Annotated in this window: 57 protein-coding genes (1 of these 57 running past the window's edge); 26 read left to right on the plus strand and 31 right to left on the minus strand. The window is 30.1% G+C overall.

Translation table 11 applies throughout. The features are described 5' to 3' along the window. Window positions 1-104: 104 nt before the first annotated feature. From MPF19_RS10100 to MPF19_RS10120, 5 genes are all read right to left on the minus strand, one after another. Window positions 105-851, minus strand: a complete 747-nt coding sequence (locus MPF19_RS10100; RefSeq protein ID WP_249988141.1) for a hypothetical protein — start codon at window positions 849-851, stop codon at window positions 105-107. A 120-nt stretch (window positions 852-971) separates the two neighbouring features. Continuing rightward, the gene (locus tag MPF19_RS10105; RefSeq protein ID WP_249988142.1) at window positions 972-2,045 is read right to left on the minus strand and encodes a Fic family protein; all 1,074 of its coding nucleotides are present in this window, start codon (window positions 2,043-2,045) and stop codon (window positions 972-974) included. A gap of 320 nt (window positions 2,046-2,365) precedes the next feature. Continuing rightward, window positions 2,366-2,953 (minus strand): hypothetical protein, encoded by a 588-nt coding sequence (locus tag MPF19_RS10110; RefSeq protein ID WP_249988143.1) that lies wholly within the window; start codon window positions 2,951-2,953, stop codon window positions 2,366-2,368. A gap of 131 nt (window positions 2,954-3,084) precedes the next feature. Continuing rightward, a complete protein-coding gene (locus tag MPF19_RS10115) occupies window positions 3,085-4,668 on the minus strand; it encodes a hypothetical protein (RefSeq protein ID WP_249988144.1) in 1,584 nt (527 codons plus the stop codon). 243 nt (window positions 4,669-4,911) lie between these two features. Next, window positions 4,912-5,715, minus strand: coding sequence for a hypothetical protein (locus tag MPF19_RS10120; RefSeq protein ID WP_249988145.1), 804 nt, complete (start codon window positions 5,713-5,715; stop codon window positions 4,912-4,914). 314 nt (window positions 5,716-6,029) lie between these two features. On the opposite strand from MPF19_RS10120, the gene yddG reads away from it, so the two are divergent. Further along, window positions 6,030-6,932: an aromatic amino acid DMT transporter YddG gene (yddG, locus tag MPF19_RS10125; RefSeq protein WP_249988146.1), complete on the plus strand. Its 903-nt coding sequence runs from the start codon at window positions 6,030-6,032 to the stop codon at window positions 6,930-6,932. A gap of 172 nt (window positions 6,933-7,104) precedes the next feature. On the opposite strand, the gene MPF19_RS10130 is transcribed toward yddG, so the two are convergent. After that, a complete protein-coding gene (locus tag MPF19_RS10130; protein ID WP_249988147.1) occupies window positions 7,105-7,932 on the minus strand; it encodes a Helicase associated domain protein in 828 nt (275 codons plus the stop codon). A gap of 134 nt (window positions 7,933-8,066) precedes the next feature. Beyond that, the gene (locus tag MPF19_RS10135; protein WP_249988148.1) at window positions 8,067-8,783 is read right to left on the minus strand and encodes a phospholipase D family protein; all 717 of its coding nucleotides are present in this window, start codon (window positions 8,781-8,783) and stop codon (window positions 8,067-8,069) included. A gap of 758 nt (window positions 8,784-9,541) precedes the next feature. Here MPF19_RS10135 and MPF19_RS10140 point away from each other — a divergent pair. Beyond that, window positions 9,542-9,973 carry an FKBP-type peptidyl-prolyl cis-trans isomerase gene (locus MPF19_RS10140; RefSeq protein ID WP_203392273.1) on the plus strand — a complete coding sequence of 144 codons (432 nt, stop codon included), beginning with the start codon at window positions 9,542-9,544 and terminating at the stop codon, window positions 9,971-9,973. A gap of 141 nt (window positions 9,974-10,114) precedes the next feature. On the opposite strand, the gene MPF19_RS10145 is transcribed toward MPF19_RS10140, so the two are convergent. The 14 genes from MPF19_RS10145 to MPF19_RS10210 all read right to left on the minus strand — a co-directional run bounded on the left by MPF19_RS10145 (window position 10,115) and on the right by MPF19_RS10210 (window position 21,357). Further along, window positions 10,115-11,617: an aldehyde dehydrogenase family protein gene (locus tag MPF19_RS10145; protein WP_203392274.1), complete on the minus strand. Its 1,503-nt coding sequence runs from the start codon at window positions 11,615-11,617 to the stop codon at window positions 10,115-10,117. Between the two features lie 213 nt (window positions 11,618-11,830). Beyond that, the gene (locus MPF19_RS10150) at window positions 11,831-12,664 is read right to left on the minus strand and encodes a helix-turn-helix domain-containing protein (protein WP_249988149.1); all 834 of its coding nucleotides are present in this window, start codon (window positions 12,662-12,664) and stop codon (window positions 11,831-11,833) included. Window positions 12,665-12,795: 131 nt separating this feature from the next. Continuing rightward, entirely contained in the window at window positions 12,796-14,079 is a 1,284-nt protein-coding gene (locus MPF19_RS10155; RefSeq protein ID WP_249988260.1) for a DUF3570 domain-containing protein, read from the minus strand. 112 nt (window positions 14,080-14,191) lie between these two features. After that, window positions 14,192-14,404 (minus strand): DUF4266 domain-containing protein, encoded by a 213-nt coding sequence (locus MPF19_RS10160; RefSeq protein WP_203392276.1) that lies wholly within the window; start codon window positions 14,402-14,404, stop codon window positions 14,192-14,194. Next, on the minus strand, window positions 14,401-15,381 hold the full coding sequence (locus tag MPF19_RS10165; RefSeq protein ID WP_249988150.1) for an FAD:protein FMN transferase: 981 nt from the start codon (window positions 15,379-15,381) through the stop codon (window positions 14,401-14,403). Before MPF19_RS10165 ends, MPF19_RS10160 begins: the two co-directional genes overlap by 4 nt. Window position 15,382: 1 nt before the next feature. Further along, window positions 15,383-15,823, minus strand: coding sequence for a thioredoxin family protein (locus MPF19_RS10170; RefSeq protein ID WP_203392278.1), 441 nt, complete (start codon window positions 15,821-15,823; stop codon window positions 15,383-15,385). A 223-nt stretch (window positions 15,824-16,046) separates the two neighbouring features. Beyond that, entirely contained in the window at window positions 16,047-16,856 is an 810-nt protein-coding gene (locus tag MPF19_RS10175; RefSeq protein WP_249988151.1) for a DUF6503 family protein, read from the minus strand. An 82-nt stretch (window positions 16,857-16,938) separates the two neighbouring features. Continuing rightward, window positions 16,939-17,604: a peroxiredoxin-like family protein gene (locus MPF19_RS10180; RefSeq protein ID WP_249988152.1), complete on the minus strand. Its 666-nt coding sequence runs from the start codon at window positions 17,602-17,604 to the stop codon at window positions 16,939-16,941. Window positions 17,605-17,634: 30 nt separating this feature from the next. After that, on the minus strand, window positions 17,635-18,291 hold the full coding sequence (locus tag MPF19_RS10185; protein WP_249988153.1) for a DsbA family oxidoreductase: 657 nt from the start codon (window positions 18,289-18,291) through the stop codon (window positions 17,635-17,637). A gap of 78 nt (window positions 18,292-18,369) precedes the next feature. Continuing rightward, on the minus strand, window positions 18,370-19,038 hold the full coding sequence (locus MPF19_RS10190) for a hypothetical protein (RefSeq protein ID WP_249988154.1): 669 nt from the start codon (window positions 19,036-19,038) through the stop codon (window positions 18,370-18,372). Window positions 19,039-19,056: 18 nt separating this feature from the next. After that, window positions 19,057-19,752 (minus strand): haloacid dehalogenase type II, encoded by a 696-nt coding sequence (locus MPF19_RS10195; protein ID WP_249988155.1) that lies wholly within the window; start codon window positions 19,750-19,752, stop codon window positions 19,057-19,059. Window positions 19,753-19,754: 2 nt separating this feature from the next. After that, the gene (locus tag MPF19_RS10200) at window positions 19,755-20,069 is read right to left on the minus strand and encodes an EthD family reductase (RefSeq protein ID WP_249988156.1); all 315 of its coding nucleotides are present in this window, start codon (window positions 20,067-20,069) and stop codon (window positions 19,755-19,757) included. Window positions 20,070-20,162: 93 nt separating this feature from the next. Continuing rightward, the gene (locus tag MPF19_RS10205; RefSeq protein WP_249988157.1) at window positions 20,163-20,720 is read right to left on the minus strand and encodes a carboxymuconolactone decarboxylase family protein; all 558 of its coding nucleotides are present in this window, start codon (window positions 20,718-20,720) and stop codon (window positions 20,163-20,165) included. A 73-nt stretch (window positions 20,721-20,793) separates the two neighbouring features. Further along, the gene (locus MPF19_RS10210; protein ID WP_249988158.1) at window positions 20,794-21,357 is read right to left on the minus strand and encodes a TetR/AcrR family transcriptional regulator; all 564 of its coding nucleotides are present in this window, start codon (window positions 21,355-21,357) and stop codon (window positions 20,794-20,796) included. A 248-nt stretch (window positions 21,358-21,605) separates the two neighbouring features. Here MPF19_RS10210 and MPF19_RS10215 point away from each other — a divergent pair, with 248 nt between their 5' ends. The 3 genes from MPF19_RS10215 (at window position 21,606) to MPF19_RS10225 (ending at window position 26,351) form a co-directional block, all read left to right on the plus strand. Further along, window positions 21,606-23,072, plus strand: coding sequence for a carbohydrate porin (locus tag MPF19_RS10215; RefSeq protein ID WP_249988159.1), 1,467 nt, complete (start codon window positions 21,606-21,608; stop codon window positions 23,070-23,072). 50 nt (window positions 23,073-23,122) lie between these two features. Continuing rightward, window positions 23,123-25,144 carry a retaining alpha-galactosidase gene (locus MPF19_RS10220; protein WP_249988160.1) on the plus strand — a complete coding sequence of 674 codons (2,022 nt, stop codon included), beginning with the start codon at window positions 23,123-23,125 and terminating at the stop codon, window positions 25,142-25,144. A gap of 136 nt (window positions 25,145-25,280) precedes the next feature. Further along, window positions 25,281-26,351 (plus strand): LacI family DNA-binding transcriptional regulator, encoded by a 1,071-nt coding sequence (locus MPF19_RS10225; protein ID WP_249988161.1) that lies wholly within the window; start codon window positions 25,281-25,283, stop codon window positions 26,349-26,351. Between the two features lie 143 nt (window positions 26,352-26,494). Here MPF19_RS10225 and MPF19_RS10230 read toward each other — a convergent pair whose 3' ends face one another. Then, window positions 26,495-26,755: a heavy-metal-associated domain-containing protein gene (locus tag MPF19_RS10230; RefSeq protein WP_249988162.1), complete on the minus strand. Its 261-nt coding sequence runs from the start codon at window positions 26,753-26,755 to the stop codon at window positions 26,495-26,497. A 141-nt stretch (window positions 26,756-26,896) separates the two neighbouring features. Beyond that, entirely contained in the window at window positions 26,897-27,694 is a 798-nt protein-coding gene (gene ttcA, locus MPF19_RS10235; protein WP_249988163.1) for a tRNA 2-thiocytidine(32) synthetase TtcA, read from the minus strand. 338 nt (window positions 27,695-28,032) lie between these two features. On the opposite strand from ttcA, the gene hisG reads away from it, so the two are divergent. From hisG to hisIE, 9 genes are all read left to right on the plus strand, one after another. Then, window positions 28,033-28,890, plus strand: coding sequence for an ATP phosphoribosyltransferase (hisG, locus tag MPF19_RS10240; protein WP_249988164.1), 858 nt, complete (start codon window positions 28,033-28,035; stop codon window positions 28,888-28,890). A 247-nt stretch (window positions 28,891-29,137) separates the two neighbouring features. After that, window positions 29,138-30,421 carry a histidinol dehydrogenase gene (gene hisD / locus MPF19_RS10245; RefSeq protein WP_249988165.1) on the plus strand — a complete coding sequence of 428 codons (1,284 nt, stop codon included), beginning with the start codon at window positions 29,138-29,140 and terminating at the stop codon, window positions 30,419-30,421. A gap of 32 nt (window positions 30,422-30,453) precedes the next feature. Further along, a complete protein-coding gene (gene hisC, locus MPF19_RS10250; RefSeq protein ID WP_249988166.1) occupies window positions 30,454-31,512 on the plus strand; it encodes a histidinol-phosphate transaminase in 1,059 nt (352 codons plus the stop codon). 69 nt (window positions 31,513-31,581) lie between these two features. Further along, complete coding sequence (gene hisB / locus MPF19_RS10255; RefSeq protein ID WP_203392294.1) at window positions 31,582-32,718, plus strand: bifunctional histidinol-phosphatase/imidazoleglycerol-phosphate dehydratase HisB; 1,137 nt, start codon at window positions 31,582-31,584, stop codon at window positions 32,716-32,718. A 54-nt stretch (window positions 32,719-32,772) separates the two neighbouring features. Then, window positions 32,773-33,354 carry an imidazole glycerol phosphate synthase subunit HisH gene (hisH, locus tag MPF19_RS10260; protein WP_249988167.1) on the plus strand — a complete coding sequence of 194 codons (582 nt, stop codon included), beginning with the start codon at window positions 32,773-32,775 and terminating at the stop codon, window positions 33,352-33,354. A 12-nt stretch (window positions 33,355-33,366) separates the two neighbouring features. After that, window positions 33,367-33,747 (plus strand): RidA family protein, encoded by a 381-nt coding sequence (locus MPF19_RS10265; RefSeq protein ID WP_249988168.1) that lies wholly within the window; start codon window positions 33,367-33,369, stop codon window positions 33,745-33,747. Between the two features lie 57 nt (window positions 33,748-33,804). Next, complete coding sequence (gene hisA / locus MPF19_RS10270) at window positions 33,805-34,542, plus strand: 1-(5-phosphoribosyl)-5-[(5-phosphoribosylamino)methylideneamino]imidazole-4-carboxamide isomerase (protein ID WP_249988169.1); 738 nt, start codon at window positions 33,805-33,807, stop codon at window positions 34,540-34,542. A gap of 65 nt (window positions 34,543-34,607) precedes the next feature. Next, a complete protein-coding gene (gene hisF / locus MPF19_RS10275; RefSeq protein WP_203392298.1) occupies window positions 34,608-35,363 on the plus strand; it encodes an imidazole glycerol phosphate synthase subunit HisF in 756 nt (251 codons plus the stop codon). A gap of 89 nt (window positions 35,364-35,452) precedes the next feature. Next, window positions 35,453-36,052 carry a bifunctional phosphoribosyl-AMP cyclohydrolase/phosphoribosyl-ATP diphosphatase HisIE gene (gene hisIE / locus MPF19_RS10280; RefSeq protein ID WP_249988170.1) on the plus strand — a complete coding sequence of 200 codons (600 nt, stop codon included), beginning with the start codon at window positions 35,453-35,455 and terminating at the stop codon, window positions 36,050-36,052. A 15-nt stretch (window positions 36,053-36,067) separates the two neighbouring features. On the opposite strand, the gene MPF19_RS10285 is transcribed toward hisIE, so the two are convergent. Both MPF19_RS10285 and MPF19_RS10290 read right to left on the minus strand, forming a co-directional pair. Continuing rightward, complete coding sequence (locus MPF19_RS10285; RefSeq protein WP_249988171.1) at window positions 36,068-36,562, minus strand: hypothetical protein; 495 nt, start codon at window positions 36,560-36,562, stop codon at window positions 36,068-36,070. A gap of 86 nt (window positions 36,563-36,648) precedes the next feature. After that, window positions 36,649-38,145 (minus strand): hypothetical protein, encoded by a 1,497-nt coding sequence (locus MPF19_RS10290; RefSeq protein ID WP_249988172.1) that lies wholly within the window; start codon window positions 38,143-38,145, stop codon window positions 36,649-36,651. Window positions 38,146-38,295: 150 nt separating this feature from the next. On the opposite strand from MPF19_RS10290, the gene yiaA reads away from it, so the two are divergent. The 9 genes from yiaA (at window position 38,296) to MPF19_RS10335 (ending at window position 47,777) form a co-directional block, all read left to right on the plus strand. Further along, the gene (gene yiaA / locus MPF19_RS10295) at window positions 38,296-38,784 is read left to right on the plus strand and encodes an inner membrane protein YiaA (RefSeq protein WP_203392302.1); all 489 of its coding nucleotides are present in this window, start codon (window positions 38,296-38,298) and stop codon (window positions 38,782-38,784) included. An 87-nt stretch (window positions 38,785-38,871) separates the two neighbouring features. Continuing rightward, complete coding sequence (locus MPF19_RS10300) at window positions 38,872-40,161, plus strand: DUF2157 domain-containing protein (RefSeq protein ID WP_249988173.1); 1,290 nt, start codon at window positions 38,872-38,874, stop codon at window positions 40,159-40,161. Between the two features lie 3 nt (window positions 40,162-40,164). After that, window positions 40,165-40,737 (plus strand): GDYXXLXY domain-containing protein, encoded by a 573-nt coding sequence (locus tag MPF19_RS10305; RefSeq protein ID WP_203392304.1) that lies wholly within the window; start codon window positions 40,165-40,167, stop codon window positions 40,735-40,737. Between the two features lie 502 nt (window positions 40,738-41,239). Next, window positions 41,240-42,127: an EamA family transporter gene (locus tag MPF19_RS10310; protein ID WP_284041463.1), complete on the plus strand. Its 888-nt coding sequence runs from the start codon at window positions 41,240-41,242 to the stop codon at window positions 42,125-42,127. A gap of 13 nt (window positions 42,128-42,140) precedes the next feature. Further along, complete coding sequence (locus MPF19_RS10315) at window positions 42,141-43,460, plus strand: MFS transporter (RefSeq protein ID WP_249988174.1); 1,320 nt, start codon at window positions 42,141-42,143, stop codon at window positions 43,458-43,460. A 9-nt stretch (window positions 43,461-43,469) separates the two neighbouring features. Continuing rightward, window positions 43,470-44,336 (plus strand): DMT family transporter, encoded by an 867-nt coding sequence (locus MPF19_RS10320; protein WP_249988175.1) that lies wholly within the window; start codon window positions 43,470-43,472, stop codon window positions 44,334-44,336. A 253-nt stretch (window positions 44,337-44,589) separates the two neighbouring features. Beyond that, window positions 44,590-46,413, plus strand: a complete 1,824-nt coding sequence (locus MPF19_RS10325) for a VWA domain-containing protein (protein WP_249988176.1) — start codon at window positions 44,590-44,592, stop codon at window positions 46,411-46,413. 14 nt (window positions 46,414-46,427) lie between these two features. Next, on the plus strand, window positions 46,428-46,814 hold the full coding sequence (locus MPF19_RS10330; protein WP_203392307.1) for an acyl-CoA thioesterase: 387 nt from the start codon (window positions 46,428-46,430) through the stop codon (window positions 46,812-46,814). A gap of 132 nt (window positions 46,815-46,946) precedes the next feature. Next, the gene (locus MPF19_RS10335; protein ID WP_203392308.1) at window positions 46,947-47,777 is read left to right on the plus strand and encodes a prohibitin family protein; all 831 of its coding nucleotides are present in this window, start codon (window positions 46,947-46,949) and stop codon (window positions 47,775-47,777) included. A 412-nt stretch (window positions 47,778-48,189) separates the two neighbouring features. Here the strand turns inward: MPF19_RS10335 and MPF19_RS10340 are convergent, their stop codons facing one another. From MPF19_RS10340 to smpB, 4 genes are all read right to left on the minus strand, one after another. Further along, window positions 48,190-48,993 (minus strand): carboxypeptidase-like regulatory domain-containing protein, encoded by an 804-nt coding sequence (locus MPF19_RS10340; protein ID WP_249988177.1) that lies wholly within the window; start codon window positions 48,991-48,993, stop codon window positions 48,190-48,192. Window positions 48,994-49,542: 549 nt separating this feature from the next. Next, window positions 49,543-50,133: a Maf-like protein gene (locus MPF19_RS10345; RefSeq protein ID WP_249988178.1), complete on the minus strand. Its 591-nt coding sequence runs from the start codon at window positions 50,131-50,133 to the stop codon at window positions 49,543-49,545. 72 nt (window positions 50,134-50,205) lie between these two features. Then, complete coding sequence (locus MPF19_RS10350) at window positions 50,206-51,141, minus strand: geranylgeranylglycerol-phosphate geranylgeranyltransferase (protein WP_249988179.1); 936 nt, start codon at window positions 51,139-51,141, stop codon at window positions 50,206-50,208. A 38-nt stretch (window positions 51,142-51,179) separates the two neighbouring features. Further along, on the minus strand, window positions 51,180-51,647 hold the full coding sequence (smpB, locus tag MPF19_RS10355; protein ID WP_249988180.1) for an SsrA-binding protein SmpB: 468 nt from the start codon (window positions 51,645-51,647) through the stop codon (window positions 51,180-51,182). Window positions 51,648-51,749: 102 nt separating this feature from the next. Between smpB and MPF19_RS10360 the strand changes: the two genes are divergently transcribed. Beyond that, window positions 51,750-52,496 (plus strand): DUF6503 family protein, encoded by a 747-nt coding sequence (locus tag MPF19_RS10360; RefSeq protein WP_249988181.1) that lies wholly within the window; start codon window positions 51,750-51,752, stop codon window positions 52,494-52,496. Between the two features lie 186 nt (window positions 52,497-52,682). On the opposite strand, the gene MPF19_RS10365 is transcribed toward MPF19_RS10360, so the two are convergent. After that, window positions 52,683-53,180, minus strand: coding sequence for a SixA phosphatase family protein (locus MPF19_RS10365; RefSeq protein ID WP_249988182.1), 498 nt, complete (start codon window positions 53,178-53,180; stop codon window positions 52,683-52,685). A gap of 156 nt (window positions 53,181-53,336) precedes the next feature. Further along, on the minus strand, window positions 53,337-55,946 hold the full coding sequence (gene clpB, locus MPF19_RS10370) for an ATP-dependent chaperone ClpB (protein ID WP_249988183.1): 2,610 nt from the start codon (window positions 55,944-55,946) through the stop codon (window positions 53,337-53,339). Between the two features lie 204 nt (window positions 55,947-56,150). On the opposite strand from clpB, the gene ytxJ reads away from it, so the two are divergent. Together ytxJ and MPF19_RS10380 are read left to right on the plus strand one after the other, a co-directional pair. Next, on the plus strand, window positions 56,151-56,549 hold the full coding sequence (gene ytxJ / locus MPF19_RS10375; RefSeq protein ID WP_249988184.1) for a bacillithiol system redox-active protein YtxJ: 399 nt from the start codon (window positions 56,151-56,153) through the stop codon (window positions 56,547-56,549). A gap of 59 nt (window positions 56,550-56,608) precedes the next feature. Beyond that, window positions 56,609-57,671, plus strand: the 5' portion of a protein-coding gene (locus tag MPF19_RS10380) for a DEAD/DEAH box helicase (protein WP_203392317.1). It continues 488 nt past the right edge of the window; the window shows 1,063 of its 1,551 coding nt (coding positions 1-1,063); its start codon is at window positions 56,609-56,611; its stop codon lies beyond the right edge, outside the window.

A 57,671-nucleotide genomic window follows, 5' to 3' on the forward strand; every position in this document is an offset into this window, starting at 1 on the left:
TAAGCAGTGAATTTAGTAAATAAAACACGAACGGCGAAATTCCGGAGGAATTTCCCAAGTGAGCTAAAACCAGCAATAAAGTTTATACGGTGTTAGGCAAAGTTTTATTGATTTACTCTAAATCCTCTATCATTATTTCTGTTTTTAAATGATTTTTTAATATTCCAGTTTTTAATTTGTTCTTTTTCCGTTATTCTCCAATTATTGCATAAAAAATCCCCTTTCAGAATTGTGTCATTCTCAAAGAAACCAAAACTCTTTTCAAGATGAAGTTCAAAATTCCCATAAACATTAGAAGCTATAGAATAATTAAATTTGGAAACATTTATTTTATACTTATCTATTGATAAAGAATCAAAATCAATTCCATTGTATTCTTTTTCTGTAGATTTAGAATATAAATTTATACTTTCGATAATACTATCTTTCAAAACGATTGTTATAAATTTGAATTGTCCATTTATAGTCTTTCGTGAACTTAAATCTCCAAACTGTAAAAGCCTATTTCTTTTCTTAAAACTTTCACTCATTGTATCTAATTCCTTTTGTGTAGGTATTGCAGTCTTAAGTTGTATCTTAATTCTATTATTTTTCTTGTATTTTTTACAATGACATAATGATAAGATACTGTCTTTTTTTATTGAATTAGATATTTTTAAATCGCCAAATGCGTCTTTTTTTATAAGTGTTGTATCAATTTTAAAACTATTCAGAAACATATCTTTTTCAATAGTTTTTATAACCTTTTCAGGTATTGGGCTTTCAATATTTTCCTCTGACTTCTTTTTGTCAGATTTACAGCCAATTAATAAAAGCAAATAGATAATTAAAATGAAATGTATTTTGTTCATAATTTTGCCTAACGTTCTTGTATAAGCTTTGTTGCGTGTTTTAAGCACCTAATTTAGTAAATAATTACTGACCAAGAAAGTCCGCGAGAAGCCAGCAATAAATTATATACGGTGTTGTACTTAGTGCTTTTTCAATATTTCTATCAATTTTGTATTAACGTACACACTTTCTCTTCCAATTTTTTGAGAAGTTAATATTCCAATTTCTTCCATTTTTTTTAAATATCTTGAAGCTGCTTTTCTCTCAACGTTTAATCTTTCTACTACAAACTCTATTTTAGAATAAGGTTGTTCAAAGAGTAACTCAATTAATTCCTTTCTATAAATTTTCGGTTCTTTTTCTTGCGCAAATAGTATAGTTTCATCTAATAGAATTTTTATAGAGTTTATTTTTTCAATAGTTCTGTTTGATGTTACTTCAACAGCTTTTAGCATATATATTATATATTCAGACCATTCATTAGTATTATTAACTGTATTTAATAAACGGTAATAATCTGCTTTATTTTCGTTGATATATGAACTTAAATATAGAATAGGAATGTCTAAAAGATCGTTTATAATTAAGTATAGAATGTTTAAGATTCTTCCTGTTCTTCCGTTTCCATCATAAAAAGGATGAATACTTTCAAACTGATAATGTAAAATTGCTAAATTAATTAATGGGTTTAAATCGTTCTGTTTTACATTAAAATGTTCTAAGAAATTACCTAATAAATCTAAAATGTCATCTTTTTCTTGTGGAGGAGTATAGACAACTTCTCCAGTTTTATCATTTTTTAGTACAGTTCCAGTCATCGAGCGAATTCCTGCATTATTTTCGATAATGGTTTTTTGAATTGTTTCAATATCTTTTAACTTTAAAAAACCTTGTTTTTTAATTAATTCGAACCCTGAAAAAATTGCGCTTCTATAATTTATAACTTCTTTAACTTGAGTTGGTTGTTTTGTGTTTGTAGCTAATGCTTTATATAATTCATCTTGAGTTGTAATAATATTTTCAATTTCAGAACTATCTTTAGCTTCTTGTAAAACAACTGCATTAATCAACATTTCCTGATTAGGAATAGTTTTAGCAATTCCTTTTAATTCTCCTAATGAATTTGAAGATTTACTCAATTGACGAAGTATTTCAATTGTTTCTACTTTTTCTCTTTTTGGAGGGAGTTTTGCAAGTTTATTGTTATGGGACATTTTATCTCTAATAAATATTATATGTACCAAAAATACAAAAAATAGTTCAAATAAATTTGATATGCGACTTTTTGTCCCGCATTAAGTACAGCTTGTTTATATCCTTACTTTAAATCCTCATATCCCCACTTTTCAGGGTAATATGAGTAGTTATTTCGTTTTTTACTTTGAAATTCTTTCATAGCAAATGAGGGAAGAATTTTTCAAGATAAAAGTACAAATTATATTAGGTTTTTAGAATTAACTTATGATAATAATTATAGAAGTGTTTTAGTGAAAAATAATGAGTTTTTACCACAGTACTTTGTTGCCCACAGGTTTTACTTACTTCGTTTTATTTTCTTCTTATTTTCAAATCTAAATTCGTTCAATTCTTTTAATTCATTTGCAATTTTTTCCTTCCATTCAGAAAGTTTCTCTTCATTCTGACCACCTTCTGTTTCTTTTATTAACTTAAGCCGGGTTTCAGAAAATTCTGTCATTATTTCGTTACTGATTTTATTCATAATGTCAAAACCTTTAGATATTTTCCATTTTCTTATAAATAGTTCTTTTCTAAATTTTCGTGCTTGAATTTCGGCAAGATCAAATTGAGCTTGTTGAAATTCAATTCGTTTATTAATATTCTCAATCTTTGTAGTATCTATCCAAGAAGCATTTCCTAAGAATATATTTTCAACATTACTATTAAGGTTCCGTTTTAAGAAATCAAATCCTTGTGCAGAATTAGAAATAACAAATTGACTGTAAATAGCTTCATTATTTTTATCACTAATTTTTATTTTGAAGTCATTAATTGTCAATTTTTTTTCAGAATTCCACCTTTTTTGTCCTTCTTGTAATTTTTGTCCAAAACTTAAATTTAAACAAATTATACTCAAAATAATTCCTAAATATTTTTCTTTCATTTCAGTTTTTTTTTAACTTTTGGACAACGTTGTTGTGTATGATTTGCTGCGTTGGTTTAGCACTAAAGTTAATAAATAAATCACAGATAGAAAGTCCGCGAAGACTTTCGTAAATTGTCTAAAACCAGCAATTAATTATACACGGTGTTGGCAGGCGTAATTATTTGTTTATCAACTCGTTTTCCATTTTTGTCAAATGCATATAAATATATTTCGCCACTTTTTTTTATGGGCAAATTATACTTTTTACCACTTTTTAAAATGGTAGAAAAATAAGGAACTTTTTTATGGTAATCGTATTTGTTTGAGATTTCGTTTCCATAGAATAAAGCTACTTGAACATCGCTTTTCATTTTGTTTTGGTATGAAAATGTCGATGGGTTATCTTTGTTTTTGATATTTTCATTGTTTAACACTAAATAATCAACTGACTTTAATTTGTCGCTATCGAAGAATTTACTGTTTATAATACCAAGGTTATTATTTATTTCTTTTCTGTAAGAATTTAAGTGTGTCTGACTAATTGTAAGTGGGTCAATATTATATTTCTCTTTAAATATAGTTGCCATCCATTCTTTTCCTTTCTTAGTTGGTTTTTCAAGAATATGGTCTATTCCTGCAAGTACCAAAACTTTATTGTTAGGGTTTAATTTAAATGTTTTATTGAATATGTTTTCAGCTTGTCCAATTTCTCTGTTTTTATTGTTATCTGTATTTTCATAAGCTATGAATTGATAACCTAATTCCTTTGCTTTTCTTATAAGGTTGCTATAATTCTGTTCGCTTGTATAAAAACCAGTTTCTAAAGTTGGGTATGAATTTTCTAGATTTAGTAGACTGTCTTGTTTAGTATCTAAAGCTTCTAATGCTAAATATGAAAATCCTATTTCTCGCAGTCTTACTAATAAATCAGAAATCAATAACCTGTGATTGGGATAAAAATGGTTTTCATTAATCATCACGATTTTATGATTTTTAGCCTCTTTAATAATTGTATCAAGAACTTTTGAACCAGTTTCTAAATTCTCTTTTATTATTTTAGAAATTGTATCGTTTGGCTTAAACCTAGATTCAAGTTTGTCTAAATAGTTTTCATAAAATTTGTTCTCTCCTAGGAATGATGAATAGGTTAATTCCATTTGTTGTTTTGCCCATTCCTCTTGTTTGTCATAAGTTGGGAATTCGCTAATTTCATTTAATATAGCAAAGTACTTATTAGAATTTTGATGTTTTTTTACAATATCCATAACTGTACTAATCTCTTTTCTATAACTTTTACCAACTTCTAAACTTTTGAACATATTTTTTAAATCAATTTCTAAAGTTCTGTTAGGGTTTTCGGTTAGTGGATTTCCAATAAATTGTATTGTTTGGTTATTAATTAAAGTATCGAAAACAATTATTTTTTTTGGGTAATTCTGTTTGTGGTTTTTTGATGCTGTAACAAAATATTCATAAGGAGGGTCATTCGTTCTACCGTAAACGAGAACACTATCTTTTAATTTGAAGTTTGAATTGCGAATTATTTTTTTTAATTCCTTTTTCTCAGTTGTATATGTTATATCAGCTGGGGTTTTAAAATATAGCTGTAAAGAGTCATTCACAATGTGAATACTAAAGTTTCTTATATAATTATTTTGCTCAAAATGTTCACTTATTTTCGGTGAGCATCCGCAGAATATTAATAATATCGATATTAATGTAAGTTTCTTCATTTTTATGACTGCCAACGTGTTTATATTCTAACCTTAACTCCGCATATTTCCCCGTTTTTAGGAGTATATGCTTAATTATTTAAGTTTTTACTTTGAAATTCTTTCATAGCAAATGAGGGAAGAATTTTTCAAGATAAAAGTACAAATTATATTAGGTTTTCAGGATTAACTTATGATAATAATTATAGAAGTGTTTTAGCGAAAAATAATGAGTTTTTACTTGTTATTTAACACAGTAGTAGTTTATCGTATCATTATTTGCACTTTATCATCTATTCTTTGATTAATAAGATTTCCATTTAAAGCATCTATTTCTATAATTTCAACAGTGTAAAATCCTTTTGAATTCTGATATTTTTCTTTTCCATTTTTATCATTTTTATAAGTCCTAAAATTCCAAATTAACTTGTTTGTGTCCAAATCATATATTAACGAATATTCATTTTGAGAATAATGATTAAACGAAATTTTTGGTATCATTATTTCTTTTACCCTTTCTAGATTAATGATAATTTTATCAGAAATGGAATTTTGTTTATTTGATGTTAGGTATAATTTCAGATTATTAGAAATATGGTTTTCTCCTTTTTTTCTTGTTTTTAAAGAATAATTATTCAAAATCAATTCTTGTTCGAATTGAATATTAGGATGGATGTTTTTTAGGAATATCGTGTCAAGAGTTTTTAATACTTCAATAGCTATAGTGTTTGATGTTAAATTATTCTTATAAGAACTTAATTGTTTCCAATATTTCTTTTTTGAATTGATAAGAATTACTCCATTTTTCCCAAACTCTCCGAATAGTTTTTTTGCTTTTTCATCTTTTAAAACATCAATAGATATTATTTTTTTTGGTTTAGGAGAGAGATTGAGTACTGACTGATTGTTCGTGTATATTTTTAAAGAATCGTTTTGATGGAAAAATATCAAAAGCATAGGGTCATCATTTAATTTGTTCACGTATGACCCTTTTGCGATAATTTCGAAATTTTGAGATGATATACTATTTGATAAAATAAAAAAGAGAATGAAATAATAAATTTTCATAGTATTTTGCATTTTTTTGGAATTAAAGCCAAGATGTTTATATACTTAACTTCTCATATTCCCCATTTTTAGGAGTATATGCTCAATTATTTAAGTTTTTAGTTTTAAATTCTTTCATCGCAAATGAGTGAAGAATTTTTCAAGATAAAAGTACAAATTATATAAGGTTTTCAAGATTAACTTATAATAATAATTATAGAAGTGTTTTAGTGAAAAGTTAATGAGTTTTTACTTGTTTTTTTCCACAGTACTTTGCTAGCAGAAGTACCGATTTTTTACTATAATTGCATTCATAATTTTTCAAGATTTTATTTATGAACCAAATTACTAAAGGGACATTAATTGGTTTCTCAGCGATAATTTTGTGGAGTGCTATTGTGGCATTAATTAAAGAGGTTAGTAATTCATTTGGTGCAATTGGTGGTTCTGCGTTAATTTATACAGTTGCATTTCTTTTTTTGATTTTTAGTGTAGGTTGGGTACCACTAAAGAAATTTTCTAAGAAGTATTTGATTTTAGGTGGATTTTTAATTGTTGCTTATGAAATTTGTCTTGCATTATCTATTGGTTATTCCCAAAATTCAAAACAAGCAATTGAAATTGGAATGGTAAACTATTTATGGCCAAGTTTTACAATGGTTGCAACAGTAGTTTTTCATACAAAAAAGGCAAATTGGTTAATCATTCCTGGAATCTTATGTTCTATGGTTGGAATAATGTGGGTTTTGGGTGGTGATGAAGGAATAGATATTTCTCAAATGATTTTAAATATCAAAAGTAATCCATTGAGTTATACTTTAGCATTTGTAGGTGTAATTCTCTGGTCAGCTTATTGTGTTGTAACGATAAAATTAGCAAAAGGAATAAATGGTATTACTTTGTTTTTTATGCTTGTTGCAATTGTGCTTTGGGTAAAATTCTTTTTGTTTGGAAATCAAATTTCTAATTTTAATTTCAACTTAGAATCAATAATTTATTTGATTTTGGCAGCTATTTGTATGGGATTTGGTTATGCTGCTTGGAATGTTGGTATTATGAAAGGAAATGTTACAATTTTGACTGGAGCTTCTTATTTTATTCCTGTTTTTTCTTCAGCAGTTTCTTCTATGATATTGTCAACAGCTTTAGGTTTATCATTTTGGCAAGGTGCAATACTTGTTTGTATTGGTTCTATTTTGTGTTGGTTATCTACTAAGAAACTTAAAAACAGAAATTAAATTTTAGATATTACTAGGTTTGGTATTTCTGCTAAGGTTATTGTTTAAGCTTTGTTGTGTTGTTTAAGGAGTGAATTTACTAAATAAAACACGAACGTCGAAATTCCGGAGGAATTTCTCAAGTGAGCTAAAACCAGCAATAAAGTTTATACGGTGTTAGGGGCAGGCATTTTTACTGTTTTTTATAAGGAAAACCTCCTTTATCTACTATTTCATATTTCCAATTATTTTTTTCGTTATTCCATCTTTTACTATGACTTTTTAATTGAGCAACATCATCACGATATTTCTTTAATAGTTCAGGGTTCTTATCTCTATAATCTTTTAAAGTTCCATTATTTTTAAGAGTTTCAACTATTCTCCAACTTTCAATTTTATTTTCAATTGCTTCACGTTCCTTTTGTTTTCCCCATTCCCATTCAATTCCATTTTCTGACAATAATTCTCCCAATAATTCTATTCGAATTGGACTTATTAAATCACTTATTTTTTCCCTGTCCTGTTTGTTTTTTAATGTCATTTGGTCGTTAAGCCAATGTCCAATGTATGTTTCTTGAGAAGGAACTGTTTTAAAATTTTTGCGTTTTTGATAATAATTTTCTAATTCTACAAGGCTATCTGACCATTTATCATCTTTTGGCATACTTCCCATTGCAGTCTTATCCCAAACGAAATTAATAGATTCCATTTTTTCTTCTTCATATTCAGACCATTTTGGTGGGTAATTTGGATTTTCTCGTCTTCGCTGTTTTTGATAAGCACACCAAATACCTAATTTATAGTATGTATTTGATTTATTTCTGAATTGTGGTACATAAGTATATTCACTATTCGGGTTAACTTTATTTTTATAATCTATAACTTTCTTAAAATCGCTATTCCATTTTATTAATTGCTTTCGTTTTCTCCCAATTCCGTCAAATGGAAAGTCTATGTCTAATAGTTTTTCAAAAATTTCAAAAGGAAATGATTTTGTACCCTGATTATAAAGTGCGTGCATTTTTTGATACCAATAAAATAACTGTCTGTCTTCGGTGTGTTTACTTACTATTCCTGAAGGTCTTTTATTCTGCTTATAAATGACATATCTTTCAACTATAGTCTCAAATTTATCATAATCGTTTTTCCCGAAATTTACTGAATTATCTCTAATTGTAGAAGTTTCAGTTTGTTAAAACCTGTCTCAATATTGAAGTCTGTAATTATAATATCTTCTTTTTCATCTTCTACGTTTTCTCCGTCATTATTTATTGATTCTTTAATCTCACCATCTCCACCAAATTGGTGAAATAGTAAATTTTCCTTAACTAAATTTTGTAATAAATCTTCTGTAAGTAAATGAATTTTTGATGATGAAAGGTCTAATAGTTTAGAATAGTATCCCTTTATTTCCTCAATTAGCTTTTTGCCTTGTTTGTCTGTTTTTGTTCGGAAATCTAATTGAATTGAAGCTTCTAAATTTGTTTTAATTCCTTGACTTGTTAGATTTGAAGAGCCAATTATTACTCTTGTAAATTTTTCACCTTCAAATAAGAATAATTTCGGATGATATGTTACAAAATCTCTCTTATCTCTATAAATATAAGTCTCAATATTTTGATTTAATAAAGATTCAAGAGCTTCTTTTGAAGTTCCTCTATTGTCGACTCCTATATAAAAACGAATTTGGTCGTAATTTAATTTAGCTTTATCGATGTATTTTTGTAACATTTTAACTCCAGAAATTGAAGCAAATGCAACAAACCCATTGAATTTTTTATAATCCTTACTTTCAAATGATATCGCAAGTTGTTTTCCGACATTATTTTTATTTCCAGAATCAAGTCCGTGTCCTAAAAAAGTTGTTTTCATTTACTGTCGTTCGTTTTTGCTTGCCCCTAACTTGTTTATATATTTATCTTAATTCCTCATATCATCCTTTATTAGGAGAATATGCTCAATTATTTAAGTCTTTTGTTTGAAATTCTTTCATAGCAAATGAGGGAAGAATTTTTCAGGATAAAAGTACAATTTAAATGAGGTGTATAGAGTTTAACTTATTAACAGTAATTTGTTATTTATCAACCTAAAAAACACCTCAGTTTTGTCATTTCGATTTTAAGAGAAATCCCATAACAGTGAAAACACAAAAACAAATCATCCTTATGTGATTTCTCCCTTTGGTCGAAATGACAAGCAGTGCGTGAAGTAATGGCTAAAATGTAAAATAAACTCACCAACTTTGTCATCCGACGTAAGGAGAATACCCATCACCGAGATAACATAAACCTAAGTAACTTTATGAGTTTTCTCCATTTTATCAAAAAGAAAAGCTTCTTTAAAGAACAAACCTGTCATAAAAAGCGATAAATTTCTAACAAAGACTGACAAAGTTGCGGTTTCAATAATACACGTTCATTTTAATTATTAAAAAGGTAGAAACCTTGTTGTGGGTTACTATAAGAGAGATAGCGCTTTATTTCTTGTTTTTAAATGTGGTTAATTAAAAAAAATGACATTAAAATTCCTGATTTTGGCTTGGTTATGGCAGCGAAGCGTTTGTAAGTTTAAATTAAAATAGTTTTTGTGTAAGAATTATGCAACGGCTATTTTTTCAAATTAATTATAGTATGAGTCAAGTAAAAGCGAATAACAAAGTAAAAGTACATTATACAGGTAAATTAGCAGACGGACAAATTTTTGACACGTCTGAAGGGAAAGAGCCAGTTGAATTTGTTTTAGGAGAAGGAAGATTAATTCCTGGTTTTGAACAAGGTTTAATTGACATGAAAGTGAATGAAAAGAAAACTATTACTATTGCTAAAGAAGAAGCGTATGGTGAAGTAAATGAACAATTAATTCAAGAAGTTGCGAAAGCGAATCTTCCACAAGATATGGAGCCAAAAGTTGGTATGGGATTGGTTTCTAAGTCTCCAGAAGGACAAGAAATGAACTTAATGATTGTTGAAGTAAAAGATGATAGCGTTGTGATTGATGGTAACCATCCTTTAGCAGGTAGAGATCTTGTTTTTGACCTTGAAGTAGTAGAAATTACAGCATAAAGTAATTTTTTTTAAATATATTAAAACAGCCTTTGTTTATTTAACAAAGGCTGTTTTTGTTTGTAAAATAATAATTTTTTAAAATTAAAAAACCCCAGACGAATCTGAGGTTTTATTAAATAATTGAATGTGGTTTCTTACTTAAAAGAAGCCCATTGGTTTCTTGTCATAAGAGATTAACATGTTTTTTACAACACGGTAATGATCTAAAGCCATTTTGTGGTTTTCACGTCCGAAACCAGATTCTTTAACACCACCAAAAGGTGCGTGTGCAGGGTAGGTGTTGTATTGGTTTACCCAAACTCTACCTGCTTGTATAGCACGTGGTACTTGGTATAATTCGTGTGCATCTCTAGACCAAACACCAGCACCTAATCCGTAAGGAGTATCGTTTGCAATAGCAATCGCTTCTTCTGTAGTTTTAAAGGTTGTTAAGGCTACAACAGGTCCGAAAATTTCTTCTTGAAACACTCTCATTTTATTATCACCTTTTAAAACCGTTGGTTGTACGTAGTAACCTTCGGCCAATTCACCTTCATAGTTACCAGCTTCACCACCTGCTAAAACAGCAGCACCCTCTTCAATACCAATTTTAATATAATTTAGTATTTTTTCGTATTGCGCTTTAGATACCTGAGAACCAATCATGGTTTCTGGATCTAATGGGTTTCCTGGTTTTACTAGTTTTAAGCGCTCTTGCATTTTTTCTACAAAACGATCTGCAATATCTTCGTGTACTAAAATACGAGACGGAGATGTACAAATTTCACCTTGGTTTAAAGCAAACATTAATGCACCTTCTATAGCTTTGCTAAAAAACTCATCGTCTTGAGCTGCTACAGATGGGAAGAAAATGTTTGGAGATTTACCACCTAATTCCATAGTTACAGGAATAATATTTTCTGCTGCATTATGCAATACTGTACGACCTGTTGCTGTAGAACCTGTAAAAGATAATTTTGCAATACGTTTAGAGGTTGCTAAAGCTGCACCTGCTTCATTACCAAAACCAGTTACAATGTTTAAAACACCTGCTGGTAAAATATCACCAATAAGTTCCATTAACATAATAACACTTGTTGGTGTTTGTTCTGCTGGTTTAACTACTGCTGTACAACCTGCAGCTAAAGCCGGAGCAATTTTCCATGCTAACATTAACATTGGGAAGTTCCAAGGGATAATTTCCCCAACAACACCAATAGCTTCATGTAAAACGATACTTACCGTGTCTTTATCGTGTTCAGAGATACTTCCTTCATCAGCACGAATAACACCTGCAAAATAACGGAAATGATCTATACAGTAAGGAATATCTGCTGCAAGAGATTCACGAATTGGTTTCCCGTTATCAATGGTTTCTAAAGTTGCTAAATACTCTAAGTTATCTTCCATAACCTGAGCCATCTTTAATAACGCATTACTACGTTCTGTAGCAGATGTGTTACTCCATGTAGGGAAAGCTTCGTGAGCCGCATCTAAAGCAAGATTAATATCTTCTTCTGTAGAGCGTGCTGCTTGTGTAAATACTTTTCCGTCTACTGGAGATCTGTTTTCGAAATATTGACCTTTAACGGGTGCTACAAATTTACCGCCAATAAAGTTCCCGTACTTTTCTTTAAATACAGGTTTTGTTACATTTGCCATAATTATATATTTTTATTTATGTTTAATAGTTTCTTACAAAATCTCTTGTTTGTAAGCATGGTGCAAATGTATGTTGGTATCTAAAGGTTTTATTTATTGATTTGGTTCAATAGCTTATGAAAATAGTTCAATATTCTTTTCTTGGTGAAGTAAATAAATTAATATTTAGTTAATGTATTGTTATTTAATCTCTTATGGTTTATTTAGTTAATTTTAAACATCCGTTGGACTTATTCCGAACTTGTTTTTAAAAGCTATACTAAAGTTAGACAGGTTGTTATAACCAATATCTAGGTAAATATCAGATGGTGTTAAAGTACCTTCTTGTAAGAGTGTTTTTGCTTTTTGAAGACGTTTGTCTTGAAACCATTTTCCTGGAGGTTCGTTATAAGCGGCTGTAAAATGACGTTTAAAAGTTGATAAACTCATGTTACATAAAAAAGCAATTTCTTCTATTTTTAAATTAGAATTTACATTGCTTTCTATAGTCTTTTTAAATGGAGATATTTCTTTAGAGATTAAAGAATGTAAATAATACTCGAATTTAGTATCATATTTGTCTAATAAATACAGCATTATTTCATCAAACTTTAGAGAGAGTAGGGCAGTGCTATAGCTGTTTTTGGAAAATGTTTTAGAAGATAAAGAGCTGATAAAGGAAGCTATGTAATCGTCGTTTTCTATCACAAAATAAGCAGATTCTTCTTTATATGGTTTTACATTGTTGGTGTATTTGCTTAAAAAATTGGTGAGTTTTTTTTCAGAAAAAAAGAAAAGTTTGCAGTAATAAATAGCTTCTGTGTCTAGTAATTCTGTCCAAAGCCAATTTCCTTTTTTTAATAATAAAGACTGTTCTTTATTTACAGCAATAGCAGTATCTGCAAAATGCACTTGCTTTTTACCAACTTGTAAAAAACTAAACATATTCATCCCTAAATTAACCTTGCTTTTAACAACGTCACTGGTCATTTTAAAATCGTACACAAATAAATCTAAACTCTCTTTAGTGTTATCTATGTATATCTCTGGGATGTTTTCAATTGCCATTCAGTCTTTGTTTTTGTGGGTGAAAGATTGTAAAATTAGTATTTTTAAACAAAAAAAGGGGCATAGAAAAATACTTTTGATTGTTTTCTAATCAAAAGGAACCTTTAGTTTTCTAAATAAATGGATGATATTTAATCCATTACAAACTTAAATCCTGCGGTAATTATACTAGAGCTAAACGAAGTATCTCTATCATACTGATAAAACTTTAAATCGATACTTTTTAAACCAAAATTACGAATGTGTGCTTTTGCAAAAATATCGGTGTAAGAAACCCCAAAACCAAATTGATTGGCAGTAAATTTAGAGAGATCATAATCAGATGTATAATATTCATCCGTAGAAAGTGCCGTTTGGGTAGGTTTAAAATAATCTGCTGCCGTTTGATTGTAATAGCGGTATGACGGATATAAGGTAAATTTATCTGTAATTTTTACAGGTATTTCTATACTTGCCGTGTTAGAAGAAATTCCCCAATCATCAGAATAATAACGGTAAAAAGTTCTAAGCGTAACAATTTCATTTAAATACCAATTTAAACGACCACCAACAGCTACTTTAAATCTAGCATCTGGCAAACGTTCAATATCATCAGCAAGCTGAAAATTCTCTACAAAAGAATCTGCTACATCACTAAAATAAACTCTTTGAAAGGGAGTGGATAGCAAACCATCCTGTTTTACAAAATCTAAAGCCAAAGAACCTTGTACATTTTTATGCAGTATTTGAGAAAATCCAAAACCTACGGAATACGAGTTTCTAGCGGTGCCATCTAAAGGAACAAAAGTAGGCGTGTAATTTGTATTACCAGTTATTGTATAATTGTTGATGTTAAAATCATTTTTATCTCCGTTAGCTTCTCTCAATTCTATAGGATAGAGCAACTCCCAAGAATCGATATATACATTACCATGCACACTTACTTCTGTGTTTTTCTGATTGAAAAGTTTGGTATAGCTACCGCCAAGACCAAAAGAAAAATAATCATATTCTGAAGAAATGGCTAGTTTGGTAGACCAAATATCATTTCTATCGTCTGAACTATGTGTATAGCTACCAGTTATGTTTGCCCAAAGATCACTTTTAGAAGCACCAGAAGAAGCCTGAAAAGGATCTGCGTTATCACCATCAAAAGGGTTAATATTACTAGATGATGCAGATGTGTATGCAGAAATACCAGCATCTATAGTTAGTATATCGTCATCGTTTAAAGGCATAGAAACCACAAAAGTTCCGGTTACATCGGTTAACGATTCCGAGCCAATACCACCACTTACGGCAGCGTTATCACCATCTTGAGAGTAGTAACTTGTTAAGAAATCTACTTCGGTAGTTTCTAGCACGCGTTTTTTATAGACTTTGGGTGCGTCTTGTTTAGTTTGTGAATTCACTTTTACAAAAGCAAATAAACACATAAATAGGATTATATTTTTCAATTGATTTGAGAATAATTTATTATTAAAATCCGCTTTTCAGCGGGATAATTTAAATGTTGATTTTAGCTTTGGTTTCTAAAAAAGGGTTTCCTTAATTACAACCACAGCCTCCACCAGTTTTACCTCCATTGGCACCAACGGCAGCTTCTCTGTATGCTTGTGCTGTGGCAACATTACGGTCTGCTTTTTTTTCAGAAAGCACCATATCTGGGTCGTTTATATTTACTTTTTCGTATTCTTTAAGCACCACACAACTACTAAAACTAATTGTTATCAATGCAGCGATTATACACTTTTTAATCATAATTTATCTATTTCTATATTCTTTGATGTTGTAATATTTCCTTTATCATCTATGATGATGCATTCTATTTTTGGTAATTGATTAATTCTATCTAAACCTACTTGTTTCCCCATTACAAATACAGAGGTTGCTAGTGCATCTGCTAATTCTGCTTTGGGTGCAAAAACGGTAACACTTATAATTCCGGTAGAAGGATATCCTGTTCTTGGATCTATAATATGTGTGTATCTTTTGCCATTAAAGTTAACGTATTTTTCGTAATTTCCAGAAGTAACCACAGCACCATTATTAAGCGGGAATAAAGCAAATACTTTATTCTTATTTATTGGGTTTGTTATGGCTACTTTCCATTCTTTTCCGTCAGGTTGTTTTCCCCAAGTATTCATATCGCCAGAGGCGTTGATAATGCCAGAAACAGCACCTTTAGAAATAAGGAGCGCTTTTGCTTTATCTGCCGCATATCCTTTACCAATGGCGCCAAAACCAATTTTCATTCCTTTCAGTTTTAAATAAACAGTACTATGTACTTTATCTAAAACAATGTTTTGAAACCCTACTTTTGCAACCGATGTTTTTATTGTTTCTTCTGATGGCATTGCTTTCATGCTGCCATCAAACTTCCATATTTTATCCATAGATGCATAGCTAATATCAAAAGCACCATCGGTAAGTTTTGATATTCGAATAGCTCTTTCAATCAAATTAAAAAGTTCAGGAGCTACTTTTACAGGTTTAATACCTGCATTTTTATTGATGGAAAAAGTTTGTGAATGCGTATCCCAAGAAGAAATAAGTTTTTCAATTCTAGTAATTTCGGCAACCGCCAAATCGATGTATATATCTCCCTGAATTTTATTGTTGGCAACAACCGTAATATCAAAACGACTTCCCATTAATTTGAGGACTCGTTTATAGGGTGTTTGTGCTGCACAAACAATAGATATTAGCAATAAAAAGGAGGTAAGTACTTTTTTCACTTTATTTTGTAAACATATTAAGTTCCTTAATGTAATTTTCTGGTGTAATTTTCTTGTAACCTGTTTCACCAAGAACCTTACCATTTGCATTGAGTACTACTACGTAAGGAAAAATACCTCTCTTGTTATACATTTCAGCCAATTTGGCATTTGCGGCAGTCTGAGCATCTGACAATGCATTTTTCTTTCGCTTCGGAAAATCTGCTTGCAGCATTACATAGTTGTCTTTTGCATATTGTTTAAAAGTAGGAGTACTCCAAATTTGGCGATCTAATTTAATACAAGGTGCACACCAATCTGAACCTTGAAAAACCAATATGATAGGTTTACTTTCTGTTGATGCAATTTGTTTTGCTTCCTTAAAATTAGTATGCCATTCTTGTGCATTTATAGTGCTTACAGTGGTAAGTATTAATACTACTATTGCTATTATTTTTTTCATGAAGTTATTTCTTTTTATTCTTTAGTGTATGAACATAAATGATGCCAAAAGGTTAAAACGAATAGACGCTTTTTATGTTGTACAAAAGTGGACTTTATTTGTTTAATTTTTAAGGAATATTCTTTTTTATTTGAATCGTTTTAAATGAAAGAAACCTTCAGGTTTCTGAAAACCTGAAGGATCTATATAAAATGGTTTAAATTAATTACTACAAGTATTTTAATTATTTTTTAAAAATCGCTTTTTGTAAGCCGTTATTAAATTTAATATTGGTCCAGTTTACAAGAATCCAAGGAGCATCTGTAACTTCTGCATCCCAATTAGAGGCTTTGTATTTACGTTGTGTAGGGATTAAGATTCCGTCTATATTTTCATACTTCATTTGCATTAAAAGAGGATCTGTTTTTCCAAAATCCATTACCGTAAAAAGAAATTGATCTATCAATTTAGTTTCCTTATTAATGTACACTTGGTATATATCTTGCGGTTTATTTGGGTTCGCCTCAAAAGTTATTTTAACAACATCATAAGCAGTTCCTTCAATTGTTTGCTCTTTTATATATTGATATTGTACACTAGGATCCAATAATTTTTGAATCATACAGAACCAATAAAAATTAGTAGGTCTGTTAAAAGCAACTTTTTTTAAGGCTGCAGAATCTGTTATGATTTCGCCATTATTTTTTAACCAATATTCGTTTCCGTCATAGCCTTGTTCTACTTTACCTTCTAAGTCCGTTAACGTTCTTTCGTGCTTTGTATAGGCACCGTAAGAAAACTCTCCGTCAAAAATATATTTTTCTGTAGAGATGTCTGTTTTTCCATCTGGCGTTTGGTAAGAGTAGGAGTAGACCACATCTTTTTTAGCTGCAAGCATTTGATAATTTCCCGTTTTTTGAACCGTGTTGTAAATCAATTCATGGCCTTTGTTTTTAAAGGTAATTGGAGTTTCTTTTTCTGAATTTGTTTTTTTATTTCCACAAGAAAAGAAGAAGAAACTAAAAGCGATGAAGAGGAGTTTGGTAGTTTGCATATTTGTTTAAATTGGTTAATTTGTAAGTGAACAGTTGTTGTTGCTTAGAGAATTAGAAGAATCAGTTATTTGGGTTCAATGGTTATTTCAGCTTGTTTAAAGCAGCTAAAATAGCGGATGGTTCTGCTCTTTCTCTATAATCTGCATCTAAAAAAGCGTACTGAATAATTCCGTTAGTATCTATAACGTACGTAGCAGCTAAAGGCAATTCGTTGCTGGTCTCTCCGTTTACTTTACTTAAACCAAAACCTGCTTCATAAATTTCGGCAACTTCATCAGTTAGTTTAAAAACAACACCATATTCTTTTCCGATAGTATTGCCAACATCACTTAAAACATTGAACTCTAAATTATTTTTTTCGGATGTATTTAAAGAATTATCTGGTAATTCAGGAGTTAAAGCCATAAGTGTTGCACCTGCTTCTTGAAATTCTGGTAATTTTTCTTGTAAATAATGTAGCGTGATATTACAATACGGACACCAACCACCTCTGTACCATGTTAAAACTACTGGTCCGTTTTTTAATTCATCGTATAAAGATACAGATTCGTCTAAAGCATTTTTTAGGCTGAAATCAGGAGCTTTATCACCAACATTTAAAGCGTTTTCAAGTATACCAGAATCCGCTACACTTGTAATTCCGTCTGCATAAATTTTATTCTTTTCTTTGGTGAATTTTGCTGCACCTTCATTTCGTTTTTCGGTTAATAATGCGTCTAATGTTTCTTTATTGCTTGTTGCTTCCATTTTTTTATTTTTAAGTAATTATTGGCAGTTTTAAACGGTTTGTTCCTCTTTCATTAATTCTGAAAGTACTTGTTTAAAAGTATCTACAGGTTGTGCACCAGTTACCGCACTTTTTCTATTAAAGACAATAGTTGGTACAGAATTGACACCCAAATTTTTCCAATAATTTTGTTTGAATCTTACTTCGTTTTGTGCATCTTCATTGTCTAATTTAGCAAGTCCTTCTTCTGCATTTAAACCAACTTCTAATAAGGCTTGTTTTAAGATGTCTCTTTTAGAAACGTCTTTACGTTCGCTAAAAAAAGAAGCTGTTAAGCGCATTTTTAATTCAGTTTGTTTATTAAAATTTTTCGCATATTCTAATAAAACGTGTGCATCAAAGGTATTCACCATGCGCATGTCATCAAAATAATCGAATTTAAAACCAAGTTCCTCGCCAGCTTCCGTCATCATTTGTTTCGATTGATTTTGTTGCTCGGTTGTAGAACCATATTTTTCTGTAATATGTTCGTTTACATTCTGACCTTCTGCAGGCATATTTGGGTTCAACTCAAAAGGTTGCCATTCTATGTCTACTTTATCTTGAAGATCCAATTCTATAATTGCTTTTTCTAAACGTTTGTATCCGATGGTACACCACGGACAAACAACATCAGAAACGATGTCTATTTTTAATTTTTGTGTCATAATTTTATGTTTATTTTAGGCTTATTTAAAGTTATAATTACTAATTTGACTTTTATTTAAAAGACGAAAAAGTAATTACTATTTGCTTATAATATCAGTATTTAAAAAAGCATTTTCTTTTTTTTTATCTTCAATACTAGTATCTTTTGATAACATATTAAAAATCATTGAATTTACTATTCTACTTTTATTTAAATCGGGTTTCACAATTTTTGCTTTATGAAATACACCTAAGGTTTCTCTACTTTGTTTTGGATTGCTATTATTAATTAAAACAATCTTATATGTATGTTTGTTAAATGATGTTAGCTTGGTAATATACGGAGTAAGTAAAGCTTCATCCTCTTTAAATACAGGCTTAAAATTTTTGAGATACGCTTCTGAAGCCTTCTTATCTTCACTCGCATATTTATAATAATCAGCAATATACAATTCGCTTTCTACCGCACTTGGCTCGTAACCCAACATTAAAAAAGATTGGGCTTCTGCATTATCCACATGAAAAGGAGTGCTAACTTGTTGATCAAAACGAACCAACCAATGATAACTTAAATTTTTATTGAATCTCCTTAATGTAAAAGCGGATAATTCATTTTTTAGCGCAACCATAATAGCCCTAAGTTCAGATGAAGTTCTATTTTCTCCGAAGTTAAGGTACACAAAACCAGGTAAATTTGTATTTGTTCTAAATACATTTTCTACGCAATGTTCTGCTATTTTTTTTATGTTGACTTCTTTTATCTTCATGTTTCCTTGAATGCCTTTTTACTGATAAGTTACTAGAATATCTGCTGCTTTTTTTAAGTCGTTTTCTATAATTTCTGTTTTGGGCGCTAACGGAAATAATTGTTGACCAGGTCTTGCTACAAAAGCAGCTCTTAAACCGGCACTCATTGCTCCGTATACATCCCAACCATGTGCTGCAATTAACATGCATTCTTCTGGATGTACACCCATTTTTGATGCTCCCCAAAGGTAAGTCTCCGTAAAAGGTTTAAACTTACCAGTTTCTTCAACACTTAACATTTCATCAAAATAATCGGTTAACCCTGCATTTTCAAATTGATTTTTTAAACCTTTGATAGATGAATTTGTAAACGCAACTAATTTGTAACCCGCTTGTTTTAATAGCAATAATGCTTCTTTTACTTCTGGGTGAGGAGGTAAGTTTTGCATAGCAGTTACAGTTACTTTGCGCGCATTTTCTTCGGATAATTTAATGCCATTATTAGCAGCCACCATTTGCAAAGCAGCGGCACCAATATGTCCAAAAGGTTTATAATCTCCGCTTGCGGATGTTACTAAAGAATAGTGCAACATCGTTGTAAACCATAAAGGCAGTAATTCTTCTTTTCCGCCCAGAGCGTCACCAACCTGTTTTTTCATTTTGGTAAGATCTAAAAGAGTTTCGTTTACATCAAAAAAAAGTACTTTCGGTTTTATGTTACGGTTGTTTTTCATCTTTAAAAAGTTATCAATTCACTAATTTGAAGTTCTCCTTGTACATTGCTGTAATTTTTTATGTCGGCAGCAAATTCAGCAGCATGCGGACCAAACGATTCTTTAAAAGAAGCAACATCATCAAACAATAAATGTGCAATTGCTACATAAGGAGCCGGTTCTCCTGGAATTCTACTTCCAATTCCTAAATCTAATTCCAACCCTTTTAACGCACTACCAAGTGCTTTAGAAATCATTGGTAAATGACTTTTTTTATAATATGCTGCATCAAATTGAATGTCTTTACTATTTGGATACATTACAGAAACTTTAATCATATTTTTTATTTTAAATATAGTTTTTAATACTGAATAAACCTTCCGATAGATTCGGAAGGTTTAAATTATTTTCAATTTATATTCTTAAGAATATTATACTTTTTCTTTACTCCAAGAAAAAGCTTTAAAAGCTGCATCTACCGGTGTATTAGCAATGTGGTTTGTATAGTTACTAATTACTTTCTGGGATAAACCTAAAATGATTTCTAAAACTTGTTTCTCACCATAACCAGCTGCATAAAAAGCATCTAATTCTTCTTGAGAAACATGTCCTCTATTACGCGTAATTATTAAAGTTAACGTACGTAAAGCTTCTAATTTAGGGTTTGCTAAAGGAGTTTCAGTACGTAAAGCTTCTGTAATAGCATCATCTACTTTCATCATTTTTGCAATACCTGTATGTGCAGGAACACAGTAATGACATGCATGTTCTACGTTGATGGTTTGCCATACTACCGTTAATTCTTCTGCATTAAAAGAAGTATCTGTAAATAATTGGTGTAACGTTTGGTACGCTTCAAAGATTTGTGGAGATTCAGCTAATACACCATGTAATCCAGGAATCATACCATAGGCTTTTTTAGATGTTTCTAATAATGCTTTACTTGCTTCTGGTGCAGTTTCAATGTTGTGAATTTTTAATGTGGTCATAATTTCTATTTTAATTTATTATTTATGTTAATATTAACTAAACAATCGTTTAGTTTTAGGGTAAAAAAAATGTTTATATGTTTTTAAAGGTCATTTCTATGTAATCTTCAATTTCTTTTTTACTATTTACTCTTGCTGCTGCTGCTAAACCATGTTTGGCTAAAAGCAGAAAATTGGCTTGTTTTTCTATGGTTTCTATATCCTTTGATTCGTCTAACTTAAGTTTCTCTATGATTAACGCTTTTAAGTTATTCATAAAAGAATTCATTTCTTCTTTAATTAATGCATCTTCAGATTCTGAAAACTCATTATAGGTATTTGTTACCAAACAACCTTTTATATCGTCGCCTTTAAAATTAGAACTTACAGAATCGTAGAAAAATTGTTTAATGTCTTCAACTCCGTTGGAAGCATTTTTAAATTTATCTAAAACAGCATTTACTTTTCCTTTGTAGCATTTTAAGCTTTTTAGAAATAGACCATGTTTGTTACCAAAACTAGAGTAGATAGAGAATTTGTTTATGCCCATTTCTTTTTCTAGCATTTGCATAGAAGTTGTTTCATACCCTTTTCGCCAAAAAAGTTTCATTGCTTTTTCAACGACTACATCTTCATTATATTCTTTTTTTCTTGCCATGATATCCTAACTACGATGCAAATCTAAACAATCGGTTAGTAATAAAAAAAACATTTTGATGTTTTCTTTTGAATTTTAAGATAATATTAAGAAAAACAGTATGGTTTAGTGGTGTTAGTAGAGGTGTGAGACTGGTTGTAGGTTGTGTTACGAAAACATTTTTTAGAATGTTTTCGTAAATAATTTATTCTATACACTGAAAATCATGTAATTATACGTATGTTTGCGTAAACAATTAACTAGCAATTATGAAACATTTATATTTAAATTACTTAAAAAAGAGGTTATCTCCTTTGTTTAGTGAGGTTTTGTTGTGTGTTGGTCAATCTAACGCATCCCTTTTCCGAGTAGGAGAAAGAACTTTATTGTCTGTTTTTGTATTATTTATGTTTGCGATAACATTTAATATGAAAGCACAAACAATTTTTGAAAAAGGAAATCATAAGTTTAAAACTTCTGGTTATTTAAGGACAGGTGTTGGGCGAAGTGAAGGTGGAGAAACGCAAGCGCATTTTCAGATGCCAGGTGCTCAAAATAAATATAGTTTGGGAAATCAGGCGGATACTTATGGAGAGTTAGAGTTTGACTATTCGTATTATTTTGATGAAGAGAAATCGAAATCTTTAGATGTTATTTGGATGAGTTCTATTTATGAAGATTTTGGAACGGATACTCAAATGAGTTTTAATAAAACGGAACAATTATATGTGCGTGCAAATAATTTTTTGGGAAACGGAGAAGTTATTTGGGCAGGTAAACGATTTTATGATCGTAGAGCGGAACATATGTTAGACAGACAATGGGTAAATCCAGGACAAAGAGGTTGGGGATTTGGTATGGAAAAACTGATTCAGAAAGGAACTGATGAAGATATTAAATTCGGTATTTGGGCTTTTCAAGAGAAAGGAAAGGATGTTTCTTTTGTAAATGGTGTAGAAGATCACTTAAGAGCGTATACGGCAGATGTACGTTATGTGCATTTACCAATTAGTGAAACGCTTAAAATGAATGTCTCTTTAAATTATAGTTATCGGGCAGAAAATGAAATCATGGAATATGATGCTAAACACGGTTTTGCAGTTATTTCTTGGTTAGACTATGAAAAGAAATACATTACCAATACAACGGCACTCATATTTAGACAAGGGGCTTCAATACCAATACATCACTGGTCTGGAATGTCTGAAAAAGAAAATCCAGGAAATGATAACATCGTTTTAAATGACATTGCAAGTTCTTATTTTTTAGAAATCAACAATAACTTTTTATATGATGATAAAGAAACTTTTGCGGTAAATGGTATTCTGTCTGCTGTAATGAGAGATTACGGAACAAAGCCTTATGAATACAATAGCGCTAATCCTACTAATAAAGCCTATTTGCAAGGGAGGGATAAAAAACTGTATTGGTTAACTGCAGGAGCAAGAGGAATGTATTATATGAGTGATCATTTTAAATTACACTTAGAATTGACGCATGAATATATAAAAAACGAACAATTAAATGTTTCTGGGAATCTTGATAAAATAACGTTTACACCAGAGCTTTCGTTAGAAAAAGGTTTTTACGCGCGCCCAGTATTGCGTCCGTTTGTTACCTACGCTTTTTGGAGCAATGATTTAAAAGGACTGATTGGTAATACGCCTAATGGTGCTCCTTTTGGTAATAACACTTCCGGATTTACCTATGGATTACAATTTGAAATCTGGTGGTAAATCAACTTTAAAAAATAGAATAAACAACAATTAACTTAAAATTTATAATCATGAAAAATACATTTTCAATAATGGCAGCAGCATTATTAATTCTTTTTGGCGCATCTGTTATGTCTGCGGCAGATAAAAAAATTATCGTAAAATCTCCTGATGGCAAAACACAGGCAGAAGTAACCATAGGTAAATCTATCTATTACACTATTTCACAAGACGGAGTGCAAGTACTAGAGCCTTCTCAACTTTCTATGACTTTGTCTGATGGAACTATTTGGGGACTAGGTTCTAAAATAAAGAACATTAAAACAGCGAAAGTAAATGATGTGATCAATGCTCATTTTTACAAATCTAAAACGGTAAAAGATGAATACAATATTGTAACTATAACGTTTAATGATCATTGGAGTTTAGAGTTTAGAGCTTATAATGATGGTGTTGCGTATCGTTTTGCTTCAACCAAAAAAGGAAGTTATGAAGTGGTGAGTGAGCAAGCGCAATATAAGTTTGCACACGATGTAGAAACTACAGTACCGTATGTGTATTCTCCGGGAACTATGGAGCATCAACTTTTTCAATCTTTTGAAAATCAATACACACGTTCTAAAATTTCTGATTTAGATAAAAATAGGTTAATGTTTTTGCCTTTAAGTATCGAATCTAAAAATCAAAAACGTATTACCATTACAGAAAGTGATTTAAGAAATTATCCAGGAATGTACTTAACCACAAGTATTGGTAAAAATACAATGAATGCTTTTTTTGCGCCTTTAAGAGATGATGTAGAAGAACACGCAGGGTATAATAATCTTCAGGTAATTGTAAAAAGTAGACATCCTTTTATTGCGAAAGTAAATGCACCACGTAGTTTTCCTTGGAGAGCGGCAATTGTAACAAGAAATGATGTGGAATTGGCAAATACAACGATGTCTTACAAATTAGCTGCTAAAAATGTAATTGGTGATACAAGTTGGATTAAACCAGGAAAAGTTGCTTGGGATTGGTGGAATAACTGGAATTTAGAAGGTGTAGATTTTAAAGCGGGTATTGATAATAGAACGTATAAATATTATATCGATTTTGCTTCAAAAAATGGCATTGAATATGTAATTTTAGATGAAGGTTGGTCGGTTAATAAAGTATACGATTTAATGCAGGTTGTTCCTGAAATTGATATCAAAGAACTAGTTGAATATGGAAAAGAACGTAATGTAGATATTATTCTTTGGGCTGGTTATTATGCTTTTGACAAAGATATGGAAGAGGTTTGTAAGCATTATAGTGAAATGGGCGTAAAAGGTTTTAAGGTCGATTTTATGAATGGTGATGATCAGGAATTGGTGTATTTTAACGAGCGTTCTGCGAAAATGTGTGCAAAATATAAATTAATTGTAGATCTTCATGGAACTTATAAACCAGCAGGTTTACAACGTACCTATCCAAATATTTTAAATTTTGAAGGAGTGCATGGTTTAGAGCAAATGAAATGGCAACCAAAAGAATGTGATCAAGTTACCTATGATGTTACGTTTCCGTTTATCAGAATGATTTCTGGACCTGTAGATTATACGCAAGGTGCTATGAATAATGCAGTAAAGGCTTTAAATACTATTACCAATGAAGTAGAAACTCAATATGCTCCTAACTTCTCAAAACCAATGAGTCAAGGTACACGTACGCATCAATTTGCAGAGTATGTAATATTCTTTTCTCCTTTAAACATGCTTTGTGATACCCCAACGAATTATGAAAAAAATCCGGTTAGTACAGAATTTATTGCTTCTATTCCAACTACGTGGGATGAAACTATTACTGTTGATGGAAAAATAGGAGAGTACATTATTACGGCTCGTAGAAAAGGAAATGACTGGTATATTGGTGGTTTAAATAACTGGGATGCTCGTGAAATAACAATCAATATAAAAGAAATTACAGGGAAATCTGGAAGTGCTACTGTGCTTAAAGATGGGCCGAATGCAGATATGAATGGAGTTGATTTTGTGAAAAAAACAGAGAATATAAAAGATACGTTTACAGTGCGTATGGCTCCAGGAGGAGGTTTTGTAGTGAAAATATAATAAGTTAATTTTTTTTTAGTCCCCCCGATAGTTGTAAAATCTATACTTGTTGTAATTCTATACAGGTATAGATTTTTCTATGAATAAGACATTGTAATTTTTAAACAATTATATTTGTTGTAATTAAGGTTTGTTTATGAATAAAAAGGTAACATTTAAGGAAGTTGCAGAATTAGCAGGGGTTTCCACTCAAACAGTCTCTAGAGTTACTAATGGAGGAAAAGGAGTGAATTTAGATACCTTAAAAAAGGTTCAGGAAGCAATTGATCAATTAGGGTATGTACCAAATAAAGGAGCGCAACTTTTGGTGCGTAAAAAAGCAAAAATTTTTGGGATCATAACACTAGAAATGACCATGGAAGGTGCTTCTAGTATTGTCAATGGAATTCGCTTAGAAAGTGAAAAGGCAGGCTATGCGGTATCTATTGCTGTTTCAAATTCTGAAGAGAAAAACTTAGAAAAAGCCATACGAGAGTTAAAATCTCAACAAGTGGACGTTGTGTTTGTAAATTTACCCGTACAAAAAGATTTGGCGGAAAACTTAGTAGCGAAACATGAGCATTTACCTTTTTTGTTTATTGATGTTTCTCCTGAAGCAAACGTGAGTCAGGTTGCTGCAGATCATTACAAAGGCGCTGCGTTAATTGCAGAGTTAATGTTGAAACAAGGAAGAAAAAGATTTGCGCTTTTAAATGGACCCGCTCATTCGCACGCTGCAAATTTAAGAAAACAAGCTTGGTTAGATGTTTTACAAGCCTCTGAGGTAGAAATTGTAACTGTAGAAACAGGAGATTGGAGTGCTAAAAGTGGGTATGATGAAGCCACAAAAGTACTCTTGCAGCCTCAAGAAATAGATACTTTATTAGTAGGGAATGATCAAATGGCATTGGGTGCTTTAAGGGCTTGTGCAGAGCAAAAATATGCCGTACCAGAGCAAATAGCAGTAACGGGTTTTGATGATACTATAAATAGTGCGTATTACAATCCGCCGTTAACAACCGTTCATCAAAATTTTTTAGAAATAGGGAAACAAGCTGTAAAGCAAATTTTGATACAATTAAAAAATGAAAGTAATATTTCTAAAATGGTAATTCCAGTTCAGTTAATAGAAAGACAAAGTACGATGCCTGTAAAAGAAAATTTAAATTCTGTAAAAGAAATTAAAGATTTACTTCAAAAAATACAAACACTTTTACCAAATAGTTAGTTTTTTATCAATATGTATATTGTCTATGCTCTAGTGATTATAGATTCTTAGTAAGGTGAGGTGTATAAAAAAGTTTATGACAGGTTTAGTTCTTTTTCTACGTAATTTTTATGACATCAATTTAGTTGCTGTAAAAACTGTTATTAAAGCTTAAAAAGGGCTCTCTCTATTGCATGAAAACCTAAATGTAACACTACAGCTTCAATTTCTTTAATAGCTACTAATTTTGTTGTATGCACAGTAAACTCTTTTGGAAATTTTTGTGCATCAATAAGTACATCTTTAATTCCGTCTACAAGCAATAAATCATTTTTTATTCTTTGTAAATCGTAATTATCTACTACGTTTGTTTCGAATACTTTTCCGTGATTTCCAGGAATCACATTGTTTGATAGAAGGCTCATATCTCGTGATTTTAGTTCATAATAAATTGCCGTGTTCTTTAATTGAGGTTAAAGAAATAGCACTAAGCTAAGTTACTAATTTTAAGGTAAAAATCAAAGAAAATAAGTCTATATTTTTAGATAAAAAGAGTTGTTTGAAGCTTAATCGGTTAAGGAATTTTCGGGTATTTTAGATTCCAAATTTTCAAAATCATATAAGTTTTTATCTAGAAGGTGAGAAGGAAATACGTTTTGCAAAGCATTCATCATAATAGCATTTCTATTTGGGAATTCAGTTTCCCAATCGGCTATCATTTGTTTTACATTTTGGCGTTGTAAATTCTCTTGAGATCCACATAAGTTACAAGGAATAATAGGGAAGTCCATAAAGTTCGCATATTCTTCTATGTCACTTTCTTTACAAAAAGCCAATGGTCTTAAAACAACAATGTCACCAGCGTCATTTTTAAATTTAGGAGGCATGGTTTCCATTTTTCCTGCAAAAAAGAAGTTTAAGAAAAAGGTTTCTATAATGTCATTTCTATGATGTCCTAAAGCCAATTTATTACAACCTAAGTCTTTGGCAGCTTCATATAAAGTTCCTCTTCGCAAACGAGAACACAAACTACAAGTTGTTTTACCTTCGGGTGTTTTATCCATTACAATCTTATAGGTGTTTTTTTCTATAATTTTATAATCAACCTTTAGATTACTTAAATAAGTAGGTAATACTTCCTCTGGAAAACCTGGTTGTTTCTGGTCTAAATTAACTGCTACAATATCAAAAGAAATAGGCGCTACTTTCTGAAAATACAATAACATATTCAGCATGGCATAACTATCTTTTCCGCCAGAAAGACAAACCATAATTTTATCTCCTTCAGCAATCATTGTAAATTGTTGAATAGCTTCTGCAACTGCACGCTGTAATTTTTTTGTAACCTGTTTAATGTTTTCCATGGCTGCAAAAATAGGTGTTTGTATGTAAAAGTTAAAAAGGAATTATAAATTAAAAGGAATATAAATTTTAAACAAATATTTAAAAATTGATAAATATTTTATTTTCATGATTTTTTTATCAGATTATTTGTGTAATTAGAAATAAAATTTTGATATTTGCATAGAAATAAACAAGACATGACTTTTATTCAAAACCATCATCATCATTTTTACAATTGCAGTCAAGCGATTTAAAAGTGTATTGAATAAAATCAAGATATTTATAAACCCGTTTGAGCAAATCAAACGGGTTTTTTAATTTTAAACCGTATTTGCTCAGGCATCAAACAAAAACAAAAATGAGTAATTTAAGAATTGCAGTACAAAAATCAGGAAGATTAAATGAAGATTCAATGAGAATCTTAAAAGACATTGGTATTTCTATAGACAATGGTAAAGATCAATTAAAAGCAGCTGCAAGAAATTTTCCTGTTGAGGTTTTCTATTTAAGAAACGGAGATATTCCTCAATATTTAAAAGATGGAGTAGTAGATGCAGCCATTATTGGGGAGAATGTTTTAATAGAAAAAGGAGCAGATATTGAGTTTGTAGAACGTTTAGGTTTTTCTAAATGTAAGGTTTCTATTGCAGTACCTAAAGATTCTGATGCAAATTCGTTAAAAGATTTAGACGGAAAAAGAATTGCAACTTCGTATCCAGAAACAGTAAAGAAATTTTTAAAAGAAAAAAATATTAAAGCAGACATACACGTTATTAATGGTTCTGTAGAAATTGCCCCAAATATTGGATTGGCAGACGGAATTTGTGATATTGTTTCTAGTGGAAGTACTCTATTTAAAAATGGATTAAAAGAGGTTGAGGTTTTATTAAAATCAGAAGCTGTTTTGGCGGTTTCTTCTAAAATATCAGTAGAAAGAAGAGCTATTTTAGAGAAAATTCAATTTAGAATTCAGTCAGTTTTAAAAGGACAAAATTCTAAATATGTGTTGTTAAATGCACCTAATGATAAATTAGAAAATATTTTAAAATTATTACCAGGTATGAGAAGTCCTACCGTTTTGCCATTGGCAGAAAAAGGTTGGAGTTCTGTGCACACTGTAATTAGCAAAAACGAATTTTGGGAAATAATAGATGAGTTAAAAGCCAACGGAGCAGAAGGTATTTTAGTGTGCCCTATAGAGAAAATGGTGCTTTAATTTAGCCTTTTATCCTGCAAGGTTTTCAGAACCTTATAGGTATATAATTTTTATTTGGGCGTTTTAACGGGCTTTTCGCACTCGCTTTTTTTCTGAAAAAGAAAAAAGAGCTCAAACAAATGCTACAATCCCTAACGCAAATTGCAAGTTTGTAAACATACTGCAAGGTTTAAAGTACTTTGTAAGTATAAATTAAAAAGTAAAATACCTACAAGGTTTTAGAAACCTTGCAGGAGAAATTAAAATCATGAATACAATAATAAATCCATCAAAAAAAGATTGGTCTCAAATTTTAGAGAGACCAACAAAAACAGTTGATGATATTGAAGGAGTCGTAAATGAGGTTTTTGCAGATATCAAAGCAAATGGAGATGCTGCAATTCATAAATACACTGCAAAGTTTGATGGTGTTTCTTTAGAAAATAATATTGTTTCTCTTAATGAAATAGAAGAAGCAATTTCATTAGTTTCTAACGAATTAAAAGACGCAATTATTCTTGCAAAAGAAAATATTACCAAGTTTCATACAGCACAAAAAACGGAAAAAGTTTTTGTAGAAACGGCAAACGGAGTACAATGTTGGCAAGAAAAAAGACCAATTCAAAAAGTTGGTTTGTATATTCCTGGCGGAACAGCACCTTTGTTTTCTACAGTTTTAATGTTGGCTATACCTGCTCAAATTGCAGGTTGTAAAGAAATTGTGTTATGTTCTCCTCCAAATAAAGAAGGAAAAATTCATCCAGCAATTTTGTTTGCTGCAAATCTTTGTGGAGTTACAAAAATTATAAAAGTTGGTGGAATTCAGGCAATTGCAGGGTATACATTTGGTACAGAAACAGTGCCGAAAGTGTACAAAATATTCGGACCAGGAAATCAGTTTGTAACAGTTGCTAAACAATTGTCTACCAAACACGGTGTTGCTATTGATATGCCAGCAGGTCCAAGTGAATTATTAGTAGTTGCAGATGATTCTGCAAATGCTAGTTACGTAGCTTCAGATTTATTAAGTCAGGCAGAACACGGTGCAGATAGTCAGGTAATTTTGGTGTCAACATCAAAAGAACTAATAAAAGAAGTTTCTTTAGAAATAGAAAAACAACTTTTAGACCTATCTAGAAAAGAAATTGCTCAAAAAGCAATTGATAATTCGAAGTCTATTTTTGTGGAAAATGATGAAATTGCGCTAGAGTTGATAAACGAATATGGCCCAGAGCACTTTATTGTATGTACAAATAATAACGATTTTTATATAGATAATATAGAAAATGCAGGTTCTGTTTTTATTGGTAATTATACGCCAGAAAGTGCAGGAGATTATGCATCTGGAACCAATCATACATTACCTACAAACGGATTTTCAAAATCATATTCTGGTGTAAATTTAGATAGTTTTACTAAAAGTATTACGTTTCAGAAAATATCTAAAGAAGGGATACAAACTATTGGTAAATCAATAGAATTAATGGCAGCTGCAGAAGGATTGGATGCGCATAAAAATGCAGTTTCAATTCGCTTAAAGGATTTAAATTAGGTTAAACCTGTGAGGTTTAGAAAAGAACACGTATGAAAACAAACTTTAACATCAACAACTTAGTTAGAGAAAACATTAAATCTCTAAAACCATATTCCTCTGCAAGAGATGAGTATAAAGATGCCAATACTACCGAAATGATTTTCTTAGACGCTAATGAAAATCCTTTCGAAAATGGTGTCAATAGGTATCCAGATCCACAACAAAATAAAGTAAAAGATTTGTTGTCAGAAATTAAAGGAATCGATAAAGAAAATATTCTTTTAGGAAATGGAAGTGATGAGGTTTTAGATCTAATTTATAGAGCATTCTGCGAACCTAATAAAGACAATGTAATTACATTGCCTCCTACTTATGGTATGTATGCTGTGTTGGCAAACATTAATGCCATTGAAAATAGAACGGTGTTGTTAAGTGATGGTGATTTTCAACCAAAAGTGAGTCAGATTTTAAAGGAAGCCGATGCAAATAGTAAAATTTTGTTTTTGTGTTCTCCAAACAATCCTACGGGAAATAGCTTTTCTGTTGAATCTGTTAGAGAATTGCTAACTAAGTTTAATGGTTTAGTGGTTATAGATGAAGCGTATATCGATTTTTCTGAGCAAAAAAGCTGGTTAGAAAAATTGGCACAATTTCCTAATTTAATCATTACACAAACTTTATCTAAAGCCTTTGGTTTGGCGGGAATTCGTTTAGGAGTTTGTTATGCTTCCAAAGAAATCATTAGAATTCTAAACAACATTAAGCCACCTTATAATGTAAATGAATTAACCCAACAAAGAGCAATTGTGCGATTGCAAAAAATAGACGAAGTGGAAAACGAAATTTCTCAGTTGATAAGTGAAAGAAAGCGTCTAAAAAAAGAATTGGAAGGTTGTGATAGTTATATTGAAAAGGTATATCCATCAGATGGTAATTTTTTGTTGTTAAAGGTAGATGATGCGAATAAACGTTACCAACAATTAATTGAATATGGTGTGGTAATAAGAAATAGAACAACTCAACCTTTATGTGAAAATACGTTGCGTATAAGTGTTGGGATTTGTGAAGAAAATCAAAGATTATTAAGAGCTTTAAAGGCAATAAAATAAATATAGCTGTTGGTTATTCGCTTTTAGCATTTTGCTAAAAACTTAAACCCAAAAGCGAAAAGCTACAATATGAAAAAAGTATTATTTATAGACAGAGACGGAACTTTAGTATTAGAACCGCCTGTAGATTATCAATTAGATAGTTTAGAAAAGTTAGAGTTTTATCCGAAGGTTTTTCGTTACATGGCAAGAATTGCCGAAGAATTAGATTACGAATTGGTGATGGTAACCAATCAAGATGGATTGGGTACAGACTCTTTTCCAGAAGATACTTTTTGGCCAGCACAAAATAAAGTTCTATCTGCTTTTGAAAAAGAAGGTGTTGTTTTTTCTGATGTTTGTATCGATAAAACGTTTCCACATGAAAATGCAGAAACACGCAAGCCAAGAACAGGTTTGTTAACCAAGTATTTTTCTGAGGAATATGATTTGGCAAACTCTTTTGTTTTAGGTGATCGAATTACCGACATGGAATTGGCTAAGAATTTAGGAGCAAAAGGAATCTTTTTATCTGAAGATCCAGAATTAGGTGCAGACGAAATTGAAACTTCTAAACAAAAAATTTTAGATTGTATCGCTTTAACTTCCACAGATTGGAAAACCATTTATGAGTTTTTAAAATTAGAAGATAGAGTATCCGAAATTACTAGAAATACCAATGAAACTAAGATTTACATCAAACTAAATTTAGACGGTTCTGGTAAAAATGATATTTCTACAGGAGTTAAGTTTTTCGACCACATGTTAGATCAAATTGGTCGTCATGGTGCTATGGATTTAACAGTAAAAGTGGATGGAGATTTAGAGGTTGATGAGCATCACACTATAGAAGATACCATGATTGCTTTGGGTGAGTTGTTCAACAAAGCATTAGGAAATAAATTAGGTATTGAGCGTTACGGATTCTGTTTGCCAATGGACGATTGTTTAGCGCAAGCAGCTGTTGACTTCGGTGGAAGACCTTGGTTGGTTTGGGAAGCTGATTTTAAACGTGAAATGATTGGAGATATGCCAACAGAAATGTTTTTACATTTGTTTAAATCGTTTACAGACGGTGCAAGATGTAACTTAAATATTAAGGCAGAAGGAGCAAACGAGCATCATAAAATAGAAGGAATTTTTAAAGCTTTTGCAAAAGCAATGAAAATGGCGGTTAAAAGAGACGCAAACAAAATGTTTTTACCATCAACAAAGGGTGTGTTATAAAATTGCTTTTAGCTGTTAGCCATTTGCTAATAGCCAAAAGCCAAAAGCTAAAGAATGAAATTAGTCATTATAGATTACGGAGCAGGAAACATAAAAAGTATTCAGTTTGCGTTTAAACGTTTAGGGGTAGATGCTGTTTTGTCAAATAATATTGAGGAAATAAGAGCTGCGGATAAAGTGATTTTCCCTGGAGTTGGAGAAGCAAGTTCTGCTATGAAAATGTTGCAAGAAAGCGGATTGGACAAAGTGATTCCTACTTTAACACAACCTGTTTTAGGGATTTGTTTAGGAATGCAATTAATGTGCAGATCTTCGTCTGAAGGAGATACAAAAGGATTGGGTATTTTTGATGTAGATGTAAAGAAGTTTTCTAAAGCAGTAAAAGTTCCGCAAATGGGGTGGAATGTTGTTTATGATTTAAAATCTGATTTATTTAAAGGCATTAAAGAAAAAGAATTTATGTACTTAGTGCATAGTTTTTATGCAGAAAATTGTGATGAAGCGATTGCAACAACCGATTATGAATTTGAATATGCATCTGCATTGCAAAAAGATAATTTTTACGGTACACAATTTCACCCAGAAAAGAGTGGTGTAGAAGGAAGTAAGATTTTACAAAACTTCTTAAATTTATAAAATAGAATTAATATGGCAAGAAAACTAATAAGCTCAGGTTCTCCTTTTGAGGATGTAATGGGCTATTCAAGAGCAGTAGTAGAAGGAGATTGGGTTTTTGTATCTGGAACAACCGGTTTTAATTATGAAAATATGACCATTGCAGATGATGTTGTCAATCAAACTGAGCAATGTTTTAAAAATATTAAGGCTGTTTTAGAACAAGCAGGTTCTAGTTTAGATAAAATAGTACGAATTACTTATATTTTACCAAAAGCGTCTGATTTTGAATTAACATTACCAGTTTTAAAAAAATATATGGGAAATGTAAAACCAGCAGCTACCGTTTTTTCTGCAGCTTTAATTGATGAAAAAATGAAAATTGAAATTCAAGTTACTGCTTTAAATAAATAAAAAAAAGTCTTTCGCTTTTAGCTTTTAGCTATTAGCCAAAAGGTAAAAGCCAAAAAAATGAGAATAATACCAGCAATAGATATTATAGACGGAAAATGTGTTCGTTTAACAAAAGGAGATTATAACACAAAGAAAATTTATAACGAAAATCCGTTAGAAGTTGCCAAAGAATTTGAAGCTGCAGGTATCGAATATTTACATGTGGTAGATTTAGATGGTGCAAAAGCAAGTGAAATTATCAACTATAAAGTATTAGAGCAAATTGCTTCTAAAACGAATTTGAAAATTGATTTTGGTGGTGGTTTAAAATCTGATAAAGATTTAGAAATTGCTTTTAATTCTGGAGCAAATCAAATTACAGGTGGAAGTATTGCTGTTAAAAATGCAAAAATTTTTGAAAGTTGGATTGAAAAATATGGTTCAGAAAAAATTATTTTAGGTGCCGATTTTTATCCTGATACATCAGGAGGAAAAATTGCTACCAATGGTTGGCAAGAAGAGAGTTCTTTAGAATTGATTCCTTTTATTGCTGATTATCAACAAAAAGGAATTCAGTATATTATTTGTACAGATATTTCTAAAGACGGAATGTTACAAGGACCTAGTTTCGATATCTATCAACAGATTTTATCCGAAGTAAAAGACGTAAAACTAATTGCTTCTGGTGGAATTTCAACTTTTGATGAATTGCCTAAATTGGCAGAAAATGGTTGTGAAGGTGTTATTATTGGAAAAGCAATTTATGAGAATAAAATCAGCTTAAAACAGTTGGAGCAATTTATATTAAAAAAATAGCAATTAGCTTTCAGCAGTTTGCTATTTGCGAACAGCCAAAAGCCAAGAGCCAAAAGCTATAAAAAATGTTAACAAAAAGAATAATACCTTGCTTAGATATTAAAAACGGAAGAACTGTAAAAGGTGTTAATTTCGTGAATTTAATAGATGCAGGAGATCCTGTAGTTTTAGCAAAACAATATGCAGATTTAGGTGCAGACGAATTGGTTTTTTTAGATATTTCTGCAACATTAGAAGGTAGAAAAACCATGATAGAAATGGTGCATCAAGTGGCGGAACAAGTAAATATTCCGTTTACAGTTGGTGGTGGAATTTCGTCTGTAGAAAATGTAAATGAGTTGTTAAAATGGGGAGCAGATAAGGTTTCTATCAATTCATCTGCTGTAAAAAGACCAGAATTGGTTAATGAATTGGCAGAAAAATTCGGGAGTCAGTGTGTGGTGGTTGCTATTGATGCCAAACAAATTGACGGAGAATGGTTTGTGCATTTGGCAGGAGGAACCATACCAACAGATATTAAATTATTTGAATGGGCAAAAGAAGTAGAAAATCGTGGCGCAGGAGAAATTTTGTTTACGTCTATGAATCATGATGGTACAAAAGCAGGTTTTGCAAACGAAGCTTTGGCACATTTATCAGAAATATTAAACATACCTATTATTGCTTCTGGAGGAGCAGGAACAATTCAGCATTTTGCAGATACGTTTAAAGAAGGAAAAGCAGATGCTGCATTAGCTGCAAGTGTTTTTCATTTTGGAGAAATCCCTATTTTAGAGTTAAAAAAGGAGTTGAAAAAGCAAAATATACCAGTTAGAATATAAAATGTAAAGAATGTCATTCGGAAGAAGAAGGAATCTAAATCTCTGAGAAAGCTCATTTTGAAATGACAATATAGTATAAAAATAAAATTATGAATATCGATTTTAGTAAAAACAACGACGGATTAGTACCCGCAATCATTCAAGATGCAACCACAAAAAATGTGTTGATGTTAGGGTATATGAATGAAGAAGCGTTTGCAAAAACGCAAGAAACAAAATTAGTTACTTTCTTTTCTAGAACTAAAAATAGACTTTGGACAAAAGGTGAAGAAAGCGGAAATGTATTGAATTTAGTAGATGTAAAACTAGATTGCGACAATGATACTTTGTTGGTTTCTGTAAATCCGAATGGGCCAACATGTCATAAAGGAACAGATACTTGTTGGGGAGAAGAAAACAAATCTAATTATGGTTTCTTTTCTACTTTAGAAGACGTTATTACAGAAAGAGTAGCTAATAAAGACACTAAAAAATCTTATGTAGCAAGTTTATTCGCTAAAGGAATTAACAAAGTTGCTCAGAAAGTAGGAGAGGAAGCAGTGGAGACTGTTATTGAGGCAATGGACAATAACGATGAATTATTTATCTATGAGTCAGCAGATTTAATGTTCCATTATTTAATGTTGTTACAAGCAAAAGGGTTTACGTTAAAAGATATTGAAAAAGAATTAATAGGAAGACATAAATAACGCTTTTTGAAAGATTTATGGTACAGATGTGAAAACTATAGTTTTTCCATAATAAGGATTTTCTCCTGCTGTAAAAACCATTCTAGTTTCACTAAGTTCTGTTAAACCAAGAATAGTAAGTTCAGTTCTAAAATTTTCATCAAGACTTTCTCCTTTAGAAATATTGATGAAAATTTCACCTATATCTTCGTAGAAATTATAAGTTAAACGCCCGTCTTGTTCTGTAGGATTATCGTAGTAACAAGAATTATTACCAAGCGTTACCTGAGCTTCGTTTTTATCGTAGAAAAAAGTATACGTATCATCGGTATAACAGTCGTTAAATTCGCTGAGTAAATCATTTTCATAGGTTTTGTAAAAAGCCTCAACTTTCCATGTTTTAGAACCGTTTCCATGAATTTTTTGTAAATCATCTACGGTATATCTAACATCTATTTCTTTGTCGTCTTTGCTGCAATTGTATAATAATAAACTGGTAAGAATTAAAAGTAATAAATAGATGTGTTTCATAGTGTAGGTTTTTTTGTTTAAAATTATAAGAAGCAATTAGTATGCCAAATGATTTATTTTTATTGAAATAAGAAAAGTATTATTGTTTAACTATTTATCAAATTTAAAGTGACTAAATAAATATCTTGCTTGGTCATTTTTGCTTTTAACCATGCAAAGAAACTCATCATAAAAATATCTTCTTTCTCGTTGTTTATCCAACTAAAAGAAGTTGCTACTTTCTCTTTAAATTCGGTTGTGATAGCAATCTCTGGATTTTTATAGTAGATTTCTACTAACTTTAAATAAGTAATTACCCTTTCTTGATTAATTTCTGACAGATTCGTAAAATAGTTTCTTTTAAAGCTTTTTAACCTAGAATCTACCAAGTCTATATTTCCTAAATCTATTTGTAATAAAATTTCAATTAAGTTTTTTTTGATGGTCCAAATAATACCTGCTTTTTCAATATACCATTTATCGGTATGGTAAAATTTAGACACTAATTTTTGAGCTTTTTCTAAGGATTTATGCTGGTAATAAAAAACGATTAATGAAAGAGAGAAGTCTAATTGAGCAACAAGATCTGTGTTTTTTTTATCGATATAAGGTTCTAATAAAGCAATAGCTTGTTCTTGTTTATTTGTGTAATTTAAGTTTAGAGCATGCAGTAAATCATATTTCAGAATAAAATCACTATAATATTTTTTCTTTTCAGCATTCATATAGAAAAGCATCAGTTTTAAGTATTCTTGAGATTTATTAAACTTCTTATTTCTAAAAAGTACGTTCGCAATTAAATACAAAACCTCTAAGTGATAATTAAGTTGCTTGTCTTTGGATGTATGATTTTGAATAATTTGATAGGTTTCAATAACGAATTCTTCAATATTATAATAATCGAATTTTTGAGCAGAAGATATGCTGGTTATCTGAATAATTTGATACAAGGACTTGAACGATAAAGTATCTGAAATTGTAATATTTTGTTCTTTTAAAATAAAGGATATCAATTCTTTAATATCAATATTAGACTTGTTTTTGTGATAATTGGCTAATGATGTCCTAATTTTAGCATAGGCAATATTTAGTTGATCTTCTAAAATAAGTCGATTTTGGTTCTCTTTAAAAGTACTAATTAATTGATCTAAATTTAAGTTTGGGTTTAAATGAGCATATTGAATTTTAGTATGATAAACTTCATTTAAAATTGCAAATAATTGATACTCATTTGCAATTATGATGGTTTTGTCTAAAATTTGATACCCAACTTTTATTTGTTCTTTCTTTAGGAAGTGTCTGGCAGAAAGAATGTTTTTTATTAAAAGAATATCTATAGAATTTTCTTCTTTCATACTTGTGTTTGCTGTAAAATCTATAAGAGATTGAAACAAACGTTTTCTAAGTGCGTGTAAAGCTACTTTATTCTGTTTACCGTATAATTTATCAGAAATTTCAGCAGAAGATGCATTGTCTTCTAGTAAAAGTGTAACCAATTGGCCGTTTTTAGCATCTTTTCTTTTGTTCTTTTTATGGAGAAAAGAAAGAAATTCTTGTTGTTGTTCCTTTGTAAAAGTACTTAATACTTCTTTTAAATTTATCATTATATCGTCAGTAAATGTCTTGTAAATATAGTTAAATAATAGAATATAAATAATTTTTTATATTTTATATCGTCAGTAATTGTTTAAAATTGAATTCTCAGAACTTTAAAAGAGTCGCAAATTTGTATCATAATTATTAAACTAAATATTATGAATTATCAAACAACATCTTCTATTAATGAAGAAACTAAAAAAGTAAGTAAAAAGAATAAAGTAAAGAATGAGTTAAATCCAAAACCAACTTCTGCTTATATTGGCGCTTCGTGGGGAGTTTTAATGATTGGTCTGGTTTCTTACTGTATCGGTTTATGGAATGCTTCTATGGAATTGAATGAAAAAGGGTATTATTTTTCTATTCTTTTAATGGGTATTTATGCCGTAATTTCTTTGCAAAAAGCGGTAAGAGACAAAGCAGAAGAGATTAAAGTAAGTGAAATGTATTACGGAATAAGTTGGGTGGTAGTTATAGCGGCCATTCTTTTGTTAATTATAGGGCTTAGAAATGCAGATTTGCTTTTAAGTGAAAAAGGTTTCTACGGAATTTCATTCCTATTAAGTTTATTTGGAGCCATTACAGTACAAAAGAATACGAGAGATATCGATTTTATCAACAACAAAACAGAAGAAGAGAAAAGTTAGTTTAGTAATGGTTTTAGAGAGCCAAAACCTCACAAGTTTCGACTTGTGGGGTTTAAAATTAGTATTTTTAATAAAAATTAAAATGAAATGGATTCAAAATTTATAAAAGAACTTCCAGAATTGATACAGAATGGAGTTATTTCTAAAGAAATAGCATCAAAAATTGAAAACTATTACAATTCAAGATCAGCTTCAAAATCCTCTTCAAACAACTTATTCACCATTTTTGGTGTTTTGGGGAGTTTATTAATAGGGTTAGGAATTATATTAATATTAGCCCACAATTGGGATGATTTTTCTAAAACGGTAAAATCTATTTTAGCTTTTTCACCACTTGTAGTTGGTCAGTTTATTGTAGGATATTCAATACTAAAAGAAAAATCTAAAACATGGTTAGAATCTTCTGGAGTGTTTTTGTTTTTTGCAGTAGGTTCTAGTATTTCGCTAATTAGTCAAATTTATAACATTCCAGGTAATTTAAGTTCCTTTTTACTTTCTTGGATATTGTTGTGTTTGCCCTTAATTTATTTATTAAAATCTAAAGGAGTTTTATTATTAACCTTAATTTTTGCAACGGTCTATGCTTGCAGTTTAGGGTATAGCTTTTCTAGTGAAACTAAAGTGCCATGGTTTTATATATTGCTATTTGTTTTATTGCTGCCACAATATTTTTACCATTTAAAAAACAATTTAACTACTAATTTTACAGCTATTTTAAATTGGTTGTTTCCTTTAAGTTTAATTATTGTTTTTGGAGCTTTCTTAAATACTGTTTACCGATTAGATGTAATTTTATACTCATTTTTATTAGGTTTTATTTACAATGTAGGACAATTAAAAAGCTTTAGAAGTTTACGTGTTTCTAAGAATGGATTTTTAGTAATTGGTTCTTTAGGTTTAGTAATAACAATGCTTATGGTTAGTTTTGAAAGTTTTTGGAACATAGATTTTGAAATTTCATTTTTAGGTAATAAGGAACTGTTAATTGGGGGCTTTTTAATGTTAAGTACACTTTATATGTTGATAAAAAACAACTCATTTTCAAAATTTAATTTTAATAATATTTTTCAATTCATTCCTTTTTTAATGATTTTATTTTATGCCACTCAGTCATTAGATACTAGAATTACCGTTGCTTTGGTTAATATTACAGTGCTGGCATTAGGAGTTAGTATTGTAAAAAAAGGTGTGGATAAAGCTAGTTTTGTTATTCTAAATTATGGTTTACTAATTATTACTGCATTAATTACTTGTCGTTTTTTAGATACAGAAATGACATTTATAATTAGAGGTTTATTGTTTATAATTGTTGGGGCAGGTTTTTTTGTAACCAATTATTTAATGCTAAAGAAACAAAGTAAAACGCTAAAAAAATAAAAAATGAAATCAAAAAAAATAATATTTATACTTTTTTTATTGGTGGTTCTTATGCAATTAGCGGTACCAACAAAAATGATGTATGATCAAGAAGAAACTTTAAAAGCAGGGAAGTTTTATAAGTTTATAACACAGCCAATAGATCCTAATGATCCATTTAGGGGTAAGTTTATTAGAATGAATTATGAGATAAATTCGTTTAAAACAGAGGATTCTATTTGGAAAAGAAAACAAGAAGTTTATGTTTATTTTAAGGACAGTATTGGTTTTGCCAAATTAAAAACCGTTAGTAAGGTAAAACTATCGATACCGAACGATTATGTAATTGCTAAAACAAATTGGTATAATAAAAGAAGAAAGGTTGTTAGTTTTAATTTACCTTTTGATCGTTTTTATATGGAAGAATTTAAAGCGAAACCTGCTGAAGATTTAGTGAGAATGAATAGGAGAGATACGGTAAAAGAGAATACAACTTATGGGATGGTTTATATACATAATGGGAATTTTGTTCTTAAAGATGTTTTTATAAATGATATTTCTATAAAAGATTTGGTAGGTTCAGAGAAAGCAGAGTAGATTTTTTATAAAACACTTTATAAGTAAGAACTTATAAGGTGTTTTCGTTTTTACTAAAATTAAATTTTGTTCTAGTGTGATATTCTAATTTTTTGCTTCCTATTTTTTTAGTTTGTTTAAGATGAGTACCATAAACTTCGGAATTTAAACCATCAATTTTAATTTTATTTTGCAGTGTTTAACGGCTAATAGATTTGCTTAATTAATTATTGGTGCTGATTGTATTTAAAAATTTAGTAACATGATAAAAACAATTAGAACTATTCATTTAAAATGACTTTAGGTTTTAAATATCAATTATCTTTGTTGGCTTAAATTAGCTTTAATCGAAAAGAATTCCTCGAGGCTCTGCCTCGAGGTTTCCATTGAAACTGTCATTCCCGCGAAGGCGGGAATCTAAAATACAGATTTTTTGGTTTTTGATTCTAAAATCAAAATGAAACCAGCGAAATATCTCTATGGCTCTGCCTCGAGGATCGTTGGTTTCAAAAATAATATTTATTTGAAAAAGTCAAAATTATTAATCGTTTTAGCATTTATCTCCATTTATGTAATTTGGGGATCTACTTATTTGTTTAATAAAGTAGCTGTTACAGAGCTTCCTCCATTTTTTTTAGCTTCAGTTCGTTTTTTAACAGCAGGAGCATTAATGATGTTTTTTGCAGTTCTTTTAAAGCATAATTTATCCATTTCTAGAAAGCAACTTTTAAATGCGGGTATTGCATCTTTTTTCTTTTTAGTTTATGGAAACGGTGTTTTTGTTTGGGCTTTAAAATATGTAGATAGTAGCTATGGTGCTTTATTAGCATCTACGCAACCTTTATTTGTACTGTTTTTATTACGATTGATTGATAGAAAACCATTTCAAAAGAAATCGATGATTGGTGTTGGTTTGGGTGTTTTTGGAATGTATTTATTAGTGAGTCAGCAAGAATTAAGAACTTCTGAAGGAAGTTTGCTTGGAACTTTTATGATTTTAACTTGTGTGTTAAGTTGGAGTTATGGTAGTGTTTTTGTTTCTAAAGCAAATTTGCCAAAAAGTTTTATGGTAAGTACAGGCTATCAAATGTTAGTGGCAGGTACTATTTTAATGTTTATGAGTTTAAGTTTTAATGAAACATGGAGCTCTCCTCTAAGTTGGAGTACAGATGTTCAGGTTTCTATGCTAATGCTTATTGTTTTTGGTGGAGTTATTGCTTTTACAGCCTTTAATTATTTGCTAAAAGAAGTAGCTACAGAAAAAGTATCAACTTCTGCTTATGTAAATCCTGTAATAGCGTTATTTATGGGGTGGTTTTTTTTAGATGAACACCTAACAACGCAGTCTGTAATTGCTTCGGCTATTTTATTAACAGGTGTTTATTTTATCACGTCAAGAAAAAGAAAGTAGTGTAAATTAAATGATGAATTCTAATAAATATTCTTTTATCAATCCTAAAAAGTGGCCATTTTTCTACGGATATGTGGTTTTAATTTTTGGTAGTATAGGTATATTATTCAGCATACCTGGTCAAACTGTGGGCGTTTCTGTTTTTACAGATCCTGTTAAAGATGCCTTAGGTTTAACTAGAAATCAATTTAGCAATGCGTATTTAATTGGTACTTTGCTAAGTGCTTTTTTTGTAACAAAAGCAGGACGATTATTTGATAAATTCGGAGCACGTTATGTTGCTTTTTTTGCAGCATCCTTTTTAGCAATCTCGTTAATTATTTTTTCATATTCAGAAGGGATTAGTGATACTCTTAAACTTTTTTTGAATATAAAATCTTGGGTAATTCCTTTTGTATTGCTAAGTTTCTTATTTTTTCTAGTACGTTTTTGCGGACAAGGAGTGCTTACTATGGCTTCTAGAAATATGGTAATGATGTGGTTTGATAAAAATCGAGGTAAAGTAAATTCTATAAGTAGTATTGCTGTTTCTTTAGGTTTTTCGAGTTCTCCAATTTTGTTTAATTATTTAATTGATGAAAACGGATGGGAGGTAAGTTGGCAAATTTTAGCAGTTAGCTTATTTATTTTTAGTTTTTTAATACTTCAGTTTTATAGAAATAAACCAGAAGACTTTGGTTTAATTCCGGATGGTTTTCTTTCTAAAAAGAAAAGTAAAAAAAAGAAAGTTGAAATTCTAGAAGTTAATTTTACGTTGGAGGAAGCAAAGCAAACAAGAGCTTTCTGGATGTTTGGTTTGTCTTTAGCTTTTTTTAGCTTTTTTAGTACAGGTTTTACGTTTCATGTAATTTCAATTTTTAAAACACAAGGTTATAATAAAACCGATGCAATTGCAGTCTTTTTACCAATTTCAATCATAGCTATTTCTGTTTCTACATTAGCTAATATTCTAAGTGATTATATTGAACATAAAATTTATCTTTTTATCATGATTTTTAGCGGAATTATAGCTGCTGTTGGTCTTTTATTATTAGATGACTCCATAGGAATCTATTTGTTAATTATAGGTTTAGGTGTTTGTAGTGGGCTTTTTGCAGTTGTGAATGCTGTAACTTGGCCTCGTTATTTTGGAAGAAAGTATTTAGGAGCTATAACAGGTAAAATAATGAGTTTTTTGGTTATAGCAAGTGCATTGGCCCCTAGTTTCTTTAGCTATTGTTTTACTGCTTTGGGAAGCTACAGTTATGTAAGTTACATTTTAATCCCTTTTTTAGGTTTTTTATTTATAGGTTCTTTAACTTTAAAAAAGCCACATAAAATAGCAGATAAATAAAGATTAGTTTTGGAAGTAAAAAGAGCTATAAAATACATGTTGATAAGCACCTTAGCTTTTGCCTGCATGAATTCTACTGTAAAATATTTAAAAGGTATTCATACTTTTGAAATTGTTTTTTTTAGGTCTTTAGGATCGCTTTGTTTTACGATTGTTTTTTTATTAAAATATAAAATACCAATGATTGGTAAAAATAATAAATTACTAATTTTAAGAGCGATAGCAGGTACCACTTCAATGAGTCTTTTTTTTATGTCTATAAAGTATTTATCTATTGGTACTGCCGTTTCTATAAGGTATATTGCTCCAGTTTTTTCAGCTATTTTTGCGGTGTTTTTGTTGAAGGAAAAAATTAAACCTTTACAATGGTTCTTTTTTGTAATTTCACTTGTAGGTGTTTTTGTGTTAAAAGGATTTGATCATCAATTAAATACAACGGGTTTAATTTTGGTTTTACTAGCTTCGGTACTTAGTGGGTTGGTATATGTACTTATCAGTAAAATAGGGAAGAGTGAGCATCCACTTGTAGTTGTATATTATTTTATGATGTTTGCCACTGTTTTAGGAGGCTTGCTTTCTATAAATAATTGGATAACCCCTAAAGGAATTGAATGGTTGTTTTTATTGCTTTTAGGTGTTTTTGGTTATATAGGACAGGTATTTATGACCAAAGCTTTTCAGACAGCTTCTACAAATATAGTGGCACCAATTAAATATTTTGAGGTTATTTATACAGCTACCTTTGGCGTTTTCTTATTTGGAGAAATTTATACTTTTTACAGTTTTTTAGGAATCGCCTTAATTATTGGTGGTTTAATTTTAAACATTTGGTACAAGTCTAAAATTGATAATTCATATAAAGACTCTAAAAAATAGCATTCGTTTTTAAATAGTTATTTATATCTTTCAGCTTAAAAATAAATCATTGCAAACAGAACTCATTTTATATATAATTCTTGCCTTGTTACTGAGTATTTTAGTAGCCTATTTTCAGTATTTTTTTAAGAATAAAAAGAAGCCAAAAATTAATCTCCTATTATTTTTTTTGAAGGCGGTTAGTCTTTTTTTATTGCTTTTATTATTGATAAACCCTACGATAAAGAAAACGAAAAATCAAAATACAAAGCCTGTGTTAGCTGTTCTTGTTGATAATTCTAAATCTATCCCCTTTTTTAAGGAAACGAAGAGTATGACAACGTTTTTAGCAGAAATTAAAAATGATAAAAGCATTAACGAGAAATTTGATGTTAATAGTTTTAGTTTTGGGGGTGATGTAAAGTCTTTAGATTCACTTTCTTTTATAGAGAACGAAACCAATGTATCTAAAGGGATAACAGCTGTAAATGAATTATATGAGGATAAAATTGCACCAATAATCTTATTATCAGACGGAAACCAAACGATTGGTAATGATTATGAGTTTATCAATTCGAAACAAAAAATATATCCTATTGTTTTTGGTGATACTGTTCAGTATAAAGATTTAAAAATAAGTCAGTTAAATGTTAATAAATACAGTTATATAAAAAATAAATTCCCCATTGAGGTATTGTTGAATTACGAAGGAAAAGAAGATGTTACTTCACAATTTTCAATATATAAAAACGGAAAAACCATTTTTACTAAAAAAATACAATTTTCAACAAAAGAAAACTCTAAAACGATTGCTGCGAATTTAACTTCAAACAAAGAGGGATTGCAATATTACACCGCATCAATTAGAAAGATAGAGGGGGAGAAAAACACAAAGAATAATACCAAAAATTTCTCTGTAGAAGTAATCGATGAACAAACAAAAGTACTTGTTTTAACATCTGTTTTACATCCTGATTTAGGAGTTTTGAAAAAATCAATAGAAAGTAATAAACAACGTTCTGTAGATGTTTTTTTAGTTGATGACTTTAAAAGTAAAATAATTGATTATCAATTAATTATATTGAATCAACCAAATAATAAGTTTAATAAAATTATAAATGAAATTAAAACCAATAATAGCAATTGTTTTTTAATTTCTGGGGTAAATACAGATTGGAGTTTTATCAATAAACAACAATTAGGTTTTTCAAAAAAAACGATCAATCAAACAGAAAATTATGGTGCATTTTTTAATGATTCTTTTTTAACGTTTTTACAAAAAGATATTGGCTTTAATCAATTTCCTCCGCTTAAAGATCAATTTGGAGAGGTTGCAATTTCTAGAGAGCATCAAACATTATTATATCAAAATATAAACGGATTAGAAACTAAACAACCTTTATTGGCAACTTTAGAAGAGAACAATCATAAATTTGGGGTGTTATTCGGAGAAGGTTTATGGAAATGGAGAGCAGCTAGTTTTTTAAACTCAAGTTCCTTTCAAGATTTTGATGCATTTATAGGAAATATAGTGCAATATTTAGCATCCAATAAAAAGAGAAATCGATTAGAGGTAAATGCAGAATCTTTATATCCTGCTAATTCAACTATTGATATATCAGCATTTTATACGGATAAAAATTATTTATTTGATGCAAGGGCTGCGTTAGAAATTACAATAACTAATAAGGAAACTAAAAAGGTCATAAAAAGACCTTTTTCATTGATGCATAATTCTTATCAAACAGAAATTGAAAATCTTGCTTCTGGGAATTATAGTTATAAAGTTACTGTTATTGGTCAGAATATTAATAAATACGGTCAATTTAAAATTACAGAAACTCAAATAGAAGAACAATTTACCAATGCAAATTCTAAGAAACTCTTAAAGTTAGCAGATAAAACAAACGGAAAATTATTTTTTAAAAATGAAGTAGCTCAATTAAAATTGGCCCTTTTAGAGGATAAAACATTTTATACAACTCAGAAATCTATTGTTAAAGAACAAAATTTAATAGATTGGAAATGGATTTTATTCATTGTAATTGGTTTATTTACGGTAGAATGGTTTGTTAGAAAATATTATGGAAAAATTTAAAACTAAAAATTAATATGAGATTTCACACAAGAAAATGGGTAAAACCAGAAGATTTAAATCCGAATGGAACATTATTTGGTGGTAAGTTATTACAGTTTATTGATGAAGAAGTAGCTATTTATGCTATTATTCAATTAGAAAACACAAGAACGGTTACAAAATACATGTCTGAAATAGATTTTGTGAGTTCTGCAAAACAAGGAGATATTATTGAAATAGGTATAGATGTTTTAAAGTTTGGAAACAGTTCTATTACATTAACTTGTAGCGTTAGAAATAAATTGACTAGGAAAACAATTATTGAAGTTGAGAAGATTGTTATGGTTTCTTTGGATGAAAATGGACACCCTAAAAAGCATGGAAAGACAGAGATAGAATATGTGAAAGATAGGTTAGATTAATATTTTTTAGAAGGATTTGTTTTTATTGAATTACTCCCTATTTATTAACCTTTTTCAACGAAGATATAAATTATATATATTGTGTTTCACAAAGTTAAATTGTAAATTTGTTGTTAATCAAAAACAATAAGTATGGCGAATAATCAAGTAGATATAAAGTTTCCTAAGGGAGGTGTTTTTTTTATCATATTAGCAGTAGTAGTAATTATTTTATTTTCTAAATCTACAGTGACTATTGGGCCTGGAGAAGGTGGAGTTGTCTTTGAAGCTTTAGGAGATGGTATTAATACAGAAAAAACATACGGAGAAGGTTTTCAGATTGTAGCTCCTTGGAATCGTATGATTGTAAGAAAAGTGCGTCAGCAAGCTATTTCTACAGAAATGAATGTGCTTTCTGTTAATGGGTTAGAAGTTAAAGTAAATGGTACTATTTGGTACGAACCTGAATTTTCTAATTTAGGAAAATTGATAAAAACAAAGGGAGAGGATTATGAACGTGAATTGTTAGATCCTGCAATTAATGCAGCTGCAAGAAGCGTTGTTGGGCGTTATACTCCAGAGCAATTATATTCTAGTAAAAGAGATGTTATTGAGCAAGAGATTTTAGATGAAATTCAAATCGTTTTAAAAGATCAATTTTTAGCAGTGAAAAGAGTTTTGGTTGAAGATGTTAAGTTACCAACCACTATTAGAACTGCAATTGAAACGAAGTTAAAGCAAGAGCAAGAATCTTTAGAATATGAATTTAGATTAGCAAAAGCGAAGAAAGAGGCAGAAAGACAAAAAATTGATGCAGAAGGTAAAGCTGTTGCAAATAAAATTTTAAGTGCTTCTTTAACAGATAAAATTTTACAAGAAAAAGGAATCGGTGCTACTTTAGAATTATCTAAATCACCTAACAGTAAGGTAATTGTTATAGGTTCTGGTAAAGATGGTTTACCTATTATTTTAGGAAATCAATAGTGATGTAAAAATGTAACATAAGATAGTTTATGATATTATTAAAAAATCCAGCGGAAGCTGGATTTTTTTTTATCATTTTTAAAAATCTTAAAGTTCTGTTAAAGTCAATTTTAGCATGTAACTTTTATGTCTTTTCTAAGTCTTACAGATGTAGTTTATACTTGAAAAATAAAATAGGTAGTAATAATAAGTGCATTTAAAAGGTGCTTATAAAGAAATAGAGCGTATACTTATAAATATAGTATAACTATATTTAGTTTAGTATTTAGTTAGTTTTTAATAGTTGATTAGAGCCGAAAGCAATATTGTTTTCGGCTTTTTTCAATTAAAAAACCTTGAAGCAATGCCTCAAGGTTTTCTTTAATATGACCAAGCTATTACGGTTAGGTTCTTTAATTGAATGTTTTTAATATTAATCCTTTACAGGAATTTTATCTCGCTCAATCTTTCCTTTTTTTAGTGCTTTGTAGTTTTCATAACAATCTAATACCGCTTCTATCATTTGTAAATCTGAAGCTTTTTTAATAAAATATTCAGAGTAATTACAGTCTGTTAAGAGTTCTGTAAGTTCTTGTCTGTCCATTTGCAGGTATTCCATCATTACTTCCCTGTCAAATTTACCAGATAACATTTTACGTAAATTATCTTCTTTCTTTAGTTTTTGTAATTTTTTTAATTGCTTCGGTTTTTTTCCGAAGAGATTGTATAAGAAATCAACGGGTTGAAATAAAGCAGCAATAGGAGAGGAGAAGTCTTTTCCTTTAGGTTTACCAACTTCATAAGTTTGTGGTAATCCGTTAATTTTAATTCTTGTAAATCGATCTTTAGGCACTTGTTTTACATCAATTTCTAAAACACCAATTAATTGGGTAGATTTAATAACAACTTCTCTAACTTCTTCTGGTTTTTCATATAGCGCAATTAATAATTCGTTTCCTTTTAATAAATCGTTTGTAATTTTTAGCTTTATTGATGCGTATCCTAAATACGAAACTAGAATGGTGTCATTCGCTTTTGTATGTATTTCAAAAAAACCTCTATCGTTTGTAATTGTACCTTGTACGCTGTTTAAATTTAATATATGAGCAGCGCTTAAAGCTTTTTTAGTTTCGGCATGTATAATTTGCCCTTTTAAAGTTTTAACACGAATGGAGTCGTTCTGAGAGAATGTGCTTAAAGAAGCGAATAAGCACAAAATATATAATAGTCTTTGCATTCTGCAATAATAGGAATAAATGCTTTTAGAAAGGTTAATTTTTTGTAAAACCATATTGTTTTTTAAAATAGATTGCCAAATAGGTATAGTATTAACTATTTATTTTCTTTTACAGTCAGTTTTATAAAGATACTAAGAAATTAGTCAACCTAGAAGTGTTTTTAATACATAATGGAAGTTTTTGTATTTAAGTATTGCAAAAAAAACAAGCTCTTTTCATAGAAAAGAGCTTGTTTTTTAATATTTATGTGTTTTTAATTATCTGTATCGTCTTTTTAAATTCCAGACTGTAGAAATTGTGTTACTTAAATTTTTTGCTGGAACTCCAACTTTGCTTTTTATTTTTTGATTACTTGTTTTCATAAATGATTTAATTTGCGGGTGCAAAAGTAGTTTGTTTATAAGTGTCTGAAAACAATAGGTTTAATGAGATTGTGTGGTAAATTATCTTTTACAATCATAATTTGGTGTTTTTTTTAGTAGCACCTAGTTTTTAAGTAATGCATATGTTTTGTATTGAGGTTTTTACACTTTTGTAAAGCAGTCTATTTAGGTTTGAGGTTTTAAACTCATTAACTCTTTATAGAGTTTCTGAACCGGTAAACCTACAACATTAAAATAGCTGCCTTCTAGGTTCTCAATGGCTATAAAGCCAATCCATTCTTGAATTCCATAAGCTCCAGCTTTATCAAAAGGTTGGTAGTTTTTAATGTAGTAATTTATTTCTTCGTCAGATAGTTCTTTAAATGTAACCGTAGTTATATCATTAAATATTTTTTGAAAATGGTTGCTCTTTATACTAATTGAGGTGATTACTTCGTGTTTTTTTCCAGATAGGGCCCGTAACATATTAAAGGCATCTTCTTCATCCTTTGGTTTTCCTAAGGCTTCTTCATCTAACCAAACGATGGTATCAGAGGTAATTAACAAATCATTGTCTGCTAAATTAACAAATGCTTTCGATTTTAAATCAGCTAAGAAATCTGTTATTGCCGTTCCTTTTAATTCTGGTGGATATATTTCTTCTACTTCTTTCAATTGAATTGTAAAATTAATATCTAAGTCTTTAAAGAATTGTTGCCTTCTTGGAGATTTTGAAGCTAATATTACGTTGTGTTCTTTTAATTTTTCTCTTAACATATAAATTGTGTAATTGTTGAACTGCGTATTTGTGTAATTGTATTTAAAGTTACTTTCTAAAATTCCTTTAATTTATGAGTCTATGAATCTAAATAAAAGCATTGATACAATACCAAAAAGCATAATTATCTTCATTAAGGTACTTAGTTTAGAAAATTCTTTTTTTGTTTCTGCTATCCATAATTTATACATAAAATAGAGTAGTGGAAGTAGAATACATACAATTCCGTAAATTAAAAGAACAAACTCGTTCGTTAATGATTGAAGTACAATCAATAAAAACACCAATAAAACGGCACTAAAGAAAAAAGCGACTTTAGAAGCTCTTTTTCTTCCGAATAGAATAGGTAAAGTCTTTGCTTTTATTTTTAAATCTCCATTTATATCTTCGATATCTTTTATGATTTCTCTAATAAGATTGGTTAATATAGAGAAAACGATGTAAGTAATCATTATTAAAAGTAATCGAAGGCCTGTGCCAAGGTTGCTAAATACTTCTAGAAGATTACTACTATTTGCTTTAGGTTCATTAAATAATACTGTTATAAATATCACTAAACCTAATAGTACAGAAACTATTAGATTGCCAATAAGTAGTGTTTTTTTTAAGTATTTAGAATAAAAAAAAAGCGATAAAATAGTCCCTAGAAAAAAGAAACTGTATGCACTGTTTTCTGTTGTAAAAGATACATAACTCCCTAAAAGTAAACCTAAAATACTCGAAGCATAGTAAAGAATCCAGGCTTTCTTTTTAGAAATAGACGCTCCTATAATAACCTTTAAAGGCTTGTTTATTTTATCAGCATCAATATCAAAAATATCGTTAATAATATATCCGCCAGCGGTAATCAATAAAATGCTAAATGCAAGTAGTGTAAATTGATAATGCGTTAAAGTAATTCCTAAATATTTGGTGTGAATTAAAGTGTAGTTTTTTATACTAATGTGACTAAAGAAAATAGAATTTATCAACGCGTATTTGGTTAAAACCATTGTCAATAAAACCATAAAAAGGTTTTTATAACGAATTAGCTTTAAAAAATCCATTATCCGTTAAAACTCTTTTTTATTCGTGCTAAATCTCGTTTGTTGTCTCTATCTTTAAGAACTTCACGTTTATCATGCGTTTGTTTTCCTTTGGCTAAAGCAATTTCTAACTTAGCAAAACCTTTATCATTAATAAACAAACGTAACGGAACAATAGTATTTCCTTTAGCTTCAACGTCTTTTCTTAAAGAACGTAATTCGCGTTTATTCATTAATAATCTGCGCTCACTTTTTGGTTTGTGGTTAAAGTGATGACCAAACATGTATTCTTGAATATACATATTTACAATAAACAATTCTCCACCGTCATTAAACTCACAAAAACTCTCTGTAATTCTAGCCTGACTTAGACGAATAGATTTTATTTCTGTTCCGGTTAATTGAATTCCAGCCACGTATTTGTCTAGAATTTCAAATTCGAAACGAGCTTTTTTGTTTTTTATGTTTATGTTTTTCTGAACAGCCATTGACTGATTTTAATTTAAATAATTTTAACAAAGATACATTTTTACTTTGGTCAAAGAAATGTAATTTTGAAATCTATTATCCACCCAATAAAACAACAACCCATGAAATATTTACCAATTCTTTTTTTAGCTTTTTTAATTTCTTGTAAACCTTCTGAAAACAAGTTGACTGCACAACAAGTTATAGATAAAGCTATTATTTCATCAGGGTCAGATAAAGTAGGTAATTCCGAAATTAATTTTGAATTTAGAGACAAAAAATATATTGCAAATAGAAAACCTAATGGAAGTTTTAAGCTTACAAGAAAGTATAAAGATGAAAAATTAGGATTTATTTCTGATATTTTAAGTAATGACGGATTTAGAAGATTAGTGAATGGGGTTCCATATCAAGTAAACGATTCAATCTCTAATATTTTATCCAATTCAGTAAATTCTGTTCATTATTTTTCTGTTTTACCATTTGGTTTAAATGATAAAGCGGTTATAAAAAAGTTATTGCCATCAGCAACTGTAAAAGGAAAAGAATATTATAAAGTACAAGTTACTTTCTCTGAAAATGGAGGAGGAGAAGACTTTGAAGATGTTTTTATTTATTGGATAGGTAAACAAGATTTTTTAGTTGATTATTTAGCATATTCTTACCACACAAATGATGGAGGAAAACGTTTTAGAGCGATAAACAAAGAAGTCTTAAAAAACGGAATTCGTTTTGTGAATTATGATAATTATAAGCCTTTAAACAAAGAAATTTCTTTAACTGATATTGATAAAGCTTTTGAAAAAAATGAGCTTAAAAAATTGTCGGAAATTAATTTAGAAAATATTGAAGTACAGATTTTAGAGTAATCTAAATAGTCTTACTTTTTTTTTGAAGCGATTTCCTCCTAGGAGTTTATCTTGAGCGCAGTCGAAAGTCACTCGCTTTTTTTATTCAGAAAAAGAATAAAAAAGAGCTCAAACAAATGTTGTAATCAGGGCTAAGTGTGTTTGTTAACTAGTTGCATTTAATCGTTTTTTCAAATTTAAAAAAGGTTATTCTACAGTTTCTAAAACACTTGTTTTTTTATCACCCAAAATGGTAACAATGTATAGATTAGCATTGTTATGATCGTCTATATCTTCATACTTTTTTTCTTCTATTATTTTGTTTACAAAAGAAGGAGTAGTATTGCTATGTCCAACCACTAAAACCGTTTTTCCTTTTGTTTCTTGCTGAAAAATAGAATCGTACATTTTATTAGGATTGTACTTTAATATTTCTAAATTTTTACTTTTAGCAGTAGGTGTTGCTGTTTGTAAGGTTCTGTTGTAATTGGTAGAATATATAGCATCAAAGTTTACGCTTTTAAAACGATCTGCCCATTTATTTGCTCTTTCTTGTCCGTTTTTATTCAAATCCGGATTTCTATTTGTTTTGTCTGTTCTGTCTTTTTCTGCATGACGAATTAAATAATAGGTGGTTGTTTCATCTGAAGAACAAGAACAAAAGAGGCTAAGAGCAAAAACAAAAAGGAATAAAAACTTTTTCATAAGAGTAGATTTGAAAAACGAATATAATTAAAAAAGAAAAAGCGGTGTTTTTTAAAACACCGCTTTTTTTAAATGACCTAAAATTATTCGTTATCAATCTGAACTTGCTTCAGGTTCTTGCTTTTAGATGCTGAAATAAATTCAGCATGACAAAAATTATGTATTCTCAACCATATCAGACTGATTTCTAAACACCAACTGATCATCAAAAGCATCAATTAAAATAATACTATCTGTGGTTATTTTTCCTGATAAAATTTCTTTAGAAAGCTGGTTCAATACCTCTTTCTGAATAACTCTTTTTACAGGTCTTGCTCCAAATTCTGGCTGATATCCTTTTTCAGCCAAATATGTAATAGCTTCATCGGTTGCGTCTAACGTAATTTCTTGTTTACCAATCATTTTCTTTAAATGATCTATTTGTAATTTTACAATTTCAAATATGTTTTCCTTGTTTAAAGGGGTAAACATAATTACATCATCTATTCTGTTTAAAAACTCTGGTCTTACAGATTGTTTTAACAACGCTAAAACTTCAATTTTTGCCAACTCAGTTACGGCGTCTAAATCTGCTTTTGGATCGCTAAATTTCTCTTGAATTATATGACTTCCCATGTTAGAGGTCATAATTATAATCGTGTTTTTAAAATCAGCTACACGTCCTTTATTGTCCGTTAATCTACCTTCGTCTAAAACTTGCAACAATACATTAAAAGTATCTGGATGCGCTTTTTCAATTTCATCTAAAAGCACTACAGAATATGGTCTTCTTCTAACAGCTTCTGTTAATTGACCACCTTCATCATACCCAACATATCCCGGAGGCGCTCCTACCAATCTACTTACAGAATGTTTTTCTTGATATTCACTCATATCAATACGCGTCATGGCATTTTCATCATCAAATAGATATTCTGCCAAGGCTTTTGCTAACTCAGTTTTACCAACTCCGGTGGTTCCTAAAAACAAGAAACTACCAATAGGTTTGTTCGGATTTTGCAAACCAGCTCTAGAACGTCTAACAGCATCAGAAACCGCAATAATTGCTTCTTCTTGCCCAACCACTCTTTTATGTAATTGACCTTCTAATCGTAACAATTTTTCACGCTCAGACTGTATCATTTTTGTTACCGGAACACCTGTCCATTTAGCAACTACTTCTGCAATATCATCATAGGTTACTTCTTCTTTTATTAAAGATTTTTCAGATTGATTTTCAGACAAAACTTTTTGGAAAACTTCTAAATCTTCTTGGGCTTTTTGCATTTTCCCGTATCTAATTTCGGCAACTTTACCGTAATCTCCATCACGTTCTGCTCTTTCCGCTTCCATTTTTAAATCTTCTATGGTAGCTTTTGCATTCTGAATATTATCTACAACCTCTTTTTCAGATTTCCACTTTGCATTCATTTCATTGCGTTCTTCTTTTAGGTTTGCTAAATCAGAACGTAAAGATTTTAACTTGGTTTCGTCTTTTTCACGTTTAATGGCTTCAATTTCAATTTCTAACTGCATCACTTTTCTGTCTAAAACATCTAAGTCTTCTGGTTTAGAATTGATTTCCATACGCAATTTTGCCATGGCTTCATCCATTAAATCAATCGCTTTATCGGGTAAAAATCGATTGGTAATATAACGTTGCGATAATTCTACAGCACCAATAATCGCTTCATCTTTAATACGTACTTTATGGTGTGTTTCATATTTATCTTTAATACCTCTTAAAATAGAAATAGCACTTTCCGTATCTGGTTCATTTACCTGTACTTTTTGAAAACGTCTTTCTAATGCTTTGTCTTTTTCAAAGTATTTCTGATATTCATCCAACGTAGTTGCACCAATTGCACGCAACTCTCCACGCGCTAAAGCTGGTTTTAAAATATTTGCAGCATCCATGGCTCCATTTCCACCACCGGCGCCTACTAACGTGTGAATTTCATCAATAAAAAGTACAATATCTCCATCGGCACTTGTTACTTCTTTAATTACTGATTTTAAACGTTCTTCAAATTCACCTTTATATTTTGCTCCTGCAATTAATGCACCCATATCTAAAGAAAAAATAAGTTTTCCTTTTAGGTTTTCTGGTACATCACCATCTACAATTCTGTGTGCTAAACCTTCTGCAATCGCTGTTTTACCAGTTCCAGGTTCCCCAACTAAAATTGGATTGTTTTTGGTTCTACGAGATAAAATCTGTAATAATCTACGAATTTCTTCATCTCTACCAATTACAGGATCTAACTTGCCATCTTGTGCTAATTGATTTAAATTTTTAGCAAATTTGTTTAAAGAATTATAAGTTTCTTCTTGACTTTGAGAAGTTACGTTTTCACCTTTTCTCAATTCATCAATGGCTGCTTGTAAATGCTTTTCTGTTACACCTTGGTCTTTTAAAACCTGTGCTATATTGCTTTTAGACTTAAAAATAGCTAGAATTAAATGCTCTATAGAAACATAATCATCTTTCATTTTTTTAGCAATAACTGCTGCTTCTGTTAGGGTTTTGCTAGCTTCTCTAGAAAGCATTAATTCTGCACCAGAAACTTTAGGTAAACTTTCTAGTTGCTTGTCTAAAATTTGGGTTACAATATTTATATTGATGTTCAATTTTTTCAAAAGAAAAGGTAAAACATTTTCATCTACTTGTGTTAAAGCTTTAAAAATGTGCTCATTTTCAATTTGATTATGACCAAAACCTTGCGCAATCTGTTGCGCCATTTGTATGGTCTCTTGCGATTTTGTGGTATAATTGTTAAAGTTCATTTTCTAAATTTTATTTTTTTTACTAGAAAGCAAGCTCCTTAGTATGATTAAATTCTTATTTTCATTCAACAAAAAGCAATTACAATACCAACACGATATCTTTCTTAAAAAGAGTCAAATTGTCGGTATTAATCGTTTGTTAACTGACTATTTGACACTTTAAAGTTTCTTATATTTGCCAAAACAAACAATAGAAAACATAGAATGGGTATATTTAGTGGTCTTTTTGGTGGAAAAGAAGATAAAGCAACTTCTCAATCAAATTTAAAAATAAATTGGATTCCTTTAACTGATATAGGTCAGTTAGAAGAAATTAAAAATCAATCTAAAACAGAAGCTGTTTTAATTTTTAAGCATTCTACTAGATGTGGAATTAGTAGTATGGTAATTAAGCAATTTGAAAAACTTTTTACAGAAGAACATCAAAATTTAAAAGTCTATTATTTAGATTTATTAAATTACAGAGGTATTTCTGATGAAGTAGGTTATACGTTTCAAGTAATGCATCAATCTCCTCAACTAATTGTGGTTAGAAATGGTGTTTCTATAGAGAATGTATCACATTATGACATCACAATTACAAATTTATCGAGATTTATATAGCATAAACTTGCATTAAACCTTATTTAAGTCTTATTTTTGTAGCCTAAATTCATATTCCTTTGGCAGAAATAGACAGTTCAGTAAAGAAAGTAGGTAAAGAATTATACGGATATCAACAAGATGCACTTCAAGAGATTTTTAGAAGATTTAAAGATGCACCCAAAGATTACCATTTATTATATCAATTACCTACAGGAGGAGGGAAAACTGTAATTTTTTCTGAAATTGTAAGACGTTATTTAGAGACTTTTAAAAAGAAAGTTTTAGTCTTAACGCACAGAATTGAGTTGAGTAAGCAAACATCTAAGATGTTAAAAGAATTTGGTGTTTCTAACAAAATCATTAACTCTACAGCTGTTTTAGATGATCAAGACGATTTTAATTGTTTTGTAGCCATGGTGGAGACCTTAAAAAATAGGTTGAATGATGACAAGCTAGATATTTCTGATATAGGTTTGGTAATTGTGGATGAGGCGCATTACAATTCTTTTACAAAAATATTTAAATTTTTCGATGAATCTTTTATCCTTGGTGTAACAGCAACTCCTTTAAGTTCTAACATTAAGTTGCCAATGTATGAGAATTATCAAGAGCTATTTGTTGGAGAAACAATTCAGCATTTAATTGATCATGAATACTTAGCAAGCGCAAACTTATATTCTTATAATGTTGGTTTAACATCATTAGAAGTAGGAGCAAATGGAGATTATACGGTAAAGTCTTCTGAAGATTTATATACCAATTCAGACATGCTTTCTAAATTGGTTTCTGCATACGAAGAAACTGCAAAAGGAAAGAAAACTTTAATATTTAATAACGGTATTAACACCTCTATACAAGTATATCACGCGTTTAAAAAAGCGGGATACCCAATTGCGCATTTAGACAATACCAATACAAGAGCAGAACGAGAGCTTATTTTAAAATGGTTTAAGAAAACTCCGGGAGCAATTATTACTTCTGTAAGTATTTTAACAACTGGTTTTGATGAGCCAACCATTGAAGCAATTATATTAAACAGAGCAACAAAATCGTTGACTTTATATTACCAAATGATTGGTCGTGGTTCTAGGGTTTTAAACAATAAAAGTACTTTTGATGTTATCGATTTAGGTAACAACT

This window comes from Polaribacter sp. Z014 (assembly GCF_023555435.1).
In the GTDB taxonomy this organism is placed as follows: domain Bacteria; phylum Bacteroidota; class Bacteroidia; order Flavobacteriales; family Flavobacteriaceae; genus Polaribacter.

Excerpts from the sequence above, each read along its gene's own strand:
- MPF19_RS10100 (WP_249988141.1), bottom strand. The coding sequence starts at position 851 with ATGAACAAAATACATTTCATTTTAATTATCTATTTGCTTTTATTAATT.
- MPF19_RS10105 (WP_249988142.1), bottom strand. The coding sequence starts at position 2,045 with ATGTCCCATAACAATAAACTTGCAAAACTCCCTCCAAAAAGAGAAAAA.
- MPF19_RS10110 (WP_249988143.1), bottom strand. The coding sequence starts at position 2,953 with ATGAAAGAAAAATATTTAGGAATTATTTTGAGTATAATTTGTTTAAAT.
- MPF19_RS10115 (WP_249988144.1), bottom strand. The coding sequence starts at position 4,668 with ATGAAGAAACTTACATTAATATCGATATTATTAATATTCTGCGGATGC.
- MPF19_RS10120 (WP_249988145.1), bottom strand. The coding sequence starts at position 5,715 with ATGAAAATTTATTATTTCATTCTCTTTTTTATTTTATCAAATAGTATA.
- yddG (WP_249988146.1), top strand. The coding sequence starts at position 6,030 with ATGAACCAAATTACTAAAGGGACATTAATTGGTTTCTCAGCGATAATT.
- MPF19_RS10130 (WP_249988147.1), bottom strand. The coding sequence starts at position 7,932 with ATGCACGCACTTTATAATCAGGGTACAAAATCATTTCCTTTTGAAATT.
- MPF19_RS10135 (WP_249988148.1), bottom strand. The coding sequence starts at position 8,783 with ATGAAAACAACTTTTTTAGGACACGGACTTGATTCTGGAAATAAAAAT.
- MPF19_RS10140 (WP_203392273.1), top strand. The coding sequence starts at position 9,542 with ATGAGTCAAGTAAAAGCGAATAACAAAGTAAAAGTACATTATACAGGT.
- MPF19_RS10145 (WP_203392274.1), bottom strand. The coding sequence starts at position 11,617 with ATGGCAAATGTAACAAAACCTGTATTTAAAGAAAAGTACGGGAACTTT.
- MPF19_RS10150 (WP_249988149.1), bottom strand. The coding sequence starts at position 12,664 with ATGGCAATTGAAAACATCCCAGAGATATACATAGATAACACTAAAGAG.
- MPF19_RS10155 (WP_249988260.1), bottom strand. The coding sequence starts at position 14,079 with ATGTGTTTATTTGCTTTTGTAAAAGTGAATTCACAAACTAAACAAGAC.
- MPF19_RS10160 (WP_203392276.1), bottom strand. The coding sequence starts at position 14,404 with ATGATTAAAAAGTGTATAATCGCTGCATTGATAACAATTAGTTTTAGT.
- MPF19_RS10170 (WP_203392278.1), bottom strand. The coding sequence starts at position 15,823 with ATGAAAAAAATAATAGCAATAGTAGTATTAATACTTACCACTGTAAGC.
- MPF19_RS10175 (WP_249988151.1), bottom strand. The coding sequence starts at position 16,856 with ATGCAAACTACCAAACTCCTCTTCATCGCTTTTAGTTTCTTCTTCTTT.
- MPF19_RS10180 (WP_249988152.1), bottom strand. The coding sequence starts at position 17,604 with ATGGAAGCAACAAGCAATAAAGAAACATTAGACGCATTATTAACCGAA.
- MPF19_RS10185 (WP_249988153.1), bottom strand. The coding sequence starts at position 18,291 with ATGACACAAAAATTAAAAATAGACATCGTTTCTGATGTTGTTTGTCCG.
- MPF19_RS10190 (WP_249988154.1), bottom strand. The coding sequence starts at position 19,038 with ATGAAGATAAAAGAAGTCAACATAAAAAAAATAGCAGAACATTGCGTA.
- MPF19_RS10195 (WP_249988155.1), bottom strand. The coding sequence starts at position 19,752 with ATGAAAAACAACCGTAACATAAAACCGAAAGTACTTTTTTTTGATGTA.
- MPF19_RS10200 (WP_249988156.1), bottom strand. The coding sequence starts at position 20,069 with ATGATTAAAGTTTCTGTAATGTATCCAAATAGTAAAGACATTCAATTT.
- MPF19_RS10205 (WP_249988157.1), bottom strand. The coding sequence starts at position 20,720 with ATGACCACATTAAAAATTCACAACATTGAAACTGCACCAGAAGCAAGT.
- MPF19_RS10210 (WP_249988158.1), bottom strand. The coding sequence starts at position 21,357 with ATGGCAAGAAAAAAAGAATATAATGAAGATGTAGTCGTTGAAAAAGCA.
- MPF19_RS10215 (WP_249988159.1), top strand. The coding sequence starts at position 21,606 with ATGAAACATTTATATTTAAATTACTTAAAAAAGAGGTTATCTCCTTTG.
- MPF19_RS10220 (WP_249988160.1), top strand. The coding sequence starts at position 23,123 with ATGAAAAATACATTTTCAATAATGGCAGCAGCATTATTAATTCTTTTT.
- MPF19_RS10225 (WP_249988161.1), top strand. The coding sequence starts at position 25,281 with ATGAATAAAAAGGTAACATTTAAGGAAGTTGCAGAATTAGCAGGGGTT.
- MPF19_RS10230 (WP_249988162.1), bottom strand. The coding sequence starts at position 26,755 with ATGAGCCTTCTATCAAACAATGTGATTCCTGGAAATCACGGAAAAGTA.
- ttcA (WP_249988163.1), bottom strand. The coding sequence starts at position 27,694 with ATGGAAAACATTAAACAGGTTACAAAAAAATTACAGCGTGCAGTTGCA.
- hisG (WP_249988164.1), top strand. The coding sequence starts at position 28,033 with ATGAGTAATTTAAGAATTGCAGTACAAAAATCAGGAAGATTAAATGAA.
- hisD (WP_249988165.1), top strand. The coding sequence starts at position 29,138 with ATGAATACAATAATAAATCCATCAAAAAAAGATTGGTCTCAAATTTTA.
- hisC (WP_249988166.1), top strand. The coding sequence starts at position 30,454 with ATGAAAACAAACTTTAACATCAACAACTTAGTTAGAGAAAACATTAAA.
- hisB (WP_203392294.1), top strand. The coding sequence starts at position 31,582 with ATGAAAAAAGTATTATTTATAGACAGAGACGGAACTTTAGTATTAGAA.
- hisH (WP_249988167.1), top strand. The coding sequence starts at position 32,773 with ATGAAATTAGTCATTATAGATTACGGAGCAGGAAACATAAAAAGTATT.
- MPF19_RS10265 (WP_249988168.1), top strand. The coding sequence starts at position 33,367 with ATGGCAAGAAAACTAATAAGCTCAGGTTCTCCTTTTGAGGATGTAATG.
- hisA (WP_249988169.1), top strand. The coding sequence starts at position 33,805 with ATGAGAATAATACCAGCAATAGATATTATAGACGGAAAATGTGTTCGT.
- hisF (WP_203392298.1), top strand. The coding sequence starts at position 34,608 with ATGTTAACAAAAAGAATAATACCTTGCTTAGATATTAAAAACGGAAGA.
- hisIE (WP_249988170.1), top strand. The coding sequence starts at position 35,453 with ATGAATATCGATTTTAGTAAAAACAACGACGGATTAGTACCCGCAATC.
- MPF19_RS10285 (WP_249988171.1), bottom strand. The coding sequence starts at position 36,562 with ATGAAACACATCTATTTATTACTTTTAATTCTTACCAGTTTATTATTA.
- MPF19_RS10290 (WP_249988172.1), bottom strand. The coding sequence starts at position 38,145 with ATGATAAATTTAAAAGAAGTATTAAGTACTTTTACAAAGGAACAACAA.
- yiaA (WP_203392302.1), top strand. The coding sequence starts at position 38,296 with ATGAATTATCAAACAACATCTTCTATTAATGAAGAAACTAAAAAAGTA.
- MPF19_RS10300 (WP_249988173.1), top strand. The coding sequence starts at position 38,872 with ATGGATTCAAAATTTATAAAAGAACTTCCAGAATTGATACAGAATGGA.
- MPF19_RS10305 (WP_203392304.1), top strand. The coding sequence starts at position 40,165 with ATGAAATCAAAAAAAATAATATTTATACTTTTTTTATTGGTGGTTCTT.
- MPF19_RS10315 (WP_249988174.1), top strand. The coding sequence starts at position 42,141 with ATGAATTCTAATAAATATTCTTTTATCAATCCTAAAAAGTGGCCATTT.
- MPF19_RS10330 (WP_203392307.1), top strand. The coding sequence starts at position 46,428 with ATGAGATTTCACACAAGAAAATGGGTAAAACCAGAAGATTTAAATCCG.
- MPF19_RS10335 (WP_203392308.1), top strand. The coding sequence starts at position 46,947 with ATGGCGAATAATCAAGTAGATATAAAGTTTCCTAAGGGAGGTGTTTTT.
- MPF19_RS10340 (WP_249988177.1), bottom strand. The coding sequence starts at position 48,993 with ATGCAAAGACTATTATATATTTTGTGCTTATTCGCTTCTTTAAGCACA.
- MPF19_RS10345 (WP_249988178.1), bottom strand. The coding sequence starts at position 50,133 with ATGTTAAGAGAAAAATTAAAAGAACACAACGTAATATTAGCTTCAAAA.
- MPF19_RS10350 (WP_249988179.1), bottom strand. The coding sequence starts at position 51,141 with ATGGTTTTATTGACAATGGTTTTAACCAAATACGCGTTGATAAATTCT.
- smpB (WP_249988180.1), bottom strand. The coding sequence starts at position 51,647 with ATGGCTGTTCAGAAAAACATAAACATAAAAAACAAAAAAGCTCGTTTC.
- MPF19_RS10360 (WP_249988181.1), top strand. The coding sequence starts at position 51,750 with ATGAAATATTTACCAATTCTTTTTTTAGCTTTTTTAATTTCTTGTAAA.
- MPF19_RS10365 (WP_249988182.1), bottom strand. The coding sequence starts at position 53,180 with ATGAAAAAGTTTTTATTCCTTTTTGTTTTTGCTCTTAGCCTCTTTTGT.
- clpB (WP_249988183.1), bottom strand. The coding sequence starts at position 55,946 with ATGAACTTTAACAATTATACCACAAAATCGCAAGAGACCATACAAATG.
- ytxJ (WP_249988184.1), top strand. The coding sequence starts at position 56,151 with ATGGGTATATTTAGTGGTCTTTTTGGTGGAAAAGAAGATAAAGCAACT.